The following is a 56,393-nucleotide window of genomic DNA, read 5'->3' on the forward strand; positions in this document are numbered from 1 at the left end:
CCTGCATCAACTCTGGTCAACCCTGACCAACGCTGAGAAAGATCAGCTCGAGCAGATCACCCGTAAGCTTCTGTCACGTCTCGACCAGATGGATGAAGAGGACGTGGTCCTCGAGGCGCTGCGCTAACGCGATAAGCAGCTTTAGTTTCCAGGATGAGCAATGTGAAGGGCCAGCTAAGCTGGCCTTTCTGACGAAAGGTCGGTACACGCCGACATAACTAAAAATAAGATCGTGGAGAGAATCATGAGCGCAAATGCGGAGAGCCAGACCCCGCAGCAACCGGTCAAAAAGCGCGGCAAACGTAAGGGATTGCTGCTGTTACTGACCTTGCTCTTTGTTGTTATTGCCGTGGCATACGGAATTTATTGGTTTTTAGTCCTGCGTCATTTTGAAGAGACGGACGACGCCTATGTGGCAGGGAACCAGGTACAGATCATGTCGCAGGTCTCCGGCAGCGTGACGAAAGTCTGGGCCGACAACACCGATTTTGTGCAGAAAGGCGATGTGCTGGTCACGCTTGATGAGACCGATGCGCGCCAGGCGTTTGAAAAAGCGCAGACCCAGCTGGCCACCAGCGTGCGTCAGACCCGCCAGTCCATCATCAACAGCAAACAACTGCAGGCCAGCGTTGAGCTGAAAAAGACCGCCCTTGCCCAGGCGCAGAGCGATCTTAACCGCCGCGTGCCGCTCGGCAGTGCGAATCTGATTGGTCGCGAAGAGTTGCAGCACGCCCGTGATGCGGTTGCCAGCGCGCAGGCCGCACTGGATGTTGCCGTTCAGCAATATAACGCCAACCAGGCGATCGTGCTGGATACGCCGCTCGAAGAGCAGCCTGCGGTAAAGCAGGCAGCAACAGAAGTCCGTAATAGCTGGCTGGCTTTGCAGCGCACCAAAATTGTCAGCCCGCTTACCGGCTATGTCTCCCGCCGCGCGGTGCAGCCTGGCGCGCAGATCGCCACCACTACTCCGTTAATGGCGGTGGTTCCGGCAACCAACCTCTGGGTGGATGCCAACTTTAAAGAGACGCAGCTTGCGCATATGCGCATTGGCCAGACCGCGACCATCATCAGCGATTTTTATGGCGATGAGGTTGAGTACAAAGGCAAAGTGGTCGGTCTCGATATGGGTACCGGCAGCGCCTTCTCACTGCTGCCCGCGCAGAACGCAACCGGGAACTGGATCAAAGTGGTTCAGCGACTGCCGGTGCGTGTTGAGCTTGATGCCCAACAGCTGGCAGATCACCCGCTGCGTATTGGCCTGTCAACGACGGTGAAAGTCGATACCTCCGCGCGCGATGGCGCCGTGCTGGCGAAGCAGGCACGCACCACGCCAGCGTATGAGAGTAACGCGCGGGAGATCAATCTTGAGCCGGTCAACACGCTTATTAATAACATCGTGAAAGCCAACGCCGGGTAATCTTATATGAGTGCCATGCAACAGAAACCGCTGGAAGGCGCGCAGCTGGTCATTATGACCATTGCACTTTCACTCGCGACCTTCATGCAGGTGCTGGATTCCACCATCGCCAACGTGGCTATCCCGACGATCGCCGGTAACCTTGGCTCCTCGCTGAGCCAGGGAACCTGGGTGATCACCTCCTTCGGGGTGGCGAACGCCATCTCAATTCCGATTACCGGCTGGCTGGCAAAACGCTTCGGCGAAGTGCGGCTCTTTCTCTGGTCGACGGTGGCGTTTGCCATCGCCTCGTGGGCGTGCGGCGTCTCCAACAGCCTTGGGATGCTGATCTTCTTCCGCGTTATCCAGGGGATTGTTGCCGGGCCGCTGATCCCGCTTTCGCAGAGCCTGTTGCTGAGTAACTACCCGCCAGCGAAGCGCTCTATCGCGCTGGCACTCTGGTCAATGACGGTGATTGTCGCGCCGATTTGCGGGCCGATCCTCGGCGGCTATATCAGCGATAACTACCACTGGGGCTGGATCTTCTTTATCAACGTGCCAATTGGCGCGCTGGTGGTGCTGTTGACGCTGCAAAGCCTGCGTGGACGTGAGACGCGTACCGAGCAGCGGCGTATTGATGGCGTAGGCCTCGCATTGCTGGTGGTGGGTATCGGTAGCCTGCAGGTGATGCTCGACCAGGGGAAAGAGCTGGACTGGTTCAACTCGACAGAGATTATTGTGCTGACGATTGTCGCGGTGATCTCCCTGAGTTTCCTCGTGGTGTGGGAGCTTACCGACGATAACCCGATTGTCGATCTCTCGCTGTTTAAGTCGCGGAACTTCACCATCGGCTGCTTGTGTATCAGCCTTGCCTATATGCTCTACTTCGGCGCGATTGTTTTGCTGCCGCAGCTATTGCAGGAGGTGTATGGCTATACCGCAACCTGGGCCGGGCTGGCGTCTGCGCCGGTCGGCGTGATCCCGGTACTGCTGTCGCCGATTATTGGCCGCTTTGCGCACAAGCTGGATATGCGCCGGCTGGTGACCTTCAGCTTTATTATGTATGCGGTGTGCTTCTACTGGCGCGCTTATACATTTGAGCCGGGAATGGATTTTGGCGCGTCAGCGTGGCCGCAGTTTATTCAGGGCTTCGCCGTGGCCTGCTTCTTTATGCCATTGACAACGATTACCCTCTCCGGCTTGCCGCCGGAGCGGCTGGCTGCGGCCTCCAGTTTGTCGAACTTTACGCGAACGCTGGCAGGCTCGATCGGCACGTCCATCACCACAACGCTGTGGACCAACCGGGAATCGATGCACCACGCGCAGCTGACGGAGTCCGTTAACCCTTATAATCCGAACGCGCAGGAGATGTATAACCAGCTGCAGGGAATGGGGATGTCGCAGCAGCAGTCATCAGGCTGGATAGCCCAGCAGATCACCAACCAGGGGCTGATCATTTCGGCAAACGAAATTTTCTGGGTCTCGGCGGGGGTCTTCCTGATACTGCTTGGCCTGGTCTGGTTTGCCAAACCCCCGTTTGGTGCAGGCAGCGGCGGCGGCGCGCATTAACGCCAAATAAAAACGCCTCCGCAGGGAGGCGTTTTTTTATTTCACGATACCGAGGATCTCAAGCGTCATAATCGACGCCACGCCCGGTGGCACCATGCCCGGGATCCCCTGCTCGCCGTATGCCAGCTCGGCGGGGGTATAGATTCGAATCCGCCCCCCGACCACCACTTTTTCAATCCCTGCACGCATCAGCGGCGGCAGCTCGCTAATTCGCCCGCTGTGTACCGCACCGCGCGACAGCACCTTGCCGGAACTCAGCTTCTCATCAACCCGAAAGCGGATCACATCACCAGACAGCAGCGCCACGCCCTGCCCTTTCTTCTCCACCAGATAGATGATGCCATTGGCAGTGCGCTCAGCGCCTTTCAGCTTTGCCGCCTCGGCCAGCACGTTTTGTGCCTGTTTCCGGTTCTGCGCCAACTCGTTTTTCTGCGCATCGCCCATCTTTTTATTCAGGCTTTGCAGCACCTTTTCGATATCGTCGCTCTTCATCTGCAGGCTGCCGGCGAACTTATCCTGAAAGCCCTGCAAAAACGCCTCTGGCAGATATTTTTGCCCGGAGTGGGTCAGCGTGACGCTCTCCTGCTGCGCTTTCGCCGCAAACCAGGCGCCCCAGGCGTAGTTCATTCTGGCGGCGGGCGATCTGTTCTCTGTCAGCAGATAGCGGCTCTGCGCTTTTTGCGGCGCTAACGCCGCTGCACTCTTCTGCTCAGCCTGCGCTTTCTCCTCTGTGCGCTGCTTGAGCTGCGCCTCCAGCGTGGCGATACGCGCGGCCTGGTCGCTGACCTGCTTTGTGGCGAGATCAAGCTTGCTGATTATCGCCTCTTTGGCCTGGGTGAGTTGCTTCACCTGCTCCGCGTTTTGCAACGGCGCGGCGGTGTGCTGCTGGCCCTGCTTTTCCAGCGCCTCCAGCTGCTGCTGCTGGGCTTTCACCTGCTGCTGCAGTTCGCTGTTTGCTGTGCGAAACGCCTGTAGCGCTTGCGTGTCATCGGCGTGCTTCTGGCTCGTCTGCGCCAGCTGCTGCTGGCTGGCCTTGAGCTGCTGTTCGAGCTGGCTTTTCTCATCTCGCAGACGTTTTAGCGCGTCGCTCTCATCGGCAAGCTTCTGCTTCGTTTCGGCAAGCTGCTGAATATGGGTCTGCAACTGCTGTTTTAACGATGCACTCTCTTTTGCCACTGTGTCCTGCTTAGCGGGCAGTACAACCGCTGTGGCGTGCTGCTTTTTCTTCAGCGCGGCGATCTGGCGTTGCGCTAACGCGAGCTTACGCTTTAGCTGAGCGACTTCCTCACGCTTCGCCTCACTCTCTTTCGCCTTACTCTGCACCTCAACCGGTGGGGCAGGCGTCGCGTTCGGCTGCGCCGAAAGCCGATCGTTAATAAACGGAGAGTGAGGAGTAACGGCGATAATCTTCTCTTTATTTAACTGCTCAAGTAATGCAGCCGGATCGGCACGAACCCCGGAGGATGAAATAGCTGATAGCAATACAGCTGACGAATATAATAATTTTCTCATAACTGTTTCAGTGCATTTGCGCGCCGGGACATGTTAACGAATACCGCGCTGCGTACGCGCGAGCAAACAACTTCAATTTTGTTATCAATTTCCGTCTTCATTATTTCCGCCGAGTTGTTATCAATAATCGGCTGATTTTTTTTGTAGACTTCATAACTTTGATTGAGGGTGGTGAACTGCTGTTTGTAAGTTTCAAATGCCGTTTTGTCGAGCCCCTGCAGGGCGGTAAGCAGTTCATAGCACTGCTGTGTCTCCTGCTTCTGCGGCGCGTCCTGCACCAGCGCGGGTGCTTTTGATTTAACGCAGCCGGTTAATGTGAGTGAGAGACAAAAAGAGAGACATAAGTAAGAGATGGGTGAGCGCCGCATAATATCCTCGTTATTCAGGCATTCTTTTCACTGAAATAGATGCAGAAAATAAATACAGAAGGTAACACGTTCGCCTAATAGCGACGTGCGGTGCAAACTATCATGGCAAGATTGAAATAACAATAAGAAGGCGTGGCGACAGTGAGGATATTATTTATATATTAAGCGCAGGTAATAATTAAAAGAATTAAATAGAAATAATGTATAAAAACTTTCTTATAAATATGAGGGCATATAATAATGCCGCTTCCTGTTAACCAGAAAGCGGCATGGCGAACTAGATATGCAGTTCCTGCAACTTCTCTTTCGGCAGAGCCAGGTCATCATTGCTGTTAACGCGCACATCGCGATCGAGAATGTGACGCGCGATCTCCTGCGCCTCTTCCAGCGAGTGCATCTGGTATGTACCGCACTGGTAAACGTTCAGCTCAGGGATCTGGTTCTGCTCTTTGACTTTCAGCACGTCAGCCATCGCCGCTTTCCAGGCATCAGCGACACGCTGCTCATCCGGCGTACCGATCAGGCTCATGTAGAAGCCGGTGCGGCAACCCATCGGCGAAATATCGATAATTTCTACGCCATCACCGTTGAGGTGGTTACGCATAAAGCCAGCGAAGAGGTGCTCCAGCGTGTGGATCCCTTTCTCCGGCATAACTTCTTGATTAGGAATGCAAAAACGCAGGTCGAATACGGTGATGGCGTCGCCGTGCGGCGTGTTCATTGTTTTAGCAACACGGACTGCAGGCGCTTCCATACGGGTGTGATCGACAGTGAAGCTATCCAGTAACGGCATTTAGTCACCTCCGACAGTGATTTTTTTTAAAATAAACTGAACTCTTTGTTCGCGTGCGAGTCTGAATATATGAAAGACGCGCATTTGTTATCATCATCCCTGTTCTTCGAGAGATGAAATTTTGGCCACAGAGATGTGGCCTTTTTCTTTTCTGCTATGCGTGACGCGCAAGCAGCGCTTCAAACGATTCATTATCCCCGGCTTCAATCTCCGCCTGGCGCGCCAGTGAAGCGCGGCATTCAGCAATAAAATCCTCTTCATGCAGAATTTCCAGCGGCTCTTCACGCAGCTGCGAACGATACTGCTCGCTCAGCGCTTTACCTGTTCCGCCCATGCCTTCATCAATCATCGAGCGCAGAATACGCGCCGAGAAGGTCAGTTCAGGATCGTCAAAGCTGGCGACCAGCTGATCGCATACCGCTTCATACTCGTTGCCACCGTACACGCCATCCAGCGTTTGCGCTACCCGTTTCAGATCGTTAAACAGATCGCGTCCGACATCGGCGAGCGGGTATTGCGCGGTTTCACAGCCTATACCGAGCGTCAGGCCTGGCTTACGGCCTTCGAGGATCACGCGGTTCCAGTTAGTGCGCGTACAGAGCAGTTCATCGCTGCTCATCTCCGGCGCATCGGCCAGCACACACCAGACCATAAAGAGATCGAGGAAACGCACCTGCTGCTCATCAACACCAATCGCGGTGAACGGGTTGATATCCAGCGAGCGCACTTCGATATATTCAATGCCGCCGCGCAGCAGCGCATCCGACGGCGTTTCGCCGCTGCGGGTCACGCGTTTCGGTCGAATTGGCGCGTAGAGCTCATTTTCGATCTGCAGGATGTTGGTGTTGATTTGCAGATACTTACCCTCTTTCTGCAAACCGATCTTCGCGTACTCTTCCGACGGCGTTTTGATCGCGCGTTTCAGCGCTACCACGTAATCGTGAAGATTGTTGAAGGTAATATTGAGGCTGTTCTGCGACTTATTGGTATAGCCCAAATCGCTTAAGCGCAGCGACGTGGCATAAGGCAGATAGAGCATGCCGTTGTGCATCTTCTCGAAGGGCAGCGACGTCTCTTTGCCCTGCAGGAAGGAGGAGCAAATAGCCGGTGAGGCACCGAAAAGATAAGGGATGACCCAGCCGAAGCGATAGTAGTTGCGGATCAGGCGGAAATAGCCCTCCGAGACCGCTTCTTTATCGGTGCTGCCGCTTTTCGCCTGCCAGAACGCCATCGGCAGCGAGAAGTTATAGTGCACGCCGGAGATGGTTTGCATCAGCGCGCCATAGCGGTTTTTCAGCCCTTCGCGGTAGAGGGTTTTCAGGCGACCAATATTTGAGGTGCCGTACTGCGCCAGCTCAATCTCCTGCCCCTCTTTGATGTAGCAGGGCATGCTCAGCGGCCAGAGACGCTCATCGCCAATCTGGCGGGCGGTATAGCGATGGATGTCGCGCATGATAGTCAGCATGCGGTCAATATCACCCTCAACCGGGGTGATAAACTCCAGCAGCGCTTCGGCAAAATCCGTCGTAATCCATTTATGAGTTAATGCAGAGCCAAGCGCTGCCGCGTGACCGGTTGTCGCCAAAGACCCATCCGCGTTAACGCGCAGGGTTTCGCGCTCAAGGCCACGTTGGATGCCTTTGAGCGCCTGAGGATGTTTTTCCAGCCAGGACAACGCCTGTGATACGTCCGGGATCAAATTGACCTCCCGCCTGTAATAATCGTTTTATTAAGCATAATTGTAATGGTTGACGATGAAAGGTCACTCACGCAATCCAATTAGTGCCACCACGTCATACCCTGAAGCGTTACGAGGGCGAGAGCCACATAGCGTAACGCTTTGCCAAGGCATAAAAAAAAGAGCACTGGCCCCCACGAAAGGCGTAGCCATCCCGCAAGTATGCACAGCAGATCGCCTATAACAGGCATCCAGCTCAATAACAGCGCCGCGGCACCGTAACGTTTGAGCCAGCCGGTCGCCCTCTCCTGCCAGCGCGATGCTTTACGCTGCGGGAAGAAGCGCCCAAGAATAACGTTAGTCAGCCCTCCAAGGCTATTACCCATTGTTGCTATTACAACAAGCCACCAGGGCTGGCTGACTTTCGCCAACAGCATGGCGACCAGCACCACTTCCGAGTTGCCCGGTAAAATCGTGGCACTGAGAAAACTGCTGGCGAACAGTGAAAGAAGCGACAGCGCATCGCTCACAATACGCGGACATCCACTGCGTCCATACCGGCCGCACGCGCCGCCTGCAGGCCGAAGTCGGCATCTTCAAATACCACGCACTGCGACGGCTGCACGCCCATACGTTCGGCGCAGAGTAAAAAGGTATCCGGTGCGGGTTTATGGTGCTGAACGTGATCGGCGGCAATTACCGCATCAAAATAGTGTCGCAGACCGAGATGCGCCAGCAGCGCTTCAGCAACGGCGCTTTCACTTCCGGTGCCAACCGACATCGGGCGACGCCCGTGCCACGCTTTTACCACGTCGATAAGCGGTAACGGGCGCACGCAATCGAGCAGCATCGCTTTTACGGCTGCGGTTTTCTCTTGGGCAAGTAAGTGGGGATCAAGATCGGCCTGGTTTTCTTTGATAACGGCTTCGGCGATACGCCAGGTTGGCGAGCCGTTCAGCGCGACCATTGCCTGTTCGTCAAAATGCATGCCGTAACGCGCCAGCACCTCGTGCCTGGCTTTGCGGTGGGTTGGTTCAGTATCCAGGATGGTGCCATCCATATCAAAAATCAAACCAGCGTAACGTGCGTACATCATGTTCTCACAAACCGGATAACTAACATTTACTTTAACGTAAACAAGGCTTTTTGTCGCATCCAGCGCGAGATTAGCTTCAGGGAATATGATTTTGGGCAGAATTTCGTCGAAAGTGTGGGAGTTGTGAGGATGATGCTTTTCGAGAGAAAGTAGGAAGGTATGAGGATTATTCAGGATAAGCAGTATTAGGGGATAAGTATAATACTGGAAAATATGGTGCATCCGGGAGGATGACTCGGCTTCGCCTCGCCCTTCGGGTCGTTGCTGACGCAACGCTATCCTCCCTGGTGCTCGCGGTTAGGCCCGCTACCCCTGAGCAAACAGACTCGCTGTTATCTCGCAGAGAATGGTGCATCCGGGAGGATTCGAACCTCCGACCGCTCGGTTCGTAGCCGAGTACTCTATCCAGCTGAGCTACGGATGCATCAGGATTACTGCTTTACGATGAAAAGCAACACTGCTTTTTCATTGAGATGGTGCATCCGGGAGGATGACTCGGCTTTGCCTCGCCCTTCGGGTCGTTGCTGAAGCAACGCTATCCTCCCTGGTGCTCGCGGTTAGGCCCGCTACCCCTGAGAAAACAGACTCGCTGTTATCTCGCAGAAGATGGTGCATCCGGGAGGATTCGAACCTCCGACCGCTCGGTTCGTAGCCGAGTACTCTATCCAGCTGAGCTACGGATGCATCGGGATTACTGCTTACGATGAAAAGCAACACTGCTTTTTCATTGAGATGGTGCATCCGGGAGGATTCGAACCTCCGACCGCTCGGTTCGTAGCCGAGTACTCTATCCAGCTGAGCTACGGATGCATCAGGATTACTACTTTAACGATGAAAAGCGAAAACTGCTTTTCACTGAAGATGGTGCATCCGGGAGGATTCGAACCTCCGACCGCTCGGTTCGTAGCCGAGTACTCTATCCAGCTGAGCTACGGATGCAAAATGGCGGTGAGGCGGGGATTCGAACCCCGGATGCAGCTTTTGACCGCATACTCCCTTAGCAGGGGAGCGCCTTCAGCCTCTCGGCCACCTCACCACACGCCTCTTACGAGTGCTTCGAAGAGTTCGTTAAGAGCTCATCGTCGCTGCGTGGCGCACATATTACTTTCTGGGACTTATAAGTCAAACAATTTTTCCCAGCCCTGAATCGTTTGCACACTTCGCAGGCAATTAGGCGCTAAAAAGGGCAAATAGGATGTTTTATCAGCAAAAATTCACGGCCTGGCAGGCATGACATTACGCATGCGTGATAAACAAAAATGGCGCGAGAAAGTATCAGATGCAGGAAATCTGCAATAAAAATGAGACAGAGAAGCGGGAGAATCGACGGGAGGGTTGCGTCTCGCCTAACAACCGCGAGACGCATAATGGCATCAGAAATTGGACTGCTGGGATTTTTCAGCCTGGATACGCTGGTAGATCTCTTCACGATGGACCGATACTTCTTTGGGGGCGTTTACGCCAATGCGCACCTGGTTACCCTTCACCCCTAATACAGTCACAGTGACCTCATCCCCAATCATGAGGGTTTCACCAACTCGACGAGTCAGAATCAGCATTCTTTGCTCCTTGAAAGATTAAAAGAGTCGGGTCTCTCTGTATCCCGGCATTATCCGTCATACAACGCAAAAATATAAGCGATGACAAACTCATAACATGCAAGCAGCCATGGCATTACATTCTGTAGACGTAAGTTTAGCCGATATACACAACTTCAACCTGACTTTCTCGTTATCAATAGCGTAGTGGCAACAAAGCCATAACCTCAAGGTTATGGCTTGTGCGTTCGCTTTGTAATTATGACAGTTTAGCGCTTACCCAATCTTTAACACTGGCGAGAGCAGCAGGCAGCGCGGCCGCATCGGTACCACCGGCTTGCGCCATGTCCGGACGTCCACCGCCTTTGCCCCCAACCTGTTGGGCGACCATTCCTACCAGTTCCCCTGCTTTAACGCGGTCAGTCACATCCTTAGAGACGCCCGCGATGAGAGAAACTTTACCTTCAACAACAGTGGCAAGAACGATAACCGAAGCGCCGAGTTGGTTCTTCAGGTCGTCCACCATGGTACGCAGCATCTTCGGCTCGACACCTTCCAGCTCGCTCACCAGCAGCTTAACGCCGTTGATGTCCATCGCGTTACCGGAGAGGTTTGCGCTCTCTTGCGCTGCTGCCTGTGCTTTAAGCTGCTGCAACTCTTTTTCCAGCTGACGCGTACGTTCAATCACTGAACGCACTTTGTCGCCGAGATTCTGGCTGTCGCCTTTCAGCAACTGAGCAATATCCTGTAGCTGATCGTTCTGCGCATGCAGGCTGGCAATCGCCGCTTCGCCGGTGACGGCTTCGATACGACGCACGCCCGCCGCGGTGCCGGATTCAGACACAATGCGGAACAGACCAATATCACCGGTGCGCGAAGCGTGCGTCCCGCCGCAAAGCTCGGTGGAGAAATCCCCCATCTGCAGCACGCGAACGCGATCTTCATACTTCTCGCCAAACAGCGCCATTGCGCCGTTCGCTTTTGCCGCTTCGAGATCCATGATATTGGTTTCGATCGGCAAGTTGCGACGAATTTGCGCATTCACCATATCTTCCACCGCGCGGATTTCCGCCGGCTTCATGGCTTCGAAATGGGAGAAGTCAAAACGCAGCGCTTTGTCATTCACCAGCGACCCTTTCTGCGCGACATGCGTACCAAGTACGCTACGCAGCGCGGCGTGCATCAGGTGGGTGGCAGAGTGGTTAAGGCGGATACGGGCGCGACGCGCTTCGTCAACTTCCGCTTTCACGCCGTCGCCCACTTTCAGCGAACCGCTGCTGAGCTTGCCGATATGACCAATCGCCTGACCATACTTCTGCGTATCCAGGACGGCGAATGTAAAGCCGTTGCCTTTCAGCTCGCCTTTATCGCCAACCTGGCCGCCTGATTCCGCATAGAACGGGGTCTCATCAAGCACGACAACCGCTTCCTGGCCGGCAGCAATCGACTCAACCTGTTTGCCATCGACAAACAGCGCGGTCACTTTGCCGTTCAGCTCCAGCTGGTCGTAGCCTTTAAATTCTGTTGCGCTATCAACGCGGATCATCGCGTTGTAGTCTGCGCCAAAGCCGCTCGACTCGCGTGCGCGACGGCGCTGCTCTTCCATTGCCGCTTCGAAGCCCGCTTCATCAACTTTCAGATTGCGCTCGCGGCAAACGTCCGCGGTCAGATCGACCGGGAAACCGTAGGTGTCGTACAGGCGGAAGGCGGTTTCACCATCCAGCGTGTCGCCCTGCAGTTTAGAGAGCTCTTCATCCAGCAGCGCCAGACCGCGCTCCAGCGTACGTGCAAACTGCTCTTCTTCGGTTTTCAGAACCTGCTCAACCTGCGCCTGCTGGCGCTGCAGCTCTTCCCCGGCGGAACCCATCACTTCAATCAGTGGGCCAACCAGTTTATAGAAGAAGGTATCCTTCGCGCCAAGCATGTTGCCGTGACGAATCGCGCGGCGAATGATGCGGCGCAGCACGTAGCCGCGGTTCTCATTCGATGGGATCACACCGTCCGCAATCAGGAAGGCGCAAGAGCGGATGTGGTCAGCGATAACGCGCAGAGATTTGTTGCTCAAATCCGTTGCGCCGGTCACTTTCGCGACCTGCTGGATCAGCTTCGCGAAGAGATCGATTTCATAGTTGGAGTTCACGTGCTGCAGCACAGCTGTAATACGCTCCAGGCCCATACCGGTGTCTACGGACGGCTTCGGCAGCGGCTCCATGGTGCCATCGGCCTGGCGGTTGAACTGCATAAAGACGATGTTCCAGATCTCGATATAGCGATCGCCATCCTCTTCCGGGCTGCCCGGCGGGCCACCCCAGATGTGGTCGCCGTGATCGTAGAAGATCTCGGTGCAGGGGCCACACGGACCGGTGTCGCCCATCTGCCAGAAGTTGTCAGACGCATACGCTGCGCCTTTGTTATCGCCGATACGAATAATACGTTCGCGCGGGATACCGACCTCTTTTTCCCAAATTTCGTATGCTTCATCGTCGGTTTCGTACACCGTCACCCACAGACGCTCTTTCGGCAGCTTGAACCAGTTTTCACCGGTCAGCAGTTCCCATGCGTACTGGATAGCATCATGTTTGAAGTAGTCGCCGAAGCTGAAGTTGCCCAGCATTTCAAAGAAGGTGTGATGACGTGCGGTGTAACCGACGTTTTCCAGGTCGTTGTGTTTACCACCTGCACGCACGCAGCGCTGCGACGTGGTTGCGCGGGAATAATTACGTTTGTCGAGCCCAAGGAAAACGTCCTTGAACTGGTTCATCCCGGCGTTAGTAAACAGCAGAGTCGGGTCGTTATTCGGTACCAGGGAGCTGCTGGCAACTACCTGGTGTCCCTTGCTATGGAAAAAATCGAGAAACGCCTGACGGATCTCAGCGGTGCTCTTGCTCATAATTATCCTGAAATCAAGCTAACGAAATGTGGTAGCGGACCATCGCCATCGCATGGCAGACGCATCCGCTACTGGAAAAAGTGGGAATAAGATAAGTTTTCTTTAGTGGGAAGTAAAATCCCGTATGCGCTCAGTCGGCAAAATTTCGCCATATTTCCTGAATATCTTCTTGCATAAAGCCGCGATAGAGCAGAAAGCGTTGCACTTTCACTTTTGCAGCAAATTCAGTGGGCAACGGCTCGCCATATTTGCGCTGCGCCTGATCGCGGGCGCTGCTCACCCAGTCAATCTCGCATTCGCGCATGGCGTTTTCGCTGGTCTCCCGGGCGATGCCTTTCTGGTTCAACTCCTGGCGAATACGCACCGGGCCATACCCTTTGCGCGCGCGGCTGGCGATAAACTGGCGGACAAAACGGCTGTCGTCGAGAAAGTGGTGCTCTATGCACCACGCCACAACCTGATCGATCTCTTCCGGCGTCGCGTCAACCGCTTCGGGGCCCTTCTTCGTCATGATGGGTGCTGCGAGCTTGCGGCGAAACTCAAGTTCGCTGTGGTCGCGCATCGCCAGAATGCGCATAGCGCGATCGCGTAAGCGCGCCATGGCGCTGCGGCGGGAGGTGTTATCAGAAGAGGAGTTATCGGACATCGTAAGATCCTGTCACCATAAAAACAAAAAGGGCTGCATCAGCAGCCCTTGATTACGGATAACGTTATCAGAAATCTTCGTTAGTTTCTTCAACGCCCGCGTCTTTGTCGTCAACGGTAAACTCTGGCGTCGCAGTCTGGTTGCTGAGCAGAATTTCGCGCAGCTTCTTCTCGATCTCTTTCGCTGCAGCCGGGTTCTCTTTCAGCCAGGAGGTAGCATTCGCTTTACCCTGACCAATCTTGTCGCCGTTGTAGCTGTACCAGGCGCCCGCTTTTTCAATCAGCTTCTCTTTCACGCCCAGGTCGACCAGCTCGCCGTAGAAGTTAATGCCTTCGCCGTAGAGGATCTGGAACTCAGCCTGTTTAAACGGTGCCGCGATTTTGTTTTTCACAACCTTCACGCGGGTTTCGCTACCGACAACCACATCGCCCTCTTTCACCGCGCCGATACGGCGGATGTCGAGACGAACGGAAGCGTAGAACTTCAGCGCGTTACCACCGGTGGTGGTTTCCGGGTTACCGAACATTACACCAATCTTCATACGGATCTGGTTGATGAAGATAAGCAGCGTATTGGACTGCTTCAGGTTACCGGCCAGCTTACGCATCGCCTGGCTCATCATACGTGCCGCGAGGCCCATGTGAGAGTCGCCGATTTCGCCTTCGATTTCCGCTTTCGGCGTCAGCGCCGCAACGGAGTCGACCACCAGCACGTCAACCGCGCCGGAGCGCGCCAGCGCGTCACAGATTTCCAGCGCCTGCTCACCGGTATCCGGCTGGGAGCAGAGCAGGTTATCAATATCAACGCCCAGTTTGCGGGCATATACCGGATCCAGCGCGTGTTCCGCATCGATAAACGCACAGGTTTTACCTTCGCGCTGCGCCGCAGCAATAACCTGCAGAGTCAGGGTGGTTTTACCGGACGACTCAGGCCCGTAAATTTCGACGATACGGCCCATTGGCAGACCGCCCGCGCCCAGCGCGATGTCGAGAGAGAGTGAGCCGGTAGAGATAGTCTCTACATCCATGGAGCGGTCTTCACCCAGACGCATGATGGAGCCTTTACCGAATTGCTTTTCGATCTGACCCAGTGCAGCTGCAAGCGCCTTTTGTTTGTTTTCGTCGATAGCCATTATTACTCCTGTCATGCAGAGTGAAGCGCGTTACGCCCCGTGGTGAATAACTGATTTGTTGCGGCAATTATACTGTATAGTCATACAGTATCAAGCCTTTTGTAGAAAATGTTGCCAGAGGGTCGTAAGTGCATAGGCGGTCGCCTGACGACGCACCGATTCACGGTCTCCCTGGAAGCATTCGCGCCGCGTAATCCCTTCTCCGTTAACGCAGGCAAGCCCAAACCAGACGGTGCCAACAGGCTTGCTTTCGCTGCCGCCATCCGGCCCGGCGATGCCGCTAATCGAAATCGCATAGTCAGCGCGCGCGGCTTTCAGGGCACCAATCGCCATCTCGACTACTACCGGCTCGCTCACTGCGCCGTGCGCATCCAGCGTCTCGCTTTTCACGCCGATCATTTGCGCTTTCGCTTCATTACTGTAGGTCACAAACCCGCGTTCAAACCAGGCGGAGCTGCCTGCGATATCGGTAATCACTTTCGCAACCCAACCGCCGGTGCAGGATTCAGCGGTGGTTAGCGTCGCGCCGCGCCCCTTTAGCGCAAGACCAATGCGCTCGCTCAGCTGCATTAATTCACTGTCCGTCATGATGGCTCCCATGCCTCCATTAAACCGTGGCGTGAAAGATAGCACTTTCCCGTCAAATATGGGGATGGGATGGCAATTTTACGAGGCGACTTCCGAAAAAAGCAGTGTGATATAGCGGGGACGTGGTGAGGAGAAGCCCGGTGCGCCGTCGCGTCACCGGGCAGTTTACAGGTTATCCGCGCAGGATTACTTCATGCTATTGGCGATGGTGTCCACATTGTGGCGAAAGGCTTTCTGATAGGTATCCGCCACGCCCCCTTTTGCGCTCAGCGCTTCAGGGTAGAGCTCGCCGCCCGGCTGCGCGCCGGTGGCATTCGCGATCTGTTTTACCAGACGCGGATCGAGCTGGTTCTCCATAAACCACACTTTCACGCCATCGGCTTTAATCTGTTTGATAAGCGCCGCCACTTGCGATGCATTGGCCTCGCTTTCCGATGAGAGCCCCTGCGGTGCCATAAACTCAACGCCATACGCGCGGGCAAAGTAGCCGAAGGCGTCATGGCTGGTGAGCACTTTGCGTTTCGCCTGCGGAATGGCGCTGAAGCGCTCTTTCGCCCAGCTATCCATCTCTTTCACCTGCTCAATATAGCGCTGTCCCGAGGCGTTAAGCGCCGCTTCATCCGCCGGGTCGGCTTTCACCAGCGCCTTGAGAATATTTTGTGCATAAAGCGCACCATTCGCGGCACTGTTCCACGCGTGAGGATCGGTGACCGTCGCACCATCCTCCTCCAGCGTATGGGTTTGCACACCGTCAGAGGCGATCACCAGCTGGCCTTTAAAACCGGAGGCTTTCACTAACCTGTCGAGCCAACCTTCCAGCCCAAGCCCGTTGACCACCACCACATCCGCATTATTAAGCAGCGCGCTATCTTTTGCCGAAGGCTCAAAGGTGTGCGGATCGCCATCCGGCCCGACCAGCGAGGTCACCTTTACATGATCTCCGCCCACCTGGCGGGTGATATCGCCCAATATCGAAAAGCTGGTCACCACGTTGATGGTTTTTGCCACTGCGCTCTGCGCCATCAACCCGAGCGCCAGCGCCAGAATCACTCCTGTACGTTTCATTATTTTCCCCTTTATGTAAAAAGCGCGCGCAGGCTGTTTGCCAGCCCGCTGCGCGTGCCGAATAAGATGGATAAAAAGAAGATAAGGCTGGCAGTCAGCACAATCGCCGGGCCGGCAGGCAGTCCCGCCAGCCACGACAGGCTTAAGCCGAGCCAGGCGCAGAGCGCGCCAATCGCCGCAGCCAGCAGTAACAGGCGCGGTAAGGTTCGTGCCCAGCAGCGCGCTGCCACGGCGGGCAGCATCATCACCCCCACCGCCATCAGCGTGCCGAGCACCTGAAACCCGGCCACCAGATTGAGCACCAGCAGCGCCAGAAATAGCCCGTGCAGCATGCCCGGCACGCGCGGTGCGTTGACCTGTAAAAAGGCGCTGTCGAACGCCTCACTCACCAATCCGCGATAACAGACGGCAAGGGTAATTAGCGTCAGGCTGGAAACCCCTGCGACAAACAGCGCCGCGTCGCGATCCACCGCGAGAATTGAGCCGAACAGCAGGTGCAGCAGATCGACATTCGACCCGCGCAGTGATACCAGCGTCACGCCCAGCGCCAGCGAGCCAAGGTAGAAACCGGCAAAGCTGGCATCCTCTTTTAGCGGCGTCCGGCGGCTAACCCACCCCGCCACCAGCGCGACGGCAATCCCGGCAATAAACCCGCCGACACTCATCGCCAGCAGCGACATGCCGCTCAGCAGGTAGCCCACCGCGACGCCGGGCAGGATGGCGTGGGATAGCGCATCACCCATCAGGCTCATGCGTCGTAGCAGCAAAAAGATGCCGAGCGACGTGGTGCTGACAGAGAGCGCAAGGCAGACCACCAGCGCGCGGCGCATAAACCCGTATTCGATAAAGGGCTGGAAAAAGAGATGCCAGATCATGCGCAGTTTTCCTCAAGGCTCAGCGTCGCCCCCCACTGCGCCTGCTTCTCATCCAGCCGCAGCGTCTGCGGAAAGTAGCGCGTCACGCGCGCGCTATCGTGCAGCACCGCCAGCAGCGTCTGCCCGGCGCGGTGCATATCCACCATCTGCTCCATCAGCAGCTGCGACGTCGCTTCATCGATGCCGGTGAAAGGTTCGTCGAGCATCACCAGCGGCGCGTTCTGCACCCAGATGCGGGCAAACAGCATGCGCTGAAACTGGCCGCCAGAGAGGGTGTCGATGGTCTCGCCAGCCATCTCCGCAAGCCCGACACGCTCCAGCCCCTGCGCCACGCGTTTGCGCGCATCGCGGTTCAGGCCAGCAAACAGGGAGATGCGTGGCCAGCAGCCCATACTGACCACCTCCTGCACCGTCAGGGGAAATTGCGCCTCCAGCGCGTGGCGCTGCGCCAGCCAGCCAATGGTTGGCCGCGCGCCCTTCCAGCGCAGCACGCCGCTGACCGGGGGTAAAAATCCCGCCAGGGTTTTCAGTAGTGTCGATTTGCCGCAGCCGTTGGCACCGACAATCGCCGTCATGCTGCCGCGCGCCAGCGTGCCGCACAGCGCCGGGGTTATCGCCAGCCGATCATAGCCAGCAACCAAGTGGTCCAGTTCCATCATGGCAGCGCAACCGCCCAATCAGTCAGTAGCCAAAGCAGCAGCAACAGCCCTGCCGCCAGCAGCAGGCGGCTCGCAGCGGAAAAGGAGAAAAGGGTTACGGGAATCATTCACACACCTCATATGTTATAACGTAACAATAAGCTGTAGTGATAATGATGTAAATCGCGGAGCGTAACGGGAGTGCGTCGAAATGTTTCAATCCCCTCCCGCAGGAGGGGAAAGCAATTTACTGAATACGCGCCAGCGCCACTGCCTGGCCAAGCTGCCAGACCGCCATCGCGTAGTGGGTGCTGTGGTTATAGCGGGTGATGGTGTAGAAGTTCGGCAAACCGTACCAGTACTCATACCCGGTGCCGACATCGAGGCGCAGCAGGCTCGCCTGCTGATGATCGCCCAGCGGCTGTTGCGGTGTCAGACCCGCCGCCGCCAGCTGTCCGAGGCTGTAGTTGGTTTTAAAGCCGTTCTCCAGACCCGGTGCCTGGCCATTAGCCGGAACCGCAACCTGATCGCCCTTCACCCAGCCGTGCTGTTTGAAGTAGTTAGCCACGCTGCCAATCGCATCCACCGGATCCCACAGGTTGATATGGCCGTCGCCGTTGAAGTCCACCGCGTACTGCTTATAGGACGACGGCATAAACTGGCCGTAGCCCATTGCACCGGCGAAAGAGCCTTTCAGCTCCAGCGGATCGTCGCTCTCATCGCGCGCCATCAGCAGGAAGGTCTCCAGCTCGCTGGCGAAGTAGTCCGCACGACGCGGGTAGTCAAAGGCCAGCGTCGCCAGCCCATCGAGGATGCGGGTTTTGCCCATCACGCGGCCCCAGCGCGTTTCCACGCCGATAATGCCAACGATAATTTCCGGCGGTACGCCGTAGACGCGCCATGCGCGATCAAGGGCATCCTGATACTGGTTCCAGAAAGCGACACCGTTCTGCACGTTATCCGGCGTGATGAACTGCTTGCGGTAGCGCAGCCACGCACCGTTTGGCCCGGTTGGGCCCGCGGTCGTCGGCGCCTGTTTGTCCATCAGGCGCAATACGTAATCAAGACGTTTCGCCTGCGAGAGGATCTCATGCAGCTGCTGACGATCGAATCCATGCTTGCTCACCATCGCATCAATAAAGCGCTCTGCCGCGGGGTTATTGGCAAAGTCGCCGCCGCTCATCACCACCTCATGTTGTGGCTTAAGCAGAAAGCCGCCCGATGGCGCGGGCGACACGGTCTGGGGAGCTTCAGCGAGCGGGGGTTTACTGCTACAGGCACAGAGCACAACAAACGCGGGCAATAACGCCGCGTAACAACGCTTCAACATGGGATATCCACTTAAACGAATTCAGCCAGGGGGCAAGTATGGTAAAGCATTTCCCCGCCGACAAGGAAGCGCGGCATCACCTGCGTAGAGGATCGCATTTCCCCTGTATCCCCTCCCCTTTTCATTCATTTAAAACCGAAGCACCTCGCAAAAACTTTCAAAATGATCATTTTTTCTTTCATAGTTAGATCTAAATAACACATTAAGACCTTTCATCATGATTATGATAGCGCCCGGTGACATAACAAAACCCCTACAGGAGAGAACAATGGAAACCATCACGCATGGTGCCGAATGGTTCATCGGGCTGTTTCAGAAAGGCGGTGAGGTCTTTACCGGCATGGTGACCGGTATTTTGCCGCTGCTGATAAGCCTGCTGGTGATCATGAACGCGCTGATTAATTTTATTGGCCAACACCGCATTGAAAAACTTGCCCAGCGCTGCGCGGGCAACCCGATCGCTCGCTACTTACTGCTGCCCTGCATCGGCACATTTGTGTTCTGTAACCCGATGACGCTAAGCCTCGGGCGCTTTATGCCGGAGAGATACAAGCCGAGCTACTATGCCGCCGCGTCCTATAGCTGCCACTCGATGAACGGCCTCTTCCCGCATATCAACCCCGGCGAGCTGTTTGTCTACCTCGGTATCGCCAGCGGCCTTACTACGCTCGGCTTACCCCTCGGTCCGCTGGCGGTGAGCTACCTGCTGGTAGGCCTGGTGACCAACTTCTTCCGTGGCTGGGTAACCGACCTCACCACCCGCATTTTTGAGCGAAAAATGGGCATTCAGCTTGCACAAGAGGTTCACCTCGCCGGAGCAAAATCATGAGTCGAATCATTATTGAAAAAGGTGCCGGCGGCTGGGGCGGCCCGCTGGAGATCGATGCCAGCAGCGAAAAGAAGATCGTCTATATCACCGCGGGCACGCGTCCGGCTATCGTCGACAAACTGGCGCAGCTGACCGGCTGGCAGGCGGTGGACGGCTTTAAAGAGGGCGAACCACCCGAAGAGGAGATCGGTGTGGCGGTGATTGACTGCGGCGGCACCCTGCGTTGCGGCATCTACCCCAAACGCCGCATTCCGACCGTCAATATTCATGCGACGGGCAAGTCAGGGCCGCTCGCGCAATACATCCTTGAGGATATCTATGTCTCCGGGGTGAAAGAGGAGAACATCCGGCTGCAGGGTGACGCTCCGGCTACCAGCGCGCCCCAGCCACGGGATTACGACACCACGAAAAAGATCACCGAGCAGAGCGACGGCCTGCTGGCGAAAGTTGGCATGGGCATGGGTTCGGCGGTGGCGGTGCTGTTCCAGGCCGGTCGCGACACCATTGATACGGTGCTGAAAACCATCCTGCCGTTTATGGCCTTCGTCTCGGCGCTGATCGGCATCATCATGGCTTCCGGGCTGGGCGACTGGATCGCTCACGGCCTCGCGCCGCTAGCCAGCCATCCACTTGGGCTGGTGACGCTGGCGCTGATTTGCTCCTTCCCGCTGCTCTCGCCTTTTCTTGGCCCGGGGGCGGTTATCGCTCAGGTCATTGGCGTGCTGATTGGCGTGCAGATAGGCCAGGGGCATATCCCTCCGCACCTTGCGCTGCCGGCACTGTTCGCCATTAACGCCCAGGCCGCCTGCGACTTTATTCCCGTTGGCCTGTCGCTGGCTGAAGCCCGCCAGGAAACGGTACGCGTCGGCGTCCCTTCCGTGCTGGTGAGCCGCTTTTTAACCGGTGCGCCAACGGTGCTGATCGCCTGGTTTGTCTCCGGTTTTATCTATCAATAAGAGGTGATGAATGACTGTTATCTATCAAACCACCATAACTGAAATTGGCGAAAGCGCACCGGAGGCGCTCAGTGACAACATGCTGATCACCTTCCGGGAGGGCGCGCCTGCCGATGTCGCCGAGTTCTGTTTTATCCATAACCACGGCCCGCTCTGCGGCACGCTGCTGCCGGGCGCGCAGTTTACCCTCGGTGAAAAACACTACCCCGTGACTGCCGTCGGCGAGGTCGCCGAGCAGAATTTGCGCGAGCTGGGCCATATCACCCTGCGTTTCGATGGGCAGACGCAGGCGGAGTTTCCAGGCACGGTGCACGTCGCCGGCCCGGTACCGGACGCTATCGCGCCGGGCTGCATTTTAAAATTTGTCGCTTAAGGTCTAAGGAGAAGAGTATGAAACAGGTTGCCGTTGTCATTGGTGGAGGACAGACCCTCGGGGCGTTCCTCAGCCGTGGGCTTGCCGCAGAAGGGTACCGCGTGGCGGTTGTCGATATTCAGAGTGATAAAGCGGCGACGGTCGCTAATGAAATTAACAGCGAGTATGGCGAAGGGATGGCCTATGGCTTTGGTGCCGACGCCACCAGCGAGCAGAGTGTGCTGGCGCTGGCGCGCGGCGTCGATGAGATTTTTGGCCGTGCCGATCTGCTGGTCTACAGCGCCGGGATCGCCAAAGCGGCGTTTATCAGCGACTTCGCGCTGGGGGATTTTGACCGCTCGCTGCAGGTCAACCTGGTGGGGTATTTCCTCTGCGCCCGCGAGTTCGCCAAATTGATGATCCGCGACGGCATCCAGGGGCGCATTATTCAGATCAACTCTAAGTCGGGCAAAGTGGGCAGCAAGCACAACTCCGGCTACAGCGCGGCGAAGTTCGGCGGCGTCGGGCTGACGCAATCCCTGGCGCTGGATCTGGCGGAGTATGGCATTACCGTGCACTCGCTGATGCTCGGCAACCTGCTGAAGTCGCCAATGTTCCAGTCGCTGATCCCGCAATATGCCAGCAAGCTTGGCATTCCGGCAGAGGAAGTGGAGCAGCATTACGTTGATAAAGTGCCGCTGAAGCGCGGCTGCGATTATCAGGATGTGCTGAACGTGCTGATGTTTTACGCCAGCCCGAAAGCCTCCTACTGTACCGGCCAGTCAATCAACGTCACCGGCGGTCAGGTGATGTTCTGATTCGGCCCCAACGCCTGATGGCGCTGCGCTTATCAGGCCTACGGGTTCAGTGATTTATGTAGACCTGGGTTTTGTAGGCCGGATAAGGCGTCAGCCGCCATCCGGCAAACAGCCCGCACCAACGCCTGATGGCGCTGCGGTTTTGTAGGCCGGATAAGGCGCCAGCCGCCATCCGGCAAACAGCCCGCACCAACGCCTGATGCCGTTATGTGGTATCGCATTCAAAGGAGACACCGATGGTTTCATCCCTTATCACTCTCGCCGTTATCGCCTGGCTCAGCCAACTGGCGCTTGGCGGCTGGCAAATCCGCCAGTTCAATAAAGCTTTCGACGCGCTGTGCCAGCGCGGGCGCGTCGGCGTTGGTCGCTCGGGCGGGCGCTTTAAACCGCGCGTGGTGCTGGCGGTGGCCTTCGATCAACACGATCGCGTCAGCGACACGTTACTGATGCGCGGCCTGACGGTTTTTGCCCGCCCGCGCAAAATTGAGCGCTTAATCGGCGTAAAAAGAGAGGAATTAGAGCCCGATGTGATCTTTCCCCATGATCCGGGCTGTCAGAATGCTCTATCATTGGCGCTTAAAATGAAACATGGATAATTTCGTTGTGAACGCTAATAGCTTGCGAAATTATCATTTCGCAACGTAACGCAGGATATCTTCGCCTATGAAACCACGTCAGCGTCAGGCGGCAATTCTTGAGCATCTTCAGAAGCAGGGAAAGTGTTCTGTTGAAGAGCTGGCACACCACTTTGATACCACCGGCACAACCATCCGCAAAGATCTGGTCGCGCTGGAGCAGTCCGGCGCGGTGATCCGCACCTACGGCGGGGTGGTGCTAAATAAAGACGAGGCCGATCCGCCCATCGATCACAAAACGTTGATCAACACCGTGCAGAAAGGGCTGATTGCCGAAGCAGCCGTTGGCTACATCCACGACGGCGACTCGATTATCCTCGACGCGGGCAGCACGGTGCTGCAAATGGTGCCGCTGCTCAGCCACTTCAATAACATCACCGTGATGACCAACAGCCTGCATATCGTTAACGCCCTTTCAGAGCTGGATAACGAACAGACCATCCTGATGCCCGGCGGCACATTCCGTAAAAAATCGGCCTCCTTCCACGGCCAGCTGGCGGAGAACGCCTTTGAGCAGTTCAGCTTCGACAAGCTGTTTATGGGCACCGACGGCATCGATCTCAACGCCGGGGTGACCACCTTTAACGAGGTCTTCACCGTCAGCAAAGCGATGTGCAACGCCGCCCGCGAGGTGATCCTGATGGCGGACTCCTCCAAGTTTGGTCGTAAAAGCCCCAATATTGTCTGTAGCCTTGAGAGCGTCGATAAGCTGATTACCGACGCCGGGATCCCGCCGGACGTTCGCGCCGCGCTGGAAGAGAAAGGAATCGATGTGATTATTGCCGGAGAAGAAAATGCGTGACTCTTTTATTAACGCCGCACGCCAGGCGCTGCTGCTGGAGCTACAGGAAGCAAGCCGCCTGCCGGAGCGCCTCGGCGACGATTTCGTTCGCGCCGCTGAAACGGTGCTGAACTGCAAAGGCAAAGTGATCGTCTCCGGGATCGGTAAATCCGGGCATATCGGCAAGAAGATTGCCGCCACCTTCGCCAGCACCGGCACCCCGGCCTTTTTTGTCCACCCGGCAGAGGCGCTGCACGGCGATCTCGGCATGATCGAGAGCCGCGATGTGATGCTGTTTATCTCCTACTCCGGCTCGGCAAAAGAGTTGGATCTGATCCTGCCGCGTCTCGATGAAAAAGCCGTCACGCTGCTGGCGATGACCGGTAAACCGCGTTCGCCGCTGGCGCTTGCCGCCCACGCGGTGCTCGATATCGCCGTTGAGCGTGAAGCCTGCCCAATGCACCTCGCCCCGACGTCCAGCACCGTCAATACGCTGATGATGGGCGATGCGCTGGCGATTGCAGTAATGCAGGCGCGCGGCTTTGACGAAGAGGACTTTGCCCGCTCGCATCCTGCGGGCGCGTTGGGCGCACGGCTGCTGAACAAAGTGCATCATCTGATGCGTAAAGCAGATCAGGTGCCGCAGGTGATGCTGACCAGCAGCGTGATGGACGCAATGCTGGAGCTGAGCCGCACCGGGCTGGGTCTGGTAGCAGTCTGCGACGCCGGGCGCCACGTGCACGGGGTGTTTACGGATGGCGACCTGCGCCGCTGGCTGGTGGCGGGCGGCGCATTAACTGCGGTGGTCAGCGAGGCGATGACGCCGGGCGGCATTACCCTTGACGCCAGCAGCCGCGCAGTGGATGCCAAAGAGCGCCTGATGCAGCGCAAAATCGCCGCCGCGCCGGTAGTGGATGATGCAGGTGAACTGGTCGGTGCCATCAACCTGCAGGACTTTTACCAGGCCGGTATTCTCTAGGCCTTCAGCCCAAGACGCTTCGCCAGCCGGTGCAGGTTGGCGACGTCCATCTCCAGCGCTCTGGCGCAGGCGGCCCACTTGCCGCCACTCTCCTCAAGCGCACGGGAGATAAGTGTGCGCTGGAACGCCTCCGTCGCTTCGCGCAGGTTTTGCCCGCTTAACGGCACGCTTACCGGCTTTGCCGGCGGCACGGGTTCATCGCTCAGGGCAAAGTGATGCGCTTCCAGCACGATATCCCCGGCATGCTGCGTACCGCGCGCCAGCACCACCGCGCGGTGGATGGCATGCTCCAGCTCACGCACGTTTCCCGGCCAGCCGTAGCGCTGCAAATGCCCGCGCGCAGCAGGGCTTAGCGCCACGCGCCCGAGGCCAAAACGCAGGCGGCACTGCTCGCAAAAATAGCCCGCCAGCAGCACCACATCCTCGCCCCGGTCGCGCAGCGGCGGCACCTGTAAGGGAAAGACGCTCAGGCGGTGATAGAGGTCGGCGCGAAACCGTCCGGCGACCACCTCTTCACGCAGATCGCGGTTGGTGGCGGCCAGCACCCGCACATCGACGCGCTGGCTGCGGTCATCGCCGACACGCTGAATATCGCCATACTGCAACACGCGCAGCAGCTTCGCCTGTAGCGACAGCGAAAGCTCACCAATCTCATCGAGAAACAGCGTGCCGTTATCGGCCATTTCGAACTTGCCGCTGCGGTTGCTGATGGCTCCGGTAAAGGCCCCTTTCACATGGCCGAAGAGTTCGCTCTCGGCGACACTCTCCGGCAGCGCGGCACAGTTGAGATACACCAGCGGCTTGTCGGCGCGCGGCGAGGCTTCATGGATTGCTTTCGCCACCAGCTCTTTACCGGTGCCGGTTTCGCCGCCAATCAGCACGTTGAGATCCGAAGGCGCAACGATGGCGATCTCTTTTTTCAGCTGCACCATCCCCGGCGACAGGCCGATCATCTCGCTGCGCGCGACCTGTTCAAACGCCGCGGGCGCACCGGGCAGCATGTTCTGCCGCTCCAGCTCCTCAATCAGCAACGCGTTATTAAGCGCGCCTGCCGCCAGCGCGGCGACCAGCCGCAGCTCCTCATCGCTGAAGGCGTCAAACTGATCCGGCGACATGCCATCAAGTGTCAGCGCGCCAATCAGGTTTTGCCCGGCAAACAGCGGCAGGCCGACGCAGGCATGCACCTTGAGTTTCTCCTGGCCGGGGATCAAGCCATCATAGGGATCGGGCAGATCGCTGTCGGCGGGAAAGCGCACCACATCGCCAGCGCGGGCAATCGCTTCCAGCCGCGGGTGGCCTTCAAGGGTAAAGCGCCGCCCGAGCACATCCTGCGCCAGCCCATCGATCGCCAGCGGAATAAACTGCCGCGCCTCGTAGCGCAGCAGCGCCGAGGCATCGCACGCCAGCACCTGACGCAGAGTTGTAATCAGCCGCTGGAAACGATCCGCGTGACCTATCCCGCTTTGCAGCTCGATGGCGATGCCCGCCAGCACATTCAGTGAAAAACTCATTCTGACCTCACTGTCATTTTGACAATGCATAGTGTCATATTGACTGTATTTATCATAGTCATAATGACATTCTAATTTTCGATTATTTTAAAAAAATATATCAATATCAAAATGATAAAAAGCTGGCACGCCTCTTGATATAGCCATGTATCACATTGAGAAACTGCACAGGATTACGATCATGGCGATTCATGTAAAAAACAATATCCACTGGGTTGGACAACGCGACTGGGAAGTTCGTGATTTTCACGGCACCGAATACAAAACGCTGAAGGGCAGTAGCTATAACAGCTACCTGATCCGCGAGGGCAAAAACGTGCTGATTGACACCGTCGATCACAAATTCAGCCGCGAGTTCGTGCAGAACCTGCGCGGCGAGATCGATCTGGCGATGATCGACTACATCGTCATTAACCACGCCGAAGAAGATCACGCGGGCGCGCTGACGGAGCTGATGTCGCATATCCCCGATACGCCAATCTACTGTACCCATAACGCTATCGACTCGATTAACGGTTACCATCACCACCCTGAATGGAATTTCCATGTGGTGAAAACCGGCGATACGCTGGATATCGGCAACGGCAAACAGCTGATCTTTGTCGAAACGCCAATGCTGCACTGGCCCGACAGCATGATGACCTACCTGACCGGCGACGCCGTGCTGTTCAGCAATGACGCTTTCGGCCAGCACTACTGCGACGAACATCTGTTCAATGATGAGGTGGATCAGGCCGAGCTGTTTGAGCAGTGCCAGCGCTACTACGCCAATATCCTCACCCCCTTTAGCCGCCTGGTGACGCCGAAAATTACCGAGATCCTCGGTTTTAACCTGCCGGTAGAAATGATTGCCACCTCCCACGGCGTAGTGTGGCGCGATAACCCGACGCAGATCGTTGAGCTGTATCTGAAATGGGCGGCGGATTATCAGGAAGATCGCATCACCATTTTCTACGACACCATGTCGAACAACACCCGCATGATGGCCGACGCCATCGCCCAGGGAATTACCGAAGTCGATCCGCGCGTGGCGGTGAAAATCTTCAACGTCGCGCGCAGCGATAAAAACGACGTGCTCACCAATGTTTTCCGCTCTAAAGGGGTGCTGGTCGGTACCTCGACGATGAACAACGTGATGATGCCGAAGATCGCCGGGCTGGTAGAGGAGATTACCGGCCTGCGTTTTCGCAATAAGCGCGCCAGCGCCTTCGGCTCCCATGGCTGGAGCGGCGGCGCGGTTGATCGCCTTTCGACGCGTTTGCAGGATGCCGGGTTTGAGATGTCCCTCAGCCTGAAAGCGAAATGGCGGCCGGATATCGACGCGCTGGAGATCTGCCGCCAGCACGGGCGCGATATCGCCCGCCAGTGGGCGCTCGCTCCGCTGCCGGAGCCGCTCAGCCAGCCCGCCGCGCAAGCCGCCAGCGGCTGCGCAGAATCAGCCGCCGATCTCGGCCCGCGTATGCAGTGCAGCGTCTGCCAGTGGATTTATGACCCGCAAACAGGCGAGCCGATGCAGGATGTCGCGCCGGGTACGCCATGGTCTGAGGTGCCAGACACCTTCCTCTGCCCGGAGTGTTCGCTGGGTAAAGAGGTATTTGACGAACTGGCAGTGGAGGCAAAATGAGCGCCGGGATTGTGATTATCGGCTCGGGCTTCGCCGCCCGCACGCTGGTGAAAAATATCCGCAAGCTGGACAGCCACGTGCCGCTGACGCTGATTGCCGCCGACGGCATGGAAGAGTACAGCAAGCCGGAACTGAGCCATGTGATAAGCCAGGCGCAACGCGCTGAGGATCTGATCCGCCAGACGGCGGGCGACTTCGCCGAGCAGCTCAACGTGCGCCTTTTCCCCTACACCTTTGTCACCGCCATCGATCCCCATGCGCAGGTGGTGAAAAGCGCCGACAGAAGCTGGCAGTACGATAAGTTAGTGCTGGCGACCGGGGCGAAAGCCTTTGTGCCGCCGCTGCCGGGGCGTGAAATGATGCTGACGCTCAACAGTTTGCAGGAGTACCACGCCTGCGAAGAGCAACTGCGGGCGGCAAAGCGGGTGCTGATTGTCGGTGCCGGGCTGATTGGCTGTGAGTTAGCGATGGATTTTCAGCGCGCCGGGAAAACCGTCACCCTGCTGGATAACGCCGCCAGCATCCTTCCGGCGCTGATGCCGCCGGAGGTGAGCGCTCGCCTGCAACACTGCCTGACGGCAAACGGCGTGCGCCTGCTGCTCGCCGCTAAGCTTGCACGGCTTGAGGCTCGGGAGAGCGGCGTACGGGCGCAGCTGGATGATGAACGCAGTATCGATGCCGATGTGGTGGTCGCCGCCACCGGCCTGGTGCCGCACACCGCGCTGGCGCAAGCTGCCGGGCTGGAGACCCGCCGCGGAATTGTCGTCGACGCAACGCTGCAAACCAGCCATCCGCATATCTTCGCGCTGGGCGACTGCGCCGAAATCCACGGTCAGGTGCTGCCCTTCCTGCAACCCATTCAGCTCAGCGCCATGACGCTGGCGAAAAACCTGACCGGAAGCCCGGCACAACTGACGCTGCCGACGATGCTGGTGAAGGTGAAAACGCCGCTGATGCCGCTGCACCTGGCGGGTGAAACCTCGCGCGCCGACCTGCGCTGGCACATCGCTACCGATGCCGCAGGCATGGTGGCAAAAGGGGTCGACATTGATGATAAGCTGCGCGCGTTTGTGGTCAGTGAAGATCGCATGAAAGAGGCCTTTGCGCTGCTGAAGGCGCTGGGGCAATAGCCCGCGCGGCCGCCACCAGCCCCTGGCCGAAGGCGATGCCGCCATCCCCGGCCGGAAGCTGGTGGGGAAAAAGCAGCGTGAAATCGGCCAGGTAGTGCTGTAAGCGGGCTTTCAGCAGGCGGTTATGCAGCACGCCGCCGCTGAACACCAGTGTCGTAATGCCGCGCTTGCAGGCCTGCTCGCGCGCAAGCTCAGCAAAGCCGCACGCCAGCGCATCGTGGAATGCCCACGCCCGCGCGGAGGGTAGCGCCTGCCAGCCCAGCCACGTCTGCCAGAAGGTCGCCAGATCGAGCCGGTTCCCGCAAAGCGGCATCTTTACCGGGTGCTCAACGTTTTCCGCCTTTGCCGCCAGCGCTTCCAGCTGGCAGGCGGCCTCCCCTTCATAGCTAAGCTGCTCTGGCGCGCAGCCGAGCGCGCAGGCCACCGCGTCAAACAGCCGCCCGCAGGATGAGGCCAGCGGCGCGTTGATGCCGCGCGCGATTGCTCGCTCCAGCACCGGCCAGTTCTGCTGCCGGATAAGCGCCGTTTCCGGGTACGCCTGCCACCTCTCAACAAAGGCCAGCATCTGCGCCAGCAAGTTGCGCCACGGCTGACGCGCGGCGAGATCGCCCCCCGGCAGCGCCACAGCTGGCAGGCCGCCGAGATGCTCGCAGTCGCGGTAGTTAACCCGCAAACACTCCCCGCCCCACAGCGCACCGCCCTCACCCATGCCGATACCATCAAGGGTGATGGCAATCACATCCCCGCCGTCGAGCGGCCAGCCATGCTCACCCAGGCAGGCGGCAGCATGGGCATGGTGATGCAGCACGGTGCGAAGCGGCAGACCGGTGCGATCCGCCCATGCCCGAGTGCGGTAAGCCGGATGCGCGTCCACCACCACCTGCTGCGGCGTGAAATCGTAGATCTGCTGCATCAGGCGCAGGGCGTTTTGCCACTGCGCCTCAACGCCCTCATCGGTTAAATCGCCGAAATGCTGCCCCGGCACGGCGCTCTCGCCGCGCAGCAGGCAGAAGGTGTTTTTCATCTGCGCGCCGAGGCAGAGCAGCGGCGGAATATCACGAAAGCCCGGCGGCAGCGGCAGCGCATCGGGTACATAGCCCCTCGCGCGCCGCAGCATCTCGCCGCTCGCCCGCACCACGGAGTCATCCATACGCTGCACAATGTCGCGATTATGCAGCAGGAAACCGTCGACTATAGACGCCAGCTCAGCCTGCGCGGCAGCGTTGGTGAGCGCGGGCGGTTTGCCGCTGAGGTTGCCGGAGGTCATCACCAGCGGGCGCTGCAACGCCTGCGCCAGCAGATGCTGCACCGGGTTTGAAGGCAGCATCACACCAATCTCATCAAGCCCAGGCGCAATGGCCTCGCACAGGCCGCTGATGCTTGCGCTTTCCACCAGCACAATCGGCGCCGCAGGTGTGGCCAGCAGGCGCTGCGCTTCAGGGGAGAGGCCATCGCTTGACACCAGCATTACCGCCAACGGCTTGGTCGGGCGCTGTTTTCGCGCGCGCAGATAGCGCACGGCGGCCTCGTTGCCCGCATCGCAGACCAGATGGAAGCCGCCAATGCCTTTTACCGCCACCACGCCGCCACTTTTGATCAGCGCCACCGCCATCTGCAACGCCTCTTCGCCCGTCGCCCGGTAGCTCGCATCATGCCAGCTCAGCTGCGGCCCACATTCCGCGCAGGCTACCGGCTGGGCGTGAAATCGCCTGTCCAGCGGATTGCGATACTCCGCCTCGCAGGCCAGGCAGAGAGGAAACGCCGCCATCACCGTCAACGGGCGGTCATAGGGCATGGCGTGAATGATGGTAAAACGCGGCCCGCAGTGGGTGCAGTTGATAAAGGGGTAACGGTAGCGGCGCCCGGCGGGGTCGAACATCTCCGCCAGGCAGTCAGGACAGGTCGCGGCATCGGGAACAATCTGCGTATCCATTGCCCCGCCCGCGCTGTCGCGGATGGTGAAGGCCTGCGGTAAAACAGGCCAGTAAAAGAGGTGCTGCTCAACGCGATCGATGCGCGCCAGCGGCGGACAGCGCTGGTGCAGAAGGCGGAGAAAGGCCTGCGCGTCACCAGCGAGGCGTATCTCTACGCCCTGCGCGTCGTTACAGACATCGCCGTTCAGCGCCAGCTGCTGCGCCAGTTGCCAGACAAAGGGGCGGAAGCCCACCCCCTGCACTTTTCCGTAAACGCGTAAGCAAACTCCAGGGCTTTGGCTCATATCATCATTGCAGCGCCGCATCGCGCAGGCGCGTCTTCATCTGTTGATAGGTGCGCTGAGTGTACGCTTCGGCCCAGGATTGATCGTTGATCGCACTCACCCGTACCGCGCAATATTTGGTCTCCGGCGTTTTCGATATCGGATCCAGATTATCCTGCGTCAGCTCGTTACAGGCACCGATCCACCACTGGTAAGTCATATAGACGCTGCCCTGGTTGATGCGCTCGCTGACATCCGCGCGGGTGATCACCTTCCCGCGACGCGACTCTACCCACACCAGCTGACGGTCACGGATCCCCAGCGCATCGGCATCCTGCGGGTTGATCTGCATAAAGCCCGGCTCATCGGCGAGGGTTTGCAGCGCCGCGCAGTTGCCGGTCATTGAGCGGCAGGAGTAGTGCCCCACTTCGCGCACGGTACAGAGCACCAGCGGGAATTCGCTGTCCGGACGCTCGGCGGGCGCACGCCACGGCGCGGCGAAGAGGTGGCCTTTGCCATCCGGCGTATCAAACTTGTTGTCGTGGTAAAGGTAAGGCGTGCCGGGGTGTTCGAGCGTCGGACACGGCCACTGAACATGGCCCATATCGCCCATCTTCTCGTAGGTGACGCCATAAAAGAGCGGGCAGAGTTCGCGCAGTTCGTCCCAAATCTGCTGATTGTTGTCGTAGTGCATCGGGTAGCCCATCTCGGTGGCGATCAGGCTGATAATTTCCCAGTCACGTTTGACGTTATAGGTCGGCTCAATCGCTTTTTCGAAGCGCTGGAAACCACGGTCGGCACAGGTAAAGACGCCGCCATGTTCACCCCACGAGGTGGCGGGCAGCAGCACGTCCGCCTGTTCGGCGGTTTTGGTCATAAAGATATCCTGCACCACGATAAAGTCGAGGGCCTCAAAGCCTTTGCGCACCAGGCCCAGGTCCGCTTCGGTCTGTAGCGGATCCTCGCCCATGATGTAGTAGGCTTTCACTTTGCCCTCCAGCGCCAGGTGCGGCACTTCGGTAATGCGCACGCCCACCTGATCATCCATCACCGCCGGATCGATCCCCCAGGCATTGGCGAATTTCGCCCGTACCTGCGGATCAACCACATCCTGATAACCGGGGAACTGGTTCGGGATGACGCCCATATCGCATGCGCCCTGCACATTGTTTTGACCGCGCACCGGGCCGACGCCGACATGCTCGCGGCCGAGGTTGCCGGTGAGCAGCGCGAGGCTCGATAACCCTTTCACCACATCGACCGCCTGACCAAACTGCGTCACGCCCATGCCCCACATAATGGTGGCGGACGGCGCGGCGGCAAAGGTGCGCATCGCCTGGCGCACCTGTTTTGCCGGCACGCCGGTAAGGTGTTCCACCGCTTCCGGCGCGTACTCTTTTACCGTTTCACGGTAGGCATCCAGCCCGGTGGTAAAGCTGGCGACATAATCTTTGTCATACAGCTCCTCTTCGAGCAGCACATAGCCGAAGGCGTTGACCAGTGCCATATTGCAGCCATTTTTCAGTTGCAGATGCTGGTCGGCGATGCGCGCGGTCTCGATCCGACGCGGATCGCAGACAATAATTTTCGCGCCATTTTGCCGGGCTTTAATCACTCTTCGCGCCACGATCGGGTGCGAATCGGCGCAGTTGTAGCCAAAAATCAGCAGGCAGCGGGAGTTTTCAATGTCACTGATGGAGTTGCTCATCGCGCCGTTACCGAGGGTCTCCTGCAACCCGGCAACAGAGGGGCCATGGCAGACGCGGGCGCAGCAGTCGACATTATTGGTGTTGAGCACGCCGCGGGCGAACTTCTGCATCACATAGTTAGTTTCGTTCCCCGTCCCGCGTGATGAACCGGTGGTCATAATGGCGCGCGGGCCGAACTGGGCTTTGATTTCGCTAAGGCGCTTAGCGGTGTAGCGGATCGCTTCATCCCAACTGACCGGGGTGAGCTTGCCCCCTTTTTGATAGCGGATCATCGGTTGCGTCAGGCGCGGGGTGAGCAGTTTGGTGTCGTTGAGGAAATCCCAGCCGTAGTAGCCTTTCAGGCAGAGTTCATTCTGGTTGGTATGGCCGTCAGCGGCTTCCGCGCGGATGATTTTCCCGTCATCAACAACCAGTTTCAGTTTGCAGCCCGCGCCGCAGTATGGGCAAACACTTGTGATCTTCTTCATCAGTAACAGACCTGTTAAAAGTGAAAGTAAAGGGGTTAGAAGGTAATGGAGAGCGAACTGTCGAGCGCGGCGCGACGCCGTTTATCCGCGCTCATCTGCTCCAGCACATTACGATCGATGCAGACCAGCGCCTTGGTCGGGCAGGCCTGAATGCAGGCCGGGCCGCTCTCGCTGTGGTGGCAGAGATCGCACTTGTTGGCTTCGGCTTTTTCCGCCCGCACATTGAGGCCCGCGCCGCTGTGGCGAATAACCGGACGCACCACCACCTCCATCGCGCCATAGGGGCAGGCCACCACGCAGGTTTTGCAGCCGATGCAGCGCTCCTGCATCACATGCACAAAACCTTCGTCGCGGCGGATGGCGCCGTTCGGGCAGACATTGGCGCAGGGCGCGTCTTCGCACTGACGACACATGGTCGCCGTCGACACATTGACGCCTTTCACCACATGAATACGCGGCAGGAAAGTTTCCGGGGTGAGCGCCGCGCAGTCGCGATCCGCCTGATGGGAGACCACGCAGGCCACCTCGCAGGTGCGGCAGCCGATGCATTTTGCGGCGTCGGCCATAATAAATCGGTTCATCATTTTCTCCAGCTAAGAGCCTTGTCCCGCTGAAGTATTCATAAAGCGTGCCACTTTTTAAGTGGCTGAATTTAATGATGTTAGTAAAAGCGCAGCGCTGTCATCGACAGAAGTGTCGATGACGGCTGACACCTCAGGCGCAGGGGCCGCTGGTGATGGAGTCGCGCAGGATCAACTCGCCGGGAAAGGTGGATTGCAGGGTAAAGTCGCCGCCATCGAGCATAAAGATCAGGCGGTTGATGGTCTCTTTGATCATGCCGGTGACCGGGATTTTGACGCTGGAGAGCGCCGGCACGGTGAAGGGGGCCATAGCGATATCATCAAAGCCCACCACGGAAACCTGACCGGGTATGGCGATGCCGCTGTCATGCAACTGTTTGATAGCACCCACCGCCATGTCATCATTGCTCGCCACCAGCGCGCTGAAAGAGACCTTGCGCTCCAGCAGTTCACGCACGCCGAGCGCGCCGCTTTGTGGTGTCCATTTCCCTTCGACAATCAATTCGTTACGTACCGCAATGCCCTGCTGTTGCAGCGCGTCTTTGTAACCGGATAAACGCTCAATACCTGTAGGCGAATCGAGCGAGCCGGTGATCAGCGCAATATCGCGATGACCGCGCGCAATCAGCGCGGAGGCCGCCTGCTGGCTGGCGGCGTGCTGATCGCAAAAGACGCAGTGGCTGAGGTTTTTGCGCAGGCGGCGGTTGAGCACCACAATCGGCTGAGCGTGGCTGTCGATAATCGCATCCAGCTCGTCGACGCTGAGAAAACGCGGGTAGATGATGACGGCGTCGCAGCGCAGATCGAGCAGGTACTGGATCGCCTGACGCTCCTCTTCGGCGCTGTGTTTGCCGTCTGCCAGCAGCAACTGACGCCCTTTGTCTTCGGTCATGCGCGCCGCGTGGGAGAGCAGTTCGCTGAAGTAGACGCCGTGGTAAAGGGTGTTAGTGACCACTAATCCCAGCGTCTGGGTGGTGCTGCTGGCAAGGCTGCGCGCCAGCAAGTTTGGCCGGTAGCCGCTCTCGCTAATTGCCTGAAAGACGCGGGTTTTTGTCTCCTCACTGACATAGCCTTTGCCCGTCAATACGCGTGAAACCGTGGCTTTCGACACCCCTGCCCGCTTCGCCACCTCCTGCATTGTCGCCATCTGTCCTGCTCCTGCAAATGTCCTGTGGCGAAGTGTACTTCAGCCACGGCGCGTATTGGAACAGATAACCATTCGGCAAATAGCGCGCGCTTGTGGTTATCCGGTGATCTCCATCACGCTTTGGAAAAGTGGTTATTTTTAGGTCTTGTTTCACTCGCACAAACTCATCATGATTTTGTGGAACCGGTTACCTATTTCATGTTTCATCGCCGCCTGGGCGTGCGATAAGTCATTACCCTATTGATTAAACAGGATAAAAAACAATGGCTAAGAACTATGCGGCGCTTGCCCACTCGGTGGTAGATGCGCTGGGCGGTGTCGATAACATTGCCGCCGTAACGCACTGCATGACGCGCCTGCGCTTCGTGGTGAAAGATGAAACGCGCATCAACAGCGCCACGCTGAAAAGCATCAGCGGCGTGATGGGCGTGGTACGCAACGACAACCAGTGCCAGGTGATTATCGGTAACACGGTTTCGCAGGCGTTTCGTGAAGTGGTGAGCCTGCTGCCGCAGGATATGCAGCCCGTCGAAACGCAGACCAAACAAAAACTCACCTTGCGCCGCATCGGCGCGGGCATTCTCGATGCGCTGATCGGCACCATGTCACCGCTGATCCCGGCGATTATCGGCGGGTCGATGGTCAAACTGCTGGCAATGGTGCTGGAGATGTCCGGCGCGCTGCCCAAAGGCTCCTCCACCCTGACCATCCTGACGGTGATTGGCGACGGAGCCTTCTTCTTCCTGCCGCTGATGGTGGCTGCCTCGGCGGCAGTGAAATTCAAAACCAACATGTCGCTGGCGATCGCCATTGCCGGTGTGCTGGTGCACCCGAGCTTTATCGAGCTGATGGCGAAAGCGGCGCAGGGCGAGCACGTCGAGTTTGCGCTGATCCCGGTGACCGCGGTGAAATATACCTACACGGTTATCCCGGCGCTGGTGATGACCTGGTGCCTCTCCTACATTGAACGCTGGGTCGATCGCATCACCCCGGCGGTGACGAAAAACTTCCTCAAGCCGATGCTGATTGTGCTGATTGCTGCACCGCTGGCGATTGTGCTGATTGGCCCGCTTGGCATCTGGATCGGTAGCGCCATCTCCGCGCTGGTTTACACCATTCACGGCTATCTCGGCTGGCTCTCGGTTGCCATTATGGGCGCGCTGTGGCCGCTGCTGGTGATGACCGGTATGCACCGCGTCTTTACGCCAACTATCATTCAGACCATTGCCGAGACGGGTAAAGAGGGGATGGTCATGCCGTCGGAAATCGGCGCGAACCTCTCCCTTGGCGGCTCGTCGCTGGCGGTGGCATGGAAAACGAAAAACCCGGAGCTGCGCCAGACAGCGATGGCGGCGGCGGCCTCGGCGATCCTCGCCGGCATCTCCGAACCGGCGCTCTACGGCGTGGCGGTTCGCCTGAAACGCCCGCTGATCGCCAGCCTCATCAGCGGCTTTATCTGCGGCGCGGTCGCCGGTATCGCCGGGCTTGCCAGCCACTCAATGGCGGCACCGGGGTTATTTACCAGCGTGCAGTTCTTCGATCCGGCAAACCCGATGACCATTGTCTGGGTGTTTGGCGTGATGGCGCTGGCGGTGGTGCTGTCGTTTGTGCTGACGCTGCTGCTCGGCTTTGAGGATATTCCGGTCGAAGCGGAGAAAAACGCACCGACGGCGCAGCCGGTAACGGTAAAAGAAGCACAAGCCTGATTAATAGAGCGAGGTAACGCATGGCTGTTTTTCCGAAAGGATTTTTATGGGGCGGCGCACTGGCCGCCAACCAGTCGGAAGGGGGATATCTGGAGGGCGGCAAGGGGCTGACCACCGTCGATATGATCCCGCACGGCGCGAACCGTCTGGCGGTGAAACTGGGGCAGGAGAAGCGCTTTGCCCTGCGCGACGATGAGTACTATCCCAGCCATCAGGCGATCGATTTTTACCATCGCTACAAAGAGGATATCGCTCTGATGGCGGAGATGGGCTTTACGGTGTTCCGCACCTCGATTGCCTGGAGCCGTCTCTACCCGAAAGGCGACGAATTAACGCCGAATGAAGAGGGGATCGCCTTCTATCGCGCGGTGTTTGCCGAGTGCAAAAAGTACAATATCGAACCGCTGGTGACGCTGTGCCACTTCGATGTGCCGATGCACCTGGTGACGGAGTATGGATCCTGGCGCAACCGCAAAATGGTGGAGTTTTTCACCCGCTATGCCCGCACCTGTTTTGAAGCCTTCGACGGGCTGGTGAAGTACTGGCTTACCTTCAACGAAATCAACATCATGCTGCACAGCCCCTTCTCCGGTGCCGGGCTGGTGTTCGAAGAGGGCGAAAACCAGGATCAGGTGAAGTACCAGGCCGCGCACCACGAGCTGATTGCCAGCGCGCTGGCGACCAAAATCGCCCATGAGGTGAACCCGCAAAACCAGGTGGGCTGCATGCTGGCGGGCGGTAACTTCTACCCCTACTCCTGCAAACCGGCCGATGTCTGGACGGCGCTGGAGAAGGATCGCGAAAACCTCTTCTTTATCGATGTGCAGGCGCGCGGCAGCTACCCGGCCTACTCCGCCCGCGTATTTCGCGAAAAAGGGGTGCAGATTGTTAAAGAAGCAGGCGATGACGATATCCTGAAAAACACCGTCGATTTTGTCTCCTTTAGCTACTACGCCTCGCGCTGCGCCTCGGCAGAGATGAATGCCGCCAACACCAGCGCGGCGAATATCGTCAAATCCCTGCGCAACCCGCATGTTGAGGTGAGCGAATGGGGCTGGGGTATCGATCCGCTTGGCCTTCGCATCACTATGAACATGATGTATGACCGCTATCAGAAGCCGCTCTTTTTGGTGGAGAACGGGCTGGGGGCGAAAGATGAGGTCGATGCCAACGGCGAGATCAACGACGATTACCGCATCAGCTACCTGCGCGAGCATATCCGCGCGATGGGCGATGCGATTGAAGATGGTATTCCGGTAATGGGTTACACCAGCTGGGGCTGCATCGATCTGGTGGCGGCCTCCACCGGTGAGATGAGCAAACGCTACGGCTTTGTCTATGTCGACCGCGACGACCAGGGCAACGGCACGCTGGCGCGCAGCCGCAAGAAATCCTTCTGGTGGTATAAGAAGGTGATCGCCAGCAACGGCGCGGATCTCGACTGATCCTGACGGCAGCGAAAACACCGCTTTTCGCTGCCGTTTTATTTCACATATTCCTGGTTTTCCTGCCCGTAACGTGACAACGCTCACATCTATGCCAGGCTTAAACACGTGTCTACATAACGTTTAAGGAGCAAGCATGGCAGAGCAAAACACTAAACGACCTTTAGCGCCGCACTACCCGACCCCTCCTTTTGCCGAGCAACCGCAAACGCCGCCTGGCCTTGCCAGCAAGATGATCCCGGTGCCGGATCATGGCGAAACCAGCTATCGCGGTTCTGGCCGTTTGACCGGACGTAAAGCGCTGATCACCGGGGGTGACTCTGGTATCGGGCGCGCTGTCGCTATCGCTTATGCCCGTGAAGGGGCCGACGTGGCGATTAACTATCTGCCGGAAGAGGAGTCCGATGCGGCAGAAGTGATCAAACTGATTGAAGCAGAAGGCCGCAAAGCGATTGCGATTCCGGGCGATATTCGCTCCGAAGCCTTCTGCCAGCAGCTGGTAGAGGAAGCCGTCAAAGGCCTTGGCGGGCTGGATATTCTGGTTAACAACGCCGGTCGCCAGCAGTTCAACGAATCGATCCTCACCCTGTCGACGGAAGATTTCGACGCCACCTTTAAGACCAACGTCTACGCGATGTTCTGGATCACTAAAGCGGCGGTGAAACACCTGCCGGAAGGTGCGAGCATTATCAACACCTCTTCGGTGCAGGCCTACCAGCCAAGCCCGATCCTGCTTGATTACGCGCAGACCAAAGCCTCGATTGTCGCCTTTACCAAATCCCTGGCGCAGCAGTTGGGCGAGAAAGGTATTCGCGTCAATGCCGTCGCACCGGGTCCTTACTGGACACCGCTGCAATCAAGTGGCGGTCAGCCGCAGGAGAAAGTGCAGCAGTTTGGTGCCAGCGCACCGCTGAAACGCCCAGGCCAGCCGGTTGAGATTGCGCCGCTGTACGTAACGATGGCGTCGCCGGAAAGCAGCTACAGCTCCGGCCAGGTATGGTGCTCCGACGGGGGTACCGGTACGTTGTAAGGATTGCCACAATCCTGCATCTCGTGGTCGCCGCCCGGCGGCCACGTCCGCTTCTCCCCTCCTCTCAACAGGACACAACAGACCGTGAAGAACGCGCAATACACCTCTCCCGTGCGGGAAAATGGCTTTGTCGAGGCGGGCGATTATGCGGCTATCGGCGAAGGCCGCTCCGTGGCGCTGATTGCGCCGGATGGCTCAATTGACTGGTGGTGCGCGCCCAACCTTGATTCGGCCCCGCTGTTTGACCGCCTGCTCGACCCCGATATCGGCGGTTTTTTTCAGCTTGAGCCGGATGCGCCCTACAGCGTGACGCGGCGCTATCGCGATGACAGTAACGTGCTGGAAACCACCTTCACTACCGACAGCGGCAAAGTGCTCATTACCGAATCGATTAACAGCACGCTGGCGGGCCGCCTGCCGTGGAGCGAACTGGCGCGGCGCGTTGAAGGGCTTGAGGGAGAGGTGAAAATGAAGCTCTCCCTGCGCTTTGGCACGCGGGCGGAAACCTGCTCGCCGTGGCTTAACGAAACCGCTCACGGCAATGTCTACCATATTGCCGATCTGATGGCGATGCTGCGTACCAGCGAAGATGTGGCGATCGTCGATGTTGATGATGAGCAGATCCGCGGTATCTTTACGACCTCTCCTGAGAGCCGCACGCTGGTGGCATTACTGGTGACGGAGAAAGAGCCGCTGGCGGTGCCCGATCTCACGGCGATTGATGAACGGATCGAGACCAGCCACACCGCGTGGGTCGACTGGTCAAAAAGTCTCAGCTACCGCGGGGCGTATGAAAATCATGTCGGGCGCTCGGCGCTGGCACTGAAGTTTCTCTGGTACTCACCGACCGGTGCCCTTGCCGCAGCGGCAACGACGTCGATCCCGGAAGGGGTCGGCAAAGAGAAAAATTATGACTACCGCTATGCCTGGGTGCGCGATGCCTGCCTGATTATTAAAGCCTTCGCCTTTCTCGGCGCGCTGGAGGAGTGCAAAGCCGCCTTCTCCTGGTTATCCAAAACCATTATTCGCCACGGTGTGCGGTTGCACGCCTGCTATACGCTGGAGGGCGAAGCAGTGCCCGCCGAGACCTATCCGCCGCTGCGTGGCTATAAAGATTCACGCCCGGTGCGCGTCGGCAATAACGCCCGCGATCAGCTGCAATTGAGTATGTATGGCGACATGCTGGCGACGGCGCAGCTGTTTGTTAACGCCGGACACGTGCTCGATCTGCGCACGTCACGTTTACTGGGCGAGCTGGCGAACTGCTGCGCCGATCACTGGCGGCAAAAGGATTGCGGCATCTGGGAACTGCCCGAGCACCAGCACTATACCCACTCCAAAATGGCCTGCTGGCTGGCCCTTGACCGCGCGGTCGAGATGGCACGCGAGAAGCATATTGAGCCGACCTGGGTAGGCCGCTGGGAGCGCGAACGCGACCGTATTCGCGACTGGGTGGAGGAGCACTGCTGGTCTGAGCGCAAACAGGCCTACCTCTTTTATCCGCAAAGCGAGGATCGCCTCGACGCGTCGCTGGCGCTGGTGCACCGCTATGGCAACAGCGTTAATCCGCAGCGCATGTTATCCACCTACCGCGCCATCCGCGAAGAGTTGGGCGACGGCTGCGCCATGACCTACCGCTACAGCGGCGTGCAGGAGGAGGAGAACACCTTCGTCGCCTGTTCGTTCTGGCTGGCGGAAGCCTGGGCGGCAATGGGTGAGATCGAGTGCGCGAAAACCGCGATGGAGGAGATCCTTGAGTGCATCTGCGATAAAGGCAACGTCGAAACCTTCAACGAGATGTTCGACGTGCGCACCGGAAAATGGAGCGGCAACCTGCCGCAGGGGTTGAGCCATCTGGCGCTGATCTGCGCCGCGCAGGCGATAACCGAGCATTCGTGAGAGGTTGATGCGCCTTGCGCTATCCGGCCAGGTTAAACATGTGGCGCGCCTCATGCTCAATTAACCACTTTTTGCGGGCAATGCCGCCGCCATAGCCGGTCATGGTGCCATTTTTACCGATAATACGGTGGCATGGGATCACTATTGCCACCCGGTTGGCACCATTCGCCGCCGCGACCGCCCTCACCGCCAGCGGTTTATCGATACGCTCGGCAAGGCATTGATAGTGCGTTGTTTGGCCATATGGCACATCCTGCAAGCCTTGCCAGACGAGGCGTTGAAAGGCGCTGCCCGGCAGATCTAATGCCAGATCAAAATGGCGGCGCTGGCCTGCAAAATAGTCGCTTATCTCCTTTTCGGCCTGCCGCGTATGCTCATTCTCGCCGGCAAGAATACGGGCGTTAAGCAACCGTTGCAGATCGCTAAACTCGGTTTCAAGCATACGTCTGTCGACAAACTCAAGCAGGCAAACCCCGCGCGCGGTAGCGCAGACAAACATTGGACCCAGCGGCGTCGTGAAGCGGTGGATCATGATGGTTTGCCGTCCTTCGCTCGGCGCGGCACCGGTGAGTTTTTTATAGGTGTAACCGAACCCGCTCAGCGATTCATACCCACTGTCGAAAGCCACATCGGTGGCGCTGCGACCGCCTTTAAGCTCCTGCAACGCAACGTTGACGCGCATCATCCGCTGAAAAGCCTGAAACGTCATGCCATGGTGTTGTAAAAACCAGCGCCTGACACGCTCCGGGCTGATATTTCGCTCACGCAGCTGCGTATCACTGATGCGGGATTTCAGGTTATTACGCACCAGCGTAACCGCCTGCTCAATAAAGTCTGGCGCAGAGCAGGCATTTTCTGTTGGTCGGCACACTTTGCACGGTCGGAAACCCGCATCCAGCGCCGATTTCATATCGCTATAAAACTCGACATTTTCCCGCTTCGGCTTACGCGCCCGGCAGACAGAGACGCAGAATACACCGGTGGTTTTCACGCCGACGAAGAACACACCCGTGTACTCCGAGGCGCGGTCGAGCAGCGCCTGATACCAGTTCGCGCATTGAACAGGATCACTGATTTTCATCGCAGAAAATCTCCTCAAAAACCTGCTTCCGCTGAATGCCTGAGAGTAACGTTTTTAGCCGGGCCTGTATCGCTTGATGCAGGAAATTTCCTGTTGATATCCGCCGCACACCCCAGCTTGAGAGTGCAGCAATATCAGCCAGCCCCGGTAAGGCCATCACATTGAGCGGCAGCGCAACCTGTCCCGCAATGGTGATGATATCCGTGTCCTCTTTTACACCCGGCACAAACAACCCATTGGCACCGTGGTCCGCATACAGTTCGCCGCGCCGCAGCGTTTCCTGCAGGGCATCATCGACCCCAAGCAGAAAGGTATCGGTACGGATATTGAAAAAGAAACCCGCGGGCAGCAGGCTGACGAGGGTTTGCAACTGACGCGCGAAAAGTAGGGGATCAACCAGAGATCGTATGCCGTTGACCACCTGGCTATCTTCCAGATTGATACCGACCACGCCCAGTGCGATTAACTGCTGGATATTTTGCGCAATCTCTTCGGCAGAACGGCCATAACCCGCCTCCAGATCGACGCTTAATGGTAAATCGCTTACGGCGCGAATGCGCTCGACCATAAAGAGCAGATGCGCGAAGGGCATTGCTTCGCCATCGGCATAGCCGAACTGTGCGGCGATAGCGGCACTTGAAGTGCCTAATGCCGCATAGCCCGCCTGCTCCGCCGCCTGGGCACTGCTTGCATCCCAGACGTTAGCTAACAGTAAAGGGCAAGGTTGTTGATGAAGGTCGTTGAACGTCATGGTCGTCTCCGGTGGTGTTGTTGAGCCGAGTCTGACGTTTAGAGCCATAGACGCACAACCGAAAATCGGACGACCATTTTTACCCTGAGCGGGCGCGGTTTCTTGCCGGATGGCGGCTGCGCCTTATCCGGCCTACGAAGACGACGGGCGGCGATCGGGGGCTGTTAAAGATGTTGGTATTTTCGGGAAGAAGGTGACGGTGCGCGATTCTGTAAAGGCAGGAGCTTTTTTAATTTTGCGACTTTTTCATCGAATACTTTGAGATTTTGGCTCTGTCTATACCCACACAAAAAATGTAATTATTTCGGCGATTTATAACAACCGATAGTATAAAGATGGAAACCAGAGAAGGCTTTGAAAGAGCGTTAACATGTGGGGAAGCTGTGCTGGCACGCTCTATATATGGCAATTCAATTTTTTATAACGACGTAAAAGTACATTGTGACAGTTACTTTCCATTCGGATTACAAGATCCGGCATATGCTATGGCCCTCAATGGAGAGCTGTGGTTTCGTAAAGAGAGTTATTTATCCGACTTCTCGCAAGGAAATGATGAATCTCAGCATACTTTCATACATGAAATGGCTCATGTCTGACAGCACCAGAAAGGTATGTGGGTAAGGTTGAGCGGCCTTTTTAGCGGAGTTGCTGATTATACGTACCGCCTTGATGGTAAGAGGTTGCTCCATCACTACACGATGGAACAGCAAGCATCCATCATTGCTGATTATTGGTTGCTTCGAAAATTAGGGTATTCCAGATGGATTAAAAACGTACGCCTTATCAATTTCAGGGGTGTAACAAATAAGACTGTCCTGCCAGAATACGAATATGTTCTTTCACACTTTTTAAACCAAAGGTAATAGCCGATGAAAAAAATGGTGTTAGTAAGCCTGTTAGTATTATCGCTTGCAGCCTGCCATCAGAACCCACAGCCTCCGCAGCTACGGGCTAAGGCTGTTACCGTCGCGAATAACGTTTGTGTTCTTGTTCAACCTGAAGGCGATGAAAAAGTGGCGATTGTCAAAATCTCAGAAGTTGGTAATCCGCAAAATGCGCTTGAGGAATATGGCATCAACGATATAGCGGCGACGCCTGATAGTTGCATGCCAACTTATGGCTATAAGTTTGAAAAAGGGCACTCCTATAACTTCACCGTCTACCTCGACTCAGACGAAAAAAGGGAGAAAGCGATAATCCCCTCTTCACGCATATTCTCTGTAGGCTTTGCCGTTCGGGATAATAACGGTAATACAGAAATATTTGGCGATAACTGATTTTGAGCCCAGTGGCTGGGCTCATATTTATTCTCTTACGGGTAAATCGCCATCAGTACACTGCGTTGATCCTGCGAGAAGAGAGTGAAATCATCACTTAGCGCCGTATTTTTTGTTAATAAACGCTGCTTAACCGCCGGAAATTTATCGTCGTTAGTAAAAAACAGCGCCATCAGATAATCCATATTTTCAATATGATTACTTTCCGATTCGCTGATTACACGTTGATAGCACGTATCCTCTTTTTTACCCAAACGCTCTTTAAGCATGCACTCTTGCAGCAAAAAAGATGGGTTAGCGTTAGCTCTGTTAACAGATTCAAGATAAGTGAGGGATTTCTGATAGTCGCCTCTGGAAGCAAGCAGGCTGGTATAACTGCGAATAACATTCACATTTTCAGGATTTTTGCGCGCTAGCTTGTCGAAATCCTCTAATACGACAAGTTTATCCGCATCCTCTGACAGCGTGTACTTTTTCACCAGCTCAGAGGCTTGCTGTGTGGGCTCCGCTATCGCGGGTGCGCCGAGAAAAAGGATTAAGATGAATGTTGTCACGCCACTGATACGCATTGAGCTCTCCTTGCTTTAAAACGAGACATAACCTTACTGCGCAGCGCTTTTTATACCAAACACCCTAAACAGTGCGCTTCTTCCCTCTTCGGTAATCGTCACTTCGCGGTAGCCCGGCGTGCGCTGCAGCCAGCCGCGCTGTTCGAAGGCGATAAGCAGCGCGGCGCCGGCATCGCCGCCGAGATGAAAGCGGCGCTCACTCCAGTCGAGGCAGGCGCTGCAGGGTTTACGGCGGGTGTGCGGGTCGAGCGCTACGCCGAGTTTTGCAAGCTCGCGCCTGCCGGTTTCAGTTACCGCATCGCCCGCTTCGGTTATCCACCCATCTCGCTGCATCACGCTGTAAATGCCAACGGCGATCTCACCGGCAAGGTGATCGTAACAGGTACGTGCCCGGCGGAGCGCTTGCGGCGTGCGGGTGACGGGGGCTTTTGCGCCGCGCATCGACACACCCATCATATTTTCCAGCAGCCCGGCGACATCGCTGCCCGCCAGCCGGTAGTAGCGATGCCGACCCTGCGAGACGCAGACCAGCAGCCCGCTGTTTAGCAGCTTGGTTAAGTGCGCGCTGGCCGTTGACGCGGCGATATCAACCACCGCGCAGAGTTCCGTTGCGGTCCACGCCCGCCCATCCATCAGCGCGCAGAGCATCCGCGCGCGCGACGGTTCCGCCATGGCGCTGGCGATGGCGGCAAGAGCGCTCTCCAGCGCAGGCGGTGAATTGTCGGCAGGTAAACTCATACTTTCGAAACGTCCCAATGTTGTGTCACCTCGTGCGCCAGTGGATCATTATCGGTGAGCAGGATCAAGCGATTATCGTGATCGCTGTACTGCACCTCAATGTTGATCCCGGCGTTTGCCAGCGCGCGTGCAATTGCACCCAGCTCGCCCGGCCTCTCCTGCTTCAATTTGCGGATAAGTGGCTTTCTCACGCTTTGCAGCGTAAAGCCTGCCGCCTTCAACACCTGTCCTGCGCGCTCCCCCTCTTCCACCAGAAAGTGAGCATGGCACTGCGCGTTGACGGTAAACACCCCGCCGCCCTCAAGACCGACGCCATTGCGACCAAGCGTTTCGCCAAGCGCCGCCAGCGCGCCGGGCGCATTATCCAGCACCACGTGAAGATCGTACATATCAGGCTCTCCTGTCGGTCGAGGTATAGTCGCGAAATACCTGCGCGACGCGAATGCGGTAGAACGAAAAGATGGTGCGCTGCCCTTCTGCCTGCGCGGCCTGGTGCAGGACGTTTTGCTTCCAGGCGATCACCGCTGCCTCATCGCGCCACCAGGAGAGGGACAAAATCTTCCCCTCCGTGCTCAGGCTCTGAAAGCGCTCAATGGTGATAAAGCCGTCAATCTCCGCCAGCTGCGGCTTCAGTTCTGCGGCAAGTTGCATATAGCGCGGCTGCTCGCCAGGCGCAATATCCGCTTCAAATAACACTGCGATCATAAGTACTCCCTCCACTGTTCCGTTTCGCCAGTGTTATGCAGCGCCCAACGCGATGCTTCGCCCGGCAACGAAATGTCGCCGTAACCCCTCTTTTTTAGGAGTGATTTAGCTCGCACTTTTCCATGAAACCGGTTGCGGCAGAGCGTCACCAGGCTAGCATGAAACCGGTTTCACCCAGTTACACCTACTCAGTTTCCGATAATAAAAGGTAAATAAAAATGGCCGTTATCAGGGATTACAATAAGTTAGCGAGCGATATCCTGCGGGAGGTCGGCGGTGAAGAGAACATCAGCAACTTCTCCCGCTGCGCCACACGACTGCGCCTTGTCCTCAATGAAATGCCCGCCACGGCAAAAAACAACGTGCAGAGTTTGCCCGGCGTAATTGCGGTCGTTGAGAGCGGAGGTCAGTTCCAGGTGGTGATTGGTACTCACGTCGCCGATGTCTTTAACGCCCTGAGCGGCATGGTGAAAGAGCGCGGCGATGACGCGCCGCCAGCCAAAACGCGCTGGCTCGATGCGGTGATCGCCACCATGTCAGCGGTGTTTGCCCCGATCGTCTATATTCTTGCCGCCGCCGGGATTTTACAGGGTTTGTTGATCCTGCTCGGCCTTGCTGATGCGGATATCAAGTCTACCGGCACCTTTGCGGTGCTCAACTTTATGTCCTGGACGCCGTTTGCCTTCCTGCCGGTGTTTATTGCCATCACCGCCGCGCGCCACTTTAAGTGCAACCCCTTTATTGCCGTGCTCTGCTGCTGCGCGCTGATCAACCCCGAGTGGACGGCGCTGGCGGGCAAAATCGCCGCCGGTAACGAAGTGAAGTTCCTCTTCTTCCCGCTGGCGGAAACGGTTTATACCTCGTCGGTACTGCCGCCGCTGTTCCTCGTCTGGGCGCTGTCGTGGTTTGAGCGCCGGGTGGAAAAATGGCTGCCGGAGGTGATAAGCCCGCTCTTTACGCCGCTTATCTGCTTTGTGGTGATTGTGCCGCTGACGCTGATTGTGATTGGGCCGCTGACCAGCTGGGCGGCGATCGGCGTGGCAAATGGCTACAACGCCCTTTTCCATGCCGCTCCGGCGCTGGCGGCAGCGATTATTGGCGGCGTCTGGCAGGTGATTGTGATTTTTGGCGTTCACTGGGGTATTACGCCGGTGATCATGGCCAACTTCGACACCCAGGGGTATGACTCCTTCCAGGCTTATCAGACCATCGCGGTAATTGGTCAGATGGCAGCAGTCTTCGGCGTGTTTATCAAAAGCCGTAACAAACAGCTGAAAGCCACCTCGCTGTCGGCGGGCGTGACCGCCATTTTTGGTATTACCGAACCGGCGATTTACGGCGTTACGCTGCGCTTTAAAAAGCCCTTTATCTGCGGTTGTATTGGCGGTGCCATCGGCGCAGTTGTCGCCAGCCTGTTTGGCAGCCTCTATTATGCCTATGCCGCGCTGCCGGGCCTCTTTACGCTGGTGAACGCCATCAGCCCCGATGCGCCGATGTCCTTTATTGGCGAACTGGCCGGTGCCGGGACGGCGATTGTGCTGACCGTAGTGATGGTGCAGTTTGTTGGCTTTGACGATCCGGTTGAAGAGACGCCCGCAGAGCAGAAACCAGCGACGGTTACCGTTGGCACACTGCAAATGCTCAGCCCGATTAAAGGCGAAGTGATTGCGCTGGAGAGCGTGAAAGATGAAGCGTTTGCCGGCAAAGTGCTGGGCGATGGCATCGCGATTGTCCCAGCCGAAGGGAAAGTGGTCGCGCCGTGCGATGCGCAGGTCGCGACATTAATTGACTCCCATCACGCTATCGGCCTGATCTGTGACAATGGCGCAGAATTACTGATCCATGTTGGCCTGAATACCGTTAATTTACAGGGGCAATACTTTACGCCGCTGGTGAAAGAGGGCGACCGGGTGACAGCAGGCACGCCTCTGCTGGCATTCGATAAGGCGAAAATTGAGCAGGCCGGGTATGATTTAACAACGCCGGTGCTGGTGGTGAACAGCGATGAGTTCACGCTTACTCACCATCAGTCACAAGGTGCCGTCACGGCGGGAGCGCCGCTGATGTCGCTGGCCTGACAAGAGAGATAACACGAGCGAGGATGAAGAATGGTAACGATACTGGATGTCGCACGGCTGGCAGGCGTCTCCAAAGCGACGGTATCGCGCGCGCTGAACGGCAAAGTCTTTGTCCGCGAAGAGGTTAAAGCCCGCATTATGCAGGCGATTGACGAAACGGGTTACAAGCCAAACCAACTGGCGCGCAACCTTGCCAATAATAAAACCAACTCCGTCGGTCTGGTGATCACTAACGGGCTCTACAACGGCCCGTTCTTCTCCAGCATGATTTACCACGCGGCGACCGACAGCGAAATGCACGGTCGTCAGTTGGTACTGGCGGATGGAAAACACAGCGCGCAAGAGGAGCGGGACGCTATCGACCTGCTGCTGTCGCTGCGCTGTGAAGCGATCCTCATCTACCCGAAATACCTGACGGTCGACGAGCTGGACGAGATTATTGATACCAGCGAGACGCCGATTGTGGTGATTAACCGTGAGCTGACCCGCAACCGCAGCCAGTGCGTGTTTGTTGACCACCAGCAGAGCAGTGAAAGGATGGTGGCGTATCTGCTGGCGCAGGGGCATACGCGTATTGCCTTTGTCGCCGGTTCCGAGGGTTCGCCCACCGGCGACAGCCGTCTGGCGGGGTATCACCAGGCGCTGCGCAACGCCGGAATCGAGCCGGACCCACAGCTGCTGGTGCGCGGCAGCTGGAGCACCGATAGCGGTTATGAGGCCGGGCGCGAGCTGCTGGCGCGCAATGTGCCGTTCAGCTGTGTGCTGGCGGGGAATGACGATATGGCGATTGGCGTGGCGAAAGCGTGTCAGGAGGCCGGGCTGCGCCTGCCGGAGGATGTTTCCCTTGCCGGGTTCGATGATTCGGTGATTGGCAAATATTACAACCCGGCGCTCACCACCCTGCATGTGCCGATGGATGAGATGATCCGCCACGCGGTAGCGATCCTCTTGTTGCCGGATGAAACGCCCCCGCGCGCCCATCAGGGCGAGTTGGTGTGCCGCGAGTCGGTGGTTAAGGTTAGGTAATGCCTGGTTTTTGTAGGCAGGATAAGGCAAAGCCGCCATCCGGCAATGCAGCAGATTAATGCCTGATGGCGCTACGCTTATCAGGCCTACGCAAACCGAAGCGGTTGAGAGTTTTGTAGGCCGGATAAGGCACCAGCCGCCATCCGGCGATGCAGCTGACAAATGCCTGATGGCGCTGCGCTTATCAGGCCTACGCAGACCGAATCGTTTGAAAGCTTTGTAGGCCGGATAAGGCGGGAGCCGCCATCCGGCGATGCCGCCGACAAATGCCTGATGGCGCTGTGCTTATCAGGCCTACGCAAACCGAAGCGGTTGTCAGCCGGATATCGTTTGTCGGCCCGATATCTTTTGTAGGCCGGATAAGGCGGGAGCCGCCATCCGGCGATGCCACCGACAAATGCCTGATGGCGCTACGCTTATCAGGCCTACGCAAACCGAATCGGTTGATAGCTTTGTAGGCCGGATAAGGCGCCAGCCACCATCCGGCAATGCAGCAGATTAATGCCTGATGGCGCTGCGCTTATCAGGCCTACAAATACTTATCACGCCGACAAATACCGAATCGTTTGCTACGCGCCGATGCTGTTTAACGTATCCAGCGCCTCGCGCGGCAATACCAGCTTCGCGCTGGCGAGGTTCTCCTGCAGATGCTGCGGAGAGGAGGTGCCCGGGATCAGCAAAATATTGGGTGAACGCTGTAACAACCACGCCAGCGCCACCTGCATGGGCGTGGCATCAAGCTCCGCCGCCACCGCATTCAGCTCGCTCGATTGCAGCGGTGAAAAACCGCCAAGCGGGAAGAACGGCACAAAGGCGATGCCCTGCTCATTCAGACTATCAATCAGCGCGTCATCCTGGCGGTTCGCCACGTTATAGAGATTCTGCACGCAGACGATGGGCGTCATTTTCTGCGCGTCCGCCACCTGCTTCGCCGTCACGTTGCTCAGGCCAATATGGCGAATCAGGCCGCGATCTTTAAGCTTAATTAAGGTCTCCAGCGGTGCCTCCAGCGACCCCTCCGCCGGGCCGTGGGCACTAAACATCGCGCGCAGGTTCACCACATCCAGCACATCAAGCCCGAGATTGCGCAGGTTATCTTCCACCGCGCGGGTCAGCTCTTCGTCGCTAAAAGCGGGCAGCCAGTTGGCTTTCTCGTCGCGGCGCGCGCCGACTTTGGTGACAATCGTCAGGTTATCCGGATAGGGATGCAGCGCCTGTTTGATCAATTTATTGGTGACGTGTGGGCCGTAAAAATCACTGGTATCAATATGATTCACCCCGGCGGCCACCGCATCGCGCAGCACCTGCAGCGCGCGCGCTTCGTCGGCCGGCGGGCCAAACACGCCAGGGCCTGCGAGCTGCATTGCACCATAACCCAGACGACCCACTTCGTTGTCGCCCAGACGATAAGTCAGCGAAAGTTCAGACATAGCATTGCTCCTGTGTGTTAAGTCAGTCGATTGTAGGCGGCGCGTCTGAAGGCGGCAATGCACCTTTTGTGCGAAGGGTAAAGGCGCCCCTCAAGCCATGGATATATAACGCAATCGTTACAAGAAATGTCTACACTTGAGAAAACGGGCCTTCTCGAGGATGTCATATGATTTTTCCAGCTATGCCAGTCAACGAAAAAGAGCGTCTGCACTCTTTATACATGATGGATCTGCTTGATAAAAAAGATGACGAACGCTTCGACCGCTTAACCCGCATGGCGAAAACCACCTTCGATGTGCCGATTGCGGTGATTAGCCTGCTCGATCGCGATCGCCAGTGGCTGCTCTCTCGCGGCGGCATCGATACCCATGAAACCCCGCGCAACCTCTCTTTCTGCGCCCACGCCATTCTCGAAGAGGGCGTCTTTATTGTGAAAGATACCCAGATGGATACGCGCTTTGCCGATAACCCCTTTGTCACCGGCGAACCGTGGGTGCGTTTCTACGCCGGTTGCCCGGTGCATCTGCCGGATGGCGCCATTGCCGGTACCATCTGCATTATCGACACCTACCCGCGCCCCTTCTCCAGCGCGGAGATCAACACCCTGCTCGATTTTGCCGCCATCGTCGAAGATGAGTTTTTAATCCTCAGTATGGCGATGACCGATGCCCTGACCGGCATGCCGAACAGCCGCGGCTTTTATCGTTCTGGCGAGAAGCGCTTCACCTTGTCGAAAGAGCACAACACCCCGTTCAGCCTGCTCTATTTCAGCATCGACAACCTGAAGTCGATCAATGAAGTACTGGGCAGTAAAGAGGGGGATGCGGTGGTGAAAACCTTCGCCAGCACGCTGATGAAATGCCTGCAGGAGCAGGATATCGCCGCGCGCATGGGCGGCGGTGAGTTTGCCGTGCTGCTCAGCAACAGCGCCGAGCATGATGTCGATGCCTTCCTGTTTGACCTGCAAACGCGAATGGACGCGCTGGAGGTGAGCGGCGGCAAAAACTACCACATCAACTACTCTCACGGCGTGATTGAGCAGGATGAGAAGTACACCACCCTGCGCGACATGCTGGAGGAGAGCGGCAAAGTGATGTACGCGGAAAAACGCCGCCGTTAAAGGGTGGCGAAACCGCCCTGCCCTTGCCAGCCCTCAAGCCGTTGATAGATTGTCTCTACCGCCGCCTTCACCGGCGGCGTCATCGGGTAGTAAAAGCCGACGATATCGGGCTGAATGCCGAGGAAAATCACCTCGCCGACATCCTCTTTCAACTGATCGATCAGGTAGTTGAGCGGCATATTGTGGGTGGTCATCATAAACATCTCGGCGATGTCGTCCGGGTTAACCACGCGGATCTCGCCGGGGTTAAGCCCCATATCGGTAGCGTCGACCAGCAGCAGCCGTGCCGGGCGCAAATCACGGATCGCGGCAACGTCATTCTCCGGCGCGCTGCCGCCATCAATCACCCGCCACTCTCCCGCAGGTTTAGCGGCGCACATCTCCGCCAGCAGCGGGCCTGCGCCATCGTCGCCCATCATGCTGTTGCCGACACAGAGTAAAACGTCAGTCACGTAACCTCCTGACCATCAGATAGATGGCGCTCTCCTGGTAAATGTCATGCAGCATCGACAGCAACTCGCGGCTCCACGCCTGCTGCGTTTCACTTTGCTGCGCCAGCGCGCGGTCAAAAGCGTTCGCCAGCAGCATCACATGCGTACTGTCGATAACAATTTCACCGTAGCGCGGCACCCCTTCCATTTTCCGCCGCGCTTCGCTGCCCGCTTCAAGGGTGGCAATCCACGCCAGATAGTCGTCCCACGAGCAGGTGAGCGCCGCCTCCAGACAGTCGATCACCCCAAGATGGTGGCCAATAGCCAGACTGTAGTAGACCACCTGTTGCGCCTGCGGCGGCGTCGCCTCGTTTTCGTCGATAAATTTGCGCCGCAGCTGGCTAAAGACCACCGTTTCGCCCATCAGATTTTCGCCTCCTGCACCACCTGGTTAAGGTGGCTGACAATCTCCGTCAGGCGCGGATCGTTCTCCTGCGCCAGCCAGTTCATCACTTCATGTTCACCGAGGGTGCGCAGGCGCAGGTAGTCATCGGCAATCTGGCGGCCATAGCGATAACCCGCCAGTCGGCGCGCGGTGCGATCCACTTTGACCCGCAGTGGCTGCACCATCTGCGGATGGAGGATCTCCGCCGGTTGATCGTCCAGTTCGCCGGGCAGACGAGCGTGAATTTTCTGCTCCAGCAGCCCGAGCGCCATCGCAAAGCCATACAGCGTGGCGGCGGGCGTCGGCGGGCAGCCGGGAATATAGACATCGACCGGCACGATCTTGTCGGTTCCACCCCAGACGCAGTAGAGATCGTGGAAGATCCCGCCGCTATTGCCGCAGGCACCGTAGGAGATACAAATTTTCGGATCCGGCGCCGATTGCCAGGCGCGTAACGCCGGGGAGCGCATTGCGCGGGTGACCGCGCCGGTAAAGAGCAAAATATCGGCATGACGCGGCGAGGGCACCACTTTAATACCGAAACGTTCGGCGTCGAACAGCGGTGAAAGGGTAGCGAAAATCTCAATTTCGCAGCCATTGCAGCCACCGCAATCCACGCGGTAAACGTAGGCTGAGCGTTTGATCTTCTTCAGCAGCGAGGCTTTCATGCTGGCGATGGACTCCTCCACCGTCATGGGCAGCGGAATGCCCTCTGCGTCGCGCGGTCCAATAAGCTGGCTCATCAGCTGGCCTCTCTCATATGGCGGGTCAATTCAATACGGTCGGTTGGCACCAGGCACTGCTGGCGTTTACAGGCCGGGCAGGTTTCAAAGCTGGCGCGGTGCGCTTCGGCGCGGGTGTCGCCGTTATGCGCCAGCAGCGCGATGGCGTAATCGATCTCTTTCTGCACGGCAAAGGGGCGCGCGCATTCGCGGCACTGGCACAGCTCAAAGCGCGACTGTTGCAGAAAGTCGGCCTTGTTCCACACCGCCAGCTCATACTCCTGCGACAGGGTAATCGCCGCCGTCGGGCAGACCTCTTCGCAGCGGGCACAGAAGATGCAGCGCCCAAGATTAAACTGCCAGGCCTGCTCGCCGGTGGCGAGATCGGTCTCTACCGTCAGCGCATTAGAGGGGCAGGCATTGACGCACGCCGCGCAGCCGATGCACTGCTGCGGGTTGTGCTGCGGCTTACCGCGAAAATTTTTATCAACTGGCATCGGCGACAGCGGATAGTCGCTTGTCGGCGCTCCGGTTTTGATCACTTTTTTGATAAAGGTAAACATGGCTTGCAACGCTCCTTCTATTTCAGCGGCGAGTGCTTACGCTCAATGCTGTAGCGCTCCAGCTCTTTGTAGGGCACCACCTTGCTCTTTTTCTTGCGCACATCCACCACCGTCATGCGGTCGGTGCAGGAGTAACAAGGATCGAGGCTGCCGATAATCAGCGGCGCGTCAGAGACGGTATTGCCGCGCAGCATGTAGCGCAGGGTTGGCCAGTTGGCGTAGGTCGCCGCACGGCAGCGCCAGCGGTAGAGTTTCTGGTTGTCGCCGGTCATGCTCCAGTGGATATCATCCCCGCGCGGCGCTTCGGAAAAGCCGAGAGCAAAGCGGTGCGGAATATAGGTAAAGCCCTCGACCATCAGCGGGCCGCCGGGCAGGTTATCGAGCCCGAAATCAATCATGTTCAGGGCGGTAAAGACTTCGTTGATGCGCACTTTCAGGCGCGAAATCACATCACAGCCCTGCTCGGTGTGGACGGTCATTGGCAGCAGGCCGTAGCCGACAAACGGGTGATCGGCGCGGGTGTCGCGAGCGTGGCCGCTGGCGCGCACCATCGGGCCGACATTGCTGAAGTCGCGGGCGATTTGCGGATCAAGGCGGCCAATGCCGACCGTGCGCTGCTCTATGTTCGGCGTGCTCAACAGCATATCGACCAGCTCCTGCACATCGCGGCGCATCTGCTGCGCCAGCTGGCGGGTCTGGATCATCTCATCCTTCAGCATGTCGCGACGGATACCGCCAATCAGGTTCAGGCCGTAGGTTTTACGCGCCCCGGTGAGAATTTCCGCCATCTTCATCGAGGTTTCACGCACGCGGAAGAACTGCATAAAGCCGGAGTCAAAGCCGACAAAGTGGCAGGCCAGGCCGAGGTTGAGCAGGTTGGAGTGCAGGCGCTCGACCTCAAGCAAAATGGCGCGGATCATCTGCGCACGCTCCGGCACGACAATGCCCATCGCGTTCTCCACCGAGGTGGTGTAAGCGGTGCTGTGGGCAAAGCCGCAGATGCCGCAGACGCGATCCGACAGAAAGGTCACCTCGTTGTAACCCATGCGGGTTTCTGCCAGCTTTTCCATGCCGCGGTGGACATAGAACATGCGGTAATCGGCGTCGATAATGTTCTCGCCATCGACGAATAGACGGAAATGGCCCGGTTCGTCAGAGGTGACGTGCAGCGGGCCAATTGGCACCACATTGTTCTTCTTATCACCCAGTTCGTTGATGAACTCGTAGGTTTCCGCATCGGTGGTCGGCGCGGGGCGCTGGCGGTAATCCATGCTGTCTTTGCGCAGCGGATAGAGTTCATCCGGCCAGTCGTCGGGCAACACCAGACGGCGCTCATCGGGCAGGCCTACCGGGATCAGGCCATACATATCGCGCACTTCGCGCTCGCCCCATACTGCCGCCGGCACGCGCGGCGTGACCGAGGGGTACTCCGGTTTCAGGGCATCCACTTCGACGCGCACGGTGATCCAGCACTTCACGCCCTGCTCCATCGACAGCACGTAGTAAACGGCGAAGTGACCGTTGAGCTTGCGCTCATCGTTACCAAACAGCACCGACAGCCAGCCGCCCTGCTGGTAGTAGAGGAACTCGACCACTTCCGGCAGATAGTTGATTTTGATGGTCAGGGTCAGCTGATCCTTTGTCTGCCATGCGCTCTCCAGCACCACGCCGGGGAATTTTTCATGCAGCGCGGCAAGGTAGTGTTGGCCGATCTTTTCTTCAGACATAGATGAACTCTCTTAATAGGTCGCCAGCAAGGAGACAAAGGCCAGGAAGGCGACGCCGAAACCGGCCCAGGTAACGCGCGAGGCGGCAACAAAACGCAGGCGCGCCATGCTGTTTTCAAATAACGCGATGACCAGCACGCCGAGCAGCAGTTTCAGCAGCGCGACAACCAGCGCCAGCAGCAGACCGCCAATGCTGAAGGCGGTCATCTGCCCCCAGGGGAAAAAGACGCCGACAAACAGTTGCAGCACCACCAGCTGTTTCAGGCTGATGCCCCACTTGAGGATGGCGAAACCGCTGCCGCTGTACTCGGAGAGCGGCCCCTCCTGCAACTCCTGCTCCGCTTCCGCCAAATCGAACGGCAGTTTGCCCATCTCGATAAAGGTGGCGAAGGCGCAGGCGCAGAGCGCAAGAAACAGCGGCAGGCTGGCGTGCAGCGGCCAGTGATAAACGGTGTCGGTAATGTGGGTGATATGGGTCGACCCGGCGACCAGCGCCGCCACCCACAATCCCAACAGCAGGATCGGCTCCACCAGCACGCCGAGCATCGCTTCGCGGCTGGCACCCAGCCCGGTAAAGGGGCTACCGGTATCCAGCCCGGCGATGGCAAAGAAGAAGCGGGCAATGGCGAAGAGGTAGATAAGCGTGATCAGATCGCCGAGCAGCGGCAGCGGTGAGGTCACCGTTATCACCGGCAGCGCAGTGGCAATCGTCAGCATCACGCCAACCATCACCAGCGGCGTCAGACGAAAGACCCAGCCGGAAGCCGCCGGGGCAATGCTCTGCCGCCCAAGCAGTTTGAACAGATCGCGATACTCTTG

53 protein-coding genes and 5 tRNA genes (2 of these 58 cut by a window edge) are annotated in these 56,393 nt (G+C 57.6%); 20 read left to right on the forward strand and 38 right to left on the reverse strand.

Annotated elements, in window-relative coordinates:
- The 3 genes from mprA to emrB form a co-directional block, all read left to right on the forward strand.
- Positions 1-127, forward strand: partial view of a transcriptional repressor MprA gene (gene mprA / locus SOM48_RS20030; RefSeq protein ID WP_023480518.1) — the 3' end only. Its footprint begins 404 nt before the window's first position; only the last 127 of its 531 coding nucleotides appear in the window; its start codon lies beyond the left edge, outside the window; the stop codon is at positions 125-127.
- Positions 128-244: 117 nt separating this feature from the next.
- Positions 245-1,417, forward strand: coding sequence for a multidrug efflux MFS transporter periplasmic adaptor subunit EmrA (gene emrA, locus SOM48_RS20035; RefSeq protein ID WP_054803934.1), 1,173 nt, complete (start codon positions 245-247; stop codon positions 1,415-1,417).
- A gap of 15 nt (positions 1,418-1,432) precedes the next feature.
- On the forward strand, positions 1,433-2,965 hold the full coding sequence (gene emrB / locus SOM48_RS20040; RefSeq protein ID WP_312480450.1) for a multidrug efflux MFS transporter permease subunit EmrB: 1,533 nt from the start codon (positions 1,433-1,435) through the stop codon (positions 2,963-2,965).
- Positions 2,966-3,001: 36 nt separating this feature from the next.
- On the opposite strand, the gene SOM48_RS20045 is transcribed toward emrB, so the two are convergent.
- From SOM48_RS20045 to mltB, 20 genes are all read right to left on the reverse strand, one after another.
- Positions 3,002-4,477: an FKBP-type peptidyl-prolyl cis-trans isomerase N-terminal domain-containing protein gene (locus tag SOM48_RS20045; protein ID WP_320512874.1), complete on the reverse strand. Its 1,476-nt coding sequence runs from the start codon at positions 4,475-4,477 to the stop codon at positions 3,002-3,004.
- On the reverse strand, positions 4,474-4,845 hold the full coding sequence (locus SOM48_RS20050; protein ID WP_023480542.1) for a hypothetical protein: 372 nt from the start codon (positions 4,843-4,845) through the stop codon (positions 4,474-4,476). The genes SOM48_RS20045 and SOM48_RS20050 overlap by 4 nt, the downstream gene beginning before the upstream one ends.
- A 277-nt stretch (positions 4,846-5,122) precedes the next feature.
- A complete protein-coding gene (gene luxS, locus SOM48_RS20055; RefSeq protein WP_023480587.1) occupies positions 5,123-5,638 on the reverse strand; it encodes an S-ribosylhomocysteine lyase in 516 nt (171 codons plus the stop codon).
- 154 nt (positions 5,639-5,792) lie between these two features.
- Positions 5,793-7,337, reverse strand: a complete 1,545-nt coding sequence (gene gshA, locus SOM48_RS20060) for a glutamate--cysteine ligase (protein WP_139965809.1) — start codon at positions 7,335-7,337, stop codon at positions 5,793-5,795.
- An 80-nt stretch (positions 7,338-7,417) separates the two neighbouring features.
- Positions 7,418-7,846, reverse strand: a complete 429-nt coding sequence (locus SOM48_RS20065) for a YqaA family protein (protein WP_023480519.1) — start codon at positions 7,844-7,846, stop codon at positions 7,418-7,420.
- A complete protein-coding gene (gene yqaB, locus SOM48_RS20070) occupies positions 7,843-8,409 on the reverse strand; it encodes a fructose-1-phosphate/6-phosphogluconate phosphatase (RefSeq protein WP_320512900.1) in 567 nt (188 codons plus the stop codon). The genes SOM48_RS20065 and yqaB overlap by 4 nt, the downstream gene beginning before the upstream one ends.
- 350 nt (positions 8,410-8,759) lie before the next feature.
- Positions 8,760-8,836: transfer RNA gene (locus SOM48_RS20075), tRNA-Arg, on the reverse strand.
- Positions 8,837-9,019: 183 nt separating this feature from the next.
- Positions 9,020-9,096: transfer RNA gene (locus tag SOM48_RS20080), tRNA-Arg, on the reverse strand.
- Between the two features lie 49 nt (positions 9,097-9,145).
- Positions 9,146-9,222, reverse strand: a tRNA-Arg gene (locus SOM48_RS20085).
- Between the two features lie 52 nt (positions 9,223-9,274).
- Positions 9,275-9,351 (reverse strand) — tRNA-Arg (locus SOM48_RS20090).
- 4 nt (positions 9,352-9,355) lie between these two features.
- Positions 9,356-9,448, reverse strand: a tRNA-Ser gene (locus tag SOM48_RS20095).
- A 337-nt stretch (positions 9,449-9,785) separates the two neighbouring features.
- Positions 9,786-9,971, reverse strand: coding sequence for a carbon storage regulator CsrA (gene csrA, locus SOM48_RS20100; protein WP_023480680.1), 186 nt, complete (start codon positions 9,969-9,971; stop codon positions 9,786-9,788).
- A gap of 238 nt (positions 9,972-10,209) precedes the next feature.
- Entirely contained in the window at positions 10,210-12,840 is a 2,631-nt protein-coding gene (alaS, locus tag SOM48_RS20105) for an alanine--tRNA ligase (protein WP_320512875.1), read from the reverse strand.
- Between the two features lie 130 nt (positions 12,841-12,970).
- The gene (gene recX, locus SOM48_RS20110; RefSeq protein ID WP_320512876.1) at positions 12,971-13,486 is read right to left on the reverse strand and encodes a recombination regulator RecX; all 516 of its coding nucleotides are present in this window, start codon (positions 13,484-13,486) and stop codon (positions 12,971-12,973) included.
- Positions 13,487-13,553: 67 nt separating this feature from the next.
- Positions 13,554-14,618, reverse strand: coding sequence for a recombinase RecA (gene recA, locus SOM48_RS20115; protein WP_023480527.1), 1,065 nt, complete (start codon positions 14,616-14,618; stop codon positions 13,554-13,556).
- A 90-nt stretch (positions 14,619-14,708) separates the two neighbouring features.
- Positions 14,709-15,206, reverse strand: a complete 498-nt coding sequence (gene pncC, locus SOM48_RS20120) for a nicotinamide-nucleotide amidase (protein WP_054804649.1) — start codon at positions 15,204-15,206, stop codon at positions 14,709-14,711.
- A 186-nt stretch (positions 15,207-15,392) separates the two neighbouring features.
- A complete protein-coding gene (locus SOM48_RS20125; protein ID WP_320512877.1) occupies positions 15,393-16,271 on the reverse strand; it encodes a metal ABC transporter substrate-binding protein in 879 nt (292 codons plus the stop codon).
- 11 nt (positions 16,272-16,282) lie between these two features.
- On the reverse strand, positions 16,283-17,146 hold the full coding sequence (locus SOM48_RS20130; RefSeq protein ID WP_320512878.1) for a metal ABC transporter permease: 864 nt from the start codon (positions 17,144-17,146) through the stop codon (positions 16,283-16,285).
- Positions 17,143-17,805 carry a metal ABC transporter ATP-binding protein gene (locus SOM48_RS20135; protein ID WP_128482270.1) on the reverse strand — a complete coding sequence of 221 codons (663 nt, stop codon included), beginning with the start codon at positions 17,803-17,805 and terminating at the stop codon, positions 17,143-17,145. Before SOM48_RS20135 ends, SOM48_RS20130 begins: the two co-directional genes overlap by 4 nt.
- A gap of 226 nt (positions 17,806-18,031) precedes the next feature.
- Positions 18,032-19,114 (reverse strand): lytic murein transglycosylase B, encoded by a 1,083-nt coding sequence (gene mltB, locus SOM48_RS20140; protein ID WP_042714684.1) that lies wholly within the window; start codon positions 19,112-19,114, stop codon positions 18,032-18,034.
- A gap of 268 nt (positions 19,115-19,382) precedes the next feature.
- On the opposite strand from mltB, the gene srlA reads away from it, so the two are divergent.
- The 7 genes from srlA to gutQ all read left to right on the forward strand — a co-directional run bounded on the left by srlA (position 19,383) and on the right by gutQ (position 24,464).
- Complete coding sequence (gene srlA, locus SOM48_RS20145) at positions 19,383-19,943, forward strand: PTS glucitol/sorbitol transporter subunit IIC (RefSeq protein ID WP_023480559.1); 561 nt, start codon at positions 19,383-19,385, stop codon at positions 19,941-19,943.
- Positions 19,940-20,899: a PTS glucitol/sorbitol transporter subunit IIB gene (gene srlE / locus SOM48_RS20150; RefSeq protein ID WP_139965796.1), complete on the forward strand. Its 960-nt coding sequence runs from the start codon at positions 19,940-19,942 to the stop codon at positions 20,897-20,899. The genes srlA and srlE overlap by 4 nt, the downstream gene beginning before the upstream one ends.
- 10 nt (positions 20,900-20,909) lie before the next feature.
- Positions 20,910-21,272 carry a PTS glucitol/sorbitol transporter subunit IIA gene (gene srlB, locus SOM48_RS20155; RefSeq protein ID WP_320512879.1) on the forward strand — a complete coding sequence of 121 codons (363 nt, stop codon included), beginning with the start codon at positions 20,910-20,912 and terminating at the stop codon, positions 21,270-21,272.
- Between the two features lie 17 nt (positions 21,273-21,289).
- The gene (gene srlD, locus SOM48_RS20160) at positions 21,290-22,069 is read left to right on the forward strand and encodes a sorbitol-6-phosphate dehydrogenase (protein WP_054804638.1); all 780 of its coding nucleotides are present in this window, start codon (positions 21,290-21,292) and stop codon (positions 22,067-22,069) included.
- Positions 22,070-22,305: 236 nt separating this feature from the next.
- Entirely contained in the window at positions 22,306-22,665 is a 360-nt protein-coding gene (gene gutM / locus SOM48_RS20165) for a transcriptional regulator GutM (protein ID WP_312202679.1), read from the forward strand.
- 67 nt (positions 22,666-22,732) lie between these two features.
- Positions 22,733-23,506: a glucitol operon DNA-binding transcriptional repressor SrlR gene (gene srlR / locus SOM48_RS20170; RefSeq protein ID WP_042714694.1), complete on the forward strand. Its 774-nt coding sequence runs from the start codon at positions 22,733-22,735 to the stop codon at positions 23,504-23,506.
- Complete coding sequence (gutQ, locus tag SOM48_RS20175; protein WP_076769113.1) at positions 23,499-24,464, forward strand: arabinose-5-phosphate isomerase GutQ; 966 nt, start codon at positions 23,499-23,501, stop codon at positions 24,462-24,464. The genes srlR and gutQ overlap by 8 nt, the downstream gene beginning before the upstream one ends.
- Here the strand turns inward: gutQ and norR are convergent.
- The gene (gene norR / locus SOM48_RS20180) at positions 24,461-25,975 is read right to left on the reverse strand and encodes a nitric oxide reductase transcriptional regulator NorR (protein WP_320512880.1); all 1,515 of its coding nucleotides are present in this window, start codon (positions 25,973-25,975) and stop codon (positions 24,461-24,463) included. The two genes, gutQ and norR, sit on opposite strands and share 4 nt — an antisense overlap.
- A 181-nt stretch (positions 25,976-26,156) precedes the next feature.
- Here norR and norV point away from each other — a divergent pair, with 181 nt between their 5' ends.
- On the forward strand, positions 26,157-27,599 hold the full coding sequence (norV, locus tag SOM48_RS20185; RefSeq protein ID WP_320512881.1) for an anaerobic nitric oxide reductase flavorubredoxin: 1,443 nt from the start codon (positions 26,157-26,159) through the stop codon (positions 27,597-27,599).
- Complete coding sequence (gene norW / locus SOM48_RS20190; protein ID WP_320512882.1) at positions 27,596-28,729, forward strand: NADH:flavorubredoxin reductase NorW; 1,134 nt, start codon at positions 27,596-27,598, stop codon at positions 28,727-28,729. Before norV ends, norW begins: the two co-directional genes overlap by 4 nt.
- Here the strand turns inward: norW and hypF are convergent.
- The 4 genes from hypF to SOM48_RS20210 form a co-directional block, all read right to left on the reverse strand.
- Entirely contained in the window at positions 28,674-30,947 is a 2,274-nt protein-coding gene (hypF, locus tag SOM48_RS20195; protein ID WP_320512883.1) for a carbamoyltransferase HypF, read from the reverse strand. The two genes, norW and hypF, sit on opposite strands and share 56 nt — an antisense overlap.
- 4 nt (positions 30,948-30,951) lie before the next feature.
- The gene (fdhF, locus tag SOM48_RS20200) at positions 30,952-33,102 is read right to left on the reverse strand and encodes a formate dehydrogenase subunit alpha (RefSeq protein WP_315081011.1); all 2,151 of its coding nucleotides are present in this window, start codon (positions 33,100-33,102) and stop codon (positions 30,952-30,954) included.
- Positions 33,103-33,137: 35 nt separating this feature from the next.
- Complete coding sequence (hydN, locus tag SOM48_RS20205; RefSeq protein WP_023480526.1) at positions 33,138-33,683, reverse strand: electron transport protein HydN; 546 nt, start codon at positions 33,681-33,683, stop codon at positions 33,138-33,140.
- A gap of 133 nt (positions 33,684-33,816) precedes the next feature.
- Positions 33,817-34,830 (reverse strand): LacI family DNA-binding transcriptional regulator, encoded by a 1,014-nt coding sequence (locus tag SOM48_RS20210; protein WP_320512884.1) that lies wholly within the window; start codon positions 34,828-34,830, stop codon positions 33,817-33,819.
- A gap of 263 nt (positions 34,831-35,093) precedes the next feature.
- Between SOM48_RS20210 and ascF the strand changes: the two genes are divergently transcribed.
- From ascF to SOM48_RS20230, 4 genes are all read left to right on the forward strand, one after another.
- Positions 35,094-36,536: a PTS cellobiose/arbutin/salicin transporter subunit IIBC gene (ascF, locus tag SOM48_RS20215; RefSeq protein WP_139566969.1), complete on the forward strand. Its 1,443-nt coding sequence runs from the start codon at positions 35,094-35,096 to the stop codon at positions 36,534-36,536.
- A gap of 20 nt (positions 36,537-36,556) precedes the next feature.
- Positions 36,557-37,981, forward strand: a complete 1,425-nt coding sequence (locus tag SOM48_RS20220; RefSeq protein WP_139566970.1) for a 6-phospho-beta-glucosidase — start codon at positions 36,557-36,559, stop codon at positions 37,979-37,981.
- Positions 37,982-38,117: 136 nt separating this feature from the next.
- Positions 38,118-39,011: an SDR family oxidoreductase gene (locus SOM48_RS20225; RefSeq protein WP_023480577.1), complete on the forward strand. Its 894-nt coding sequence runs from the start codon at positions 38,118-38,120 to the stop codon at positions 39,009-39,011.
- Positions 39,012-39,095: 84 nt separating this feature from the next.
- A complete protein-coding gene (locus tag SOM48_RS20230; protein WP_320512885.1) occupies positions 39,096-40,910 on the forward strand; it encodes a glycoside hydrolase family 15 protein in 1,815 nt (604 codons plus the stop codon).
- A 19-nt stretch (positions 40,911-40,929) separates the two neighbouring features.
- On the opposite strand, the gene SOM48_RS20235 is transcribed toward SOM48_RS20230, so the two are convergent.
- Entirely contained in the window at positions 40,930-41,991 is a 1,062-nt protein-coding gene (locus tag SOM48_RS20235) for a bifunctional transcriptional activator/DNA repair enzyme AdaA (protein WP_320512886.1), read from the reverse strand.
- Positions 41,978-42,742 (reverse strand): isocitrate lyase/PEP mutase family protein, encoded by a 765-nt coding sequence (locus SOM48_RS20240; RefSeq protein WP_320512887.1) that lies wholly within the window; start codon positions 42,740-42,742, stop codon positions 41,978-41,980. Before SOM48_RS20240 ends, SOM48_RS20235 begins: the two co-directional genes overlap by 14 nt.
- 869 nt (positions 42,743-43,611) lie before the next feature.
- On the opposite strand from SOM48_RS20240, the gene SOM48_RS20245 reads away from it, so the two are divergent.
- On the forward strand, positions 43,612-44,019 hold the full coding sequence (locus SOM48_RS20245; protein ID WP_320512888.1) for a putative T6SS immunity periplasmic lipoprotein: 408 nt from the start codon (positions 43,612-43,614) through the stop codon (positions 44,017-44,019).
- A 35-nt stretch (positions 44,020-44,054) separates the two neighbouring features.
- Here SOM48_RS20245 and SOM48_RS20250 read toward each other — a convergent pair whose 3' ends face one another.
- Genes SOM48_RS20250 through SOM48_RS20265 form a run of 4 tightly spaced genes read right to left on the reverse strand, consistent with a single transcriptional unit; the run spans position 44,055 to position 46,031 of the window.
- Entirely contained in the window at positions 44,055-44,588 is a 534-nt protein-coding gene (locus SOM48_RS20250; protein WP_320512889.1) for a tetratricopeptide repeat protein, read from the reverse strand.
- A gap of 33 nt (positions 44,589-44,621) precedes the next feature.
- On the reverse strand, positions 44,622-45,326 hold the full coding sequence (locus SOM48_RS20255) for an ArsR/SmtB family transcription factor (protein WP_320512890.1): 705 nt from the start codon (positions 45,324-45,326) through the stop codon (positions 44,622-44,624).
- Positions 45,323-45,715, reverse strand: coding sequence for an amino acid-binding protein (locus SOM48_RS20260; protein ID WP_094421828.1), 393 nt, complete (start codon positions 45,713-45,715; stop codon positions 45,323-45,325). Before SOM48_RS20260 ends, SOM48_RS20255 begins: the two co-directional genes overlap by 4 nt.
- 1 nt (position 45,716) lies before the next feature.
- Positions 45,717-46,031 carry an antibiotic biosynthesis monooxygenase family protein gene (locus SOM48_RS20265; protein ID WP_023480622.1) on the reverse strand — a complete coding sequence of 105 codons (315 nt, stop codon included), beginning with the start codon at positions 46,029-46,031 and terminating at the stop codon, positions 45,717-45,719.
- 218 nt (positions 46,032-46,249) lie between these two features.
- On the opposite strand from SOM48_RS20265, the gene SOM48_RS20270 reads away from it, so the two are divergent.
- On the forward strand, positions 46,250-48,109 hold the full coding sequence (locus tag SOM48_RS20270) for a beta-glucoside-specific PTS transporter subunit IIABC (RefSeq protein WP_320512891.1): 1,860 nt from the start codon (positions 46,250-46,252) through the stop codon (positions 48,107-48,109).
- A gap of 30 nt (positions 48,110-48,139) precedes the next feature.
- Positions 48,140-49,135 (forward strand): LacI family DNA-binding transcriptional regulator, encoded by a 996-nt coding sequence (locus SOM48_RS20275; protein WP_312202712.1) that lies wholly within the window; start codon positions 48,140-48,142, stop codon positions 49,133-49,135.
- A 569-nt stretch (positions 49,136-49,704) separates the two neighbouring features.
- Here the strand turns inward: SOM48_RS20275 and SOM48_RS20280 are convergent.
- Positions 49,705-50,565, reverse strand: coding sequence for an aldo/keto reductase family oxidoreductase (locus SOM48_RS20280; RefSeq protein WP_320512892.1), 861 nt, complete (start codon positions 50,563-50,565; stop codon positions 49,705-49,707).
- A gap of 167 nt (positions 50,566-50,732) precedes the next feature.
- Here SOM48_RS20280 and SOM48_RS20285 point away from each other — a divergent pair, with 167 nt between their 5' ends.
- Positions 50,733-51,686: a sensor domain-containing diguanylate cyclase gene (locus SOM48_RS20285; protein WP_128482247.1), complete on the forward strand. Its 954-nt coding sequence runs from the start codon at positions 50,733-50,735 to the stop codon at positions 51,684-51,686.
- Here the strand turns inward: SOM48_RS20285 and hycI are convergent.
- The 6 genes in view from hycI to SOM48_RS20315 are tightly spaced (at most 17 nt apart) and all read right to left on the reverse strand, a layout consistent with a single transcriptional unit that may run on beyond the window.
- Entirely contained in the window at positions 51,683-52,138 is a 456-nt protein-coding gene (hycI, locus tag SOM48_RS20290) for a hydrogenase maturation peptidase HycI (protein ID WP_076769120.1), read from the reverse strand. The genes SOM48_RS20285 and hycI overlap by 4 nt on opposite strands.
- Positions 52,131-52,541 (reverse strand): formate hydrogenlyase maturation HycH family protein, encoded by a 411-nt coding sequence (locus tag SOM48_RS20295; protein WP_054804325.1) that lies wholly within the window; start codon positions 52,539-52,541, stop codon positions 52,131-52,133. The genes hycI and SOM48_RS20295 overlap by 8 nt, the downstream gene beginning before the upstream one ends.
- Entirely contained in the window at positions 52,541-53,305 is a 765-nt protein-coding gene (locus SOM48_RS20300) for an NADH-quinone oxidoreductase subunit B family protein (protein ID WP_054804324.1), read from the reverse strand. The genes SOM48_RS20295 and SOM48_RS20300 overlap by 1 nt, the downstream gene beginning before the upstream one ends.
- Positions 53,305-53,847: a formate hydrogenlyase complex iron-sulfur subunit gene (locus SOM48_RS20305; RefSeq protein ID WP_023480689.1), complete on the reverse strand. Its 543-nt coding sequence runs from the start codon at positions 53,845-53,847 to the stop codon at positions 53,305-53,307. The genes SOM48_RS20300 and SOM48_RS20305 overlap by 1 nt, the downstream gene beginning before the upstream one ends.
- 17 nt (positions 53,848-53,864) lie before the next feature.
- Complete coding sequence (gene hycE / locus SOM48_RS20310; RefSeq protein ID WP_320512894.1) at positions 53,865-55,574, reverse strand: formate hydrogenlyase subunit HycE; 1,710 nt, start codon at positions 55,572-55,574, stop codon at positions 53,865-53,867.
- 12 nt (positions 55,575-55,586) lie between these two features.
- Positions 55,587-56,393 carry the 3' portion of a respiratory chain complex I subunit 1 family protein gene (locus SOM48_RS20315; protein ID WP_320512895.1) on the reverse strand. It continues 120 nt past the right edge of the window, so the window shows 807 of its 927 coding nt (coding positions 121-927); its start codon lies beyond the right edge, outside the window — the gene reads right to left on this strand; the stop codon is at positions 55,587-55,589.

This window comes from Kosakonia sp. CFBP8986, from assembly GCF_034044935.1.
Lineage (GTDB): Bacteria > Pseudomonadota > Gammaproteobacteria > Enterobacterales > Enterobacteriaceae > Kosakonia > Kosakonia cowanii.

Excerpts from the sequence above, each read along its gene's own strand:
- srlR (WP_042714694.1), top strand. The coding sequence starts at position 22,733 with ATGAAACCACGTCAGCGTCAGGCGGCAATTCTTGAGCATCTTCAGAAG.
- emrA (WP_054803934.1), top strand. The coding sequence starts at position 245 with ATGAGCGCAAATGCGGAGAGCCAGACCCCGCAGCAACCGGTCAAAAAG.
- yqaB (WP_320512900.1), bottom strand. The coding sequence starts at position 8,409 with ATGTACGCACGTTACGCTGGTTTGATTTTTGATATGGATGGCACCATC.
- SOM48_RS20130 (WP_320512878.1), bottom strand. The coding sequence starts at position 17,146 with ATGATCTGGCATCTCTTTTTCCAGCCCTTTATCGAATACGGGTTTATG.
- SOM48_RS20240 (WP_320512887.1), bottom strand. The coding sequence starts at position 42,742 with ATGACGTTCAACGACCTTCATCAACAACCTTGCCCTTTACTGTTAGCT.
- SOM48_RS20050 (WP_023480542.1), bottom strand. The coding sequence starts at position 4,845 with ATGCGGCGCTCACCCATCTCTTACTTATGTCTCTCTTTTTGTCTCTCA.
- srlB (WP_320512879.1), top strand. The coding sequence starts at position 20,910 with ATGACTGTTATCTATCAAACCACCATAACTGAAATTGGCGAAAGCGCA.
- SOM48_RS20305 (WP_023480689.1), bottom strand. The coding sequence starts at position 53,847 with ATGTTTACCTTTATCAAAAAAGTGATCAAAACCGGAGCGCCGACAAGC.
- mltB (WP_042714684.1), bottom strand. The coding sequence starts at position 19,114 with ATGTTGAAGCGTTGTTACGCGGCGTTATTGCCCGCGTTTGTTGTGCTC.
- alaS (WP_320512875.1), bottom strand. The coding sequence starts at position 12,840 with ATGAGCAAGAGCACCGCTGAGATCCGTCAGGCGTTTCTCGATTTTTTC.
- SOM48_RS20225 (WP_023480577.1), top strand. The coding sequence starts at position 38,118 with ATGGCAGAGCAAAACACTAAACGACCTTTAGCGCCGCACTACCCGACC.
- SOM48_RS20245 (WP_320512888.1), top strand. The coding sequence starts at position 43,612 with ATGAAAAAAATGGTGTTAGTAAGCCTGTTAGTATTATCGCTTGCAGCC.
- SOM48_RS20280 (WP_320512892.1), bottom strand. The coding sequence starts at position 50,565 with ATGTCTGAACTTTCGCTGACTTATCGTCTGGGCGACAACGAAGTGGGT.
- SOM48_RS20045 (WP_320512874.1), bottom strand. The coding sequence starts at position 4,477 with ATGAGAAAATTATTATATTCGTCAGCTGTATTGCTATCAGCTATTTCA.
- SOM48_RS20260 (WP_094421828.1), bottom strand. The coding sequence starts at position 45,715 with ATGTACGATCTTCACGTGGTGCTGGATAATGCGCCCGGCGCGCTGGCG.
- SOM48_RS20210 (WP_320512884.1), bottom strand. The coding sequence starts at position 34,830 with ATGGCGACAATGCAGGAGGTGGCGAAGCGGGCAGGGGTGTCGAAAGCC.
- hycE (WP_320512894.1), bottom strand. The coding sequence starts at position 55,574 with ATGTCTGAAGAAAAGATCGGCCAACACTACCTTGCCGCGCTGCATGAA.
- hydN (WP_023480526.1), bottom strand. The coding sequence starts at position 33,683 with ATGAACCGATTTATTATGGCCGACGCCGCAAAATGCATCGGCTGCCGC.
- gutM (WP_312202679.1), top strand. The coding sequence starts at position 22,306 with ATGGTTTCATCCCTTATCACTCTCGCCGTTATCGCCTGGCTCAGCCAA.
- srlD (WP_054804638.1), top strand. The coding sequence starts at position 21,290 with ATGAAACAGGTTGCCGTTGTCATTGGTGGAGGACAGACCCTCGGGGCG.
- gutQ (WP_076769113.1), top strand. The coding sequence starts at position 23,499 with ATGCGTGACTCTTTTATTAACGCCGCACGCCAGGCGCTGCTGCTGGAG.
- SOM48_RS20300 (WP_054804324.1), bottom strand. The coding sequence starts at position 53,305 with ATGAGCCAGCTTATTGGACCGCGCGACGCAGAGGGCATTCCGCTGCCC.
- SOM48_RS20285 (WP_128482247.1), top strand. The coding sequence starts at position 50,733 with ATGATTTTTCCAGCTATGCCAGTCAACGAAAAAGAGCGTCTGCACTCT.
- SOM48_RS20135 (WP_128482270.1), bottom strand. The coding sequence starts at position 17,805 with ATGATGGAACTGGACCACTTGGTTGCTGGCTATGATCGGCTGGCGATA.
- ascF (WP_139566969.1), top strand. The coding sequence starts at position 35,094 with ATGGCTAAGAACTATGCGGCGCTTGCCCACTCGGTGGTAGATGCGCTG.
- SOM48_RS20295 (WP_054804325.1), bottom strand. The coding sequence starts at position 52,541 with ATGGGCGAAACGGTGGTCTTTAGCCAGCTGCGGCGCAAATTTATCGAC.
- SOM48_RS20235 (WP_320512886.1), bottom strand. The coding sequence starts at position 41,991 with ATGAAAATCAGTGATCCTGTTCAATGCGCGAACTGGTATCAGGCGCTG.
- SOM48_RS20250 (WP_320512889.1), bottom strand. The coding sequence starts at position 44,588 with ATGCGTATCAGTGGCGTGACAACATTCATCTTAATCCTTTTTCTCGGC.
- SOM48_RS20275 (WP_312202712.1), top strand. The coding sequence starts at position 48,140 with ATGGTAACGATACTGGATGTCGCACGGCTGGCAGGCGTCTCCAAAGCG.
- norW (WP_320512882.1), top strand. The coding sequence starts at position 27,596 with ATGAGCGCCGGGATTGTGATTATCGGCTCGGGCTTCGCCGCCCGCACG.
- luxS (WP_023480587.1), bottom strand. The coding sequence starts at position 5,638 with ATGCCGTTACTGGATAGCTTCACTGTCGATCACACCCGTATGGAAGCG.
- fdhF (WP_315081011.1), bottom strand. The coding sequence starts at position 33,102 with ATGAAGAAGATCACAAGTGTTTGCCCATACTGCGGCGCGGGCTGCAAA.
- hypF (WP_320512883.1), bottom strand. The coding sequence starts at position 30,947 with ATGAGCCAAAGCCCTGGAGTTTGCTTACGCGTTTACGGAAAAGTGCAG.
- SOM48_RS20220 (WP_139566970.1), top strand. The coding sequence starts at position 36,557 with ATGGCTGTTTTTCCGAAAGGATTTTTATGGGGCGGCGCACTGGCCGCC.
- SOM48_RS20270 (WP_320512891.1), top strand. The coding sequence starts at position 46,250 with ATGGCCGTTATCAGGGATTACAATAAGTTAGCGAGCGATATCCTGCGG.
- norV (WP_320512881.1), top strand. The coding sequence starts at position 26,157 with ATGGCGATTCATGTAAAAAACAATATCCACTGGGTTGGACAACGCGAC.
- srlA (WP_023480559.1), top strand. The coding sequence starts at position 19,383 with ATGGAAACCATCACGCATGGTGCCGAATGGTTCATCGGGCTGTTTCAG.
- recA (WP_023480527.1), bottom strand. The coding sequence starts at position 14,618 with ATGGCTATCGACGAAAACAAACAAAAGGCGCTTGCAGCTGCACTGGGT.
- SOM48_RS20255 (WP_320512890.1), bottom strand. The coding sequence starts at position 45,326 with ATGAGTTTACCTGCCGACAATTCACCGCCTGCGCTGGAGAGCGCTCTT.
- emrB (WP_312480450.1), top strand. The coding sequence starts at position 1,433 with ATGCAACAGAAACCGCTGGAAGGCGCGCAGCTGGTCATTATGACCATT.
- csrA (WP_023480680.1), bottom strand. The coding sequence starts at position 9,971 with ATGCTGATTCTGACTCGTCGAGTTGGTGAAACCCTCATGATTGGGGAT.
- SOM48_RS20125 (WP_320512877.1), bottom strand. The coding sequence starts at position 16,271 with ATGAAACGTACAGGAGTGATTCTGGCGCTGGCGCTCGGGTTGATGGCG.
- SOM48_RS20265 (WP_023480622.1), bottom strand. The coding sequence starts at position 46,031 with ATGATCGCAGTGTTATTTGAAGCGGATATTGCGCCTGGCGAGCAGCCG.
- pncC (WP_054804649.1), bottom strand. The coding sequence starts at position 15,206 with ATGACGGACAGTGAATTAATGCAGCTGAGCGAGCGCATTGGTCTTGCG.
- srlE (WP_139965796.1), top strand. The coding sequence starts at position 19,940 with ATGAGTCGAATCATTATTGAAAAAGGTGCCGGCGGCTGGGGCGGCCCG.
- norR (WP_320512880.1), bottom strand. The coding sequence starts at position 25,975 with ATGAGTTTTTCACTGAATGTGCTGGCGGGCATCGCCATCGAGCTGCAA.
- recX (WP_320512876.1), bottom strand. The coding sequence starts at position 13,486 with ATGTCCGATAACTCCTCTTCTGATAACACCTCCCGCCGCAGCGCCATG.